Here is a 55798-nt window from a genome sequence, read left to right on the forward strand (position 1 = left end):
GCGCGCCGGTCTCCTCCGGAGCCGCGACGCGCCGCCGCTACGCGGCGGGTGCTGCTTCGCCACTCCGTGGCGAAGTGCGGGACGGTGGCTGCGCTCCTCCGGAGCGCGGTGGTGGTGGGTGGGGGTTCGGCCGGCCTTTTGGGGGTGGTGGGTGGTGTTTTGGCTGGTCAGAGCGTTGGTGGTGGCGCGCTCCGCGCTTGGGTAGTGGGTGGTGGTGGTCATGGGTCCAGTGTAGCGGGTCCGGGTGGGGGGTGGGGGGATTCGGGTTGGCTGACGTATCGTCAGTTTTTTGTGACGGCCTGTCAGTTTTAAGTGGTATAGACCTGTGAGGTATAGACCATTCGGAGTGGACTGGACCACTCGCCGGAAATGACATGCGCACGATGGTGGAACCGCCCCCTCCGGGGGCAAGGACTAGACCGCCTCCTAAACTTGACATGGACACGTCCGACTGGGGGCCGACCACCGCCCCCCAGCACGCCCGCACCGCGCCGCCGACCCTCCGGGCCGGACCGGCCGCCAACGGCCCGCAGAAGCCCCCCAGCGGCCCGCCACGACCCCGCCACCGGCAACACCTCCACCACCTGCCCACCACCCCACAAACGGCTAACAGGAGCAGAGGCCCCACCACCCCGTGCAAAAAGTGCACGCCCCACCACCCAGCACGCCCAGCGGACCCACCACCACCCCGTGCAGAAAATGCACGCCCCGCCACCAGCTCAACCAAGCCCGAGCCGGACGACCCGAACCACGAGCACGACCAGGCCGAGCCCGAACCCGACCAACCCACCGGGGCGCAGCCCCACCCACCGGGCCGGAGTCCGACCCGACCAGACCACCGACCCGACGGACGGCCGAACCGGACGACCAGGCGCAGCACCACCACCCCGAGCCCGACCCGACCACCCCGCGCAGCACGACAGACAACCAGGCCCAACCGGCAAAGGCCGGCCACCGACCCCACCACAGCCCCACAACACCCCACCACCGCCCCCGACACCACCACCCGGCCACCAACCCGCCCCCACCCGCCACAGGCCACCCAGCCCGCCACAGGCCACCCACACCACCAACCAGCCCGCCGCCAGGCCACCCGGCCCGCCACAGGCCCGAAGGGGAAAAGAAAAAGCACAGCGCAGCGTCACCAAAGGCGACGTGCGCACCCGCTCCCCAACCCAACCATCATCACTCTCACCAGGAAGGGGGCGCACAGAGGTAAGTCGGAGTCGTCTGGGGTGAACTAACCGGGTCTGAGCTGTGCGAATGCCGAGAGGGGAGCGAGAGGGGGTGTCTCTAGTCGAAACCAGAGACGAAACCATAGACGCAACCAGGTACGAAACCAGAGAGGAAACCAGAGACGAAACCACCTCAAGAGGGGTGATCGGCGGATCTTGGCGAGAGTGGCTAGATGCGCTATAGTTGTTCATGTCGGAAGGGGGTGGCACCCCGACCGTCTCAACCCGAACGACCCGTCGAAGGGAACACCATGGAGTTCGACTCCGAGCAGTTGATCGAGACCCTGGATTCGGTGGCCCGCGTGCAGGCCGCACGCGCCGAGCTGGCCCGCGCACAGGGTGCCCTTGACGCGAACCTGTACGGCATGTGGCGGGCCATCAAGGACCCCAAGAAGGTTGCCGCCCACCTGCCCCCGGCGATCACCTCCCGCACGGTGCGCGGCGCGGTGCTCAGGCTCGCCCCGCGCGAGGACTTCGTTCAGCCGTCGCTGTTCGACGGGACGGTGCCGCAGTCGCCGAAGGTCGAACTCGCGGCGTAGCGGTCGCGGTGTAGTCGTCACCCGGCGGGCGGCACGGTAGTCGCCCGCCGGTATTTGTCCAGGGTTATTCAGCAATAGGGGTAGATCAATGCACGCTGACCGCGCTTCCGAGGAATTGAGCTTTCTTCTCCCTGGCACTCTGAAGGTTGTCGGCAAAGCCCTTGAGAGCATTCGCAAGGGTTCTTCCGAGCGGCTTTCGGAAATGGGTGGAGATCTCCTCTCCGGCGATTTCTCGCTGGCCGAGTTCCGGTCCTTTGCCGGTGAGCTGTACGGGCGGGTGTCCCAGGGTGGGTACGACCGGGCGCGGTTCCGGGCCCGGGGTGCGCTGCGGTCGCTCGCGTCGGCGGTGGAGTACGCGGGGTGGGGGATGATGGCGGACGCCTTGGAGTGCGTGCGGGCCGCGCTGCGTGAGGCATCCGCCGCAGTCGCGCGCTAGTGATCTTGTTCCCCGGGGTCGGTGTCCGGCCCCGGGGCAGCCGGGGTGACTTTGCTGGTGAGGCCGGTTCCGGCTTCCCTTTGATGGTTAACTCTGCTATAGTTGTTCATGTCGGAAGGGGGTGGCACCCCGACCGACTCAACCCGAACCGACCGGAAGGACCCCCGAGATGAACGCCCAGACCCGCAAGGCCCAGCAGACCCGCCGCGACCGCGCCGCCGACACCCGCAAGGCCGCCCGCAACGCCCGCGCCCACGCCGCCGTTCTCTCCGGCCGCACCCTCCCCGTCGCCACGGTGATGGCCGGAGCCGGGTACGACGCCGCCGACATCAGCCGCAACACCTCCGCGATCTCCAAGAAGCTCGGCACCGCCGACGAGATGGGCAAGACCCGCAAGCGGCTCACCACCAAGAGCCCGAACCGGGTCAACAAGGGCGGGAAGAACCGCCGGATGCGCACCTTCCAGGTCAAGCACTACAACGCCGCCCGGGTGCTCGGTCTGCTCCAGACCCACCGCCCGAAGGACAAGGCGGTTGCCGCCCGCTTCGAGCAGGTGGCCGCGAGCCCGAAGTTCCGCGCCCTGGCGCTCGCTCTGGCCGCCTGAGCCAGCCGCCCCCGGTGGGGGCGGCCACCGGCCGCCCCCACCCCGCTCCCGGGCTGCTGCGCCCCGTCTGCGGCCTCGCGCCGCCCACCCACCGCCAGGAGAAGAGTCCGCCATGTCCGCACCCGCCGCCCCCGCCCGCCCCGCCCTGCTGATCACCACCGACGGCGACGTCTCGGTGATCGACCTCCCGGAGCCGGACGCGCTCTCCGTGTCCCGCCTGCTGGAGTGCCACCGCGCGGACGTCGTCCGCCTCACGCCCGCCATGGACATGTGGATCGACGACGAGGGTTACGGGGTCGAGCCGGTGAACCGGCCCGCAACGGCGCTGGCCCGACGCTTCGGGTTCATCTACCAGCAGTACCACGGCCCGGCCCTGCTGGCCGGGTACGACGACCAGGGCGAGACCGTCCCGCTCACGCCGGACACCCTGGACGCGCTGCGCCGCACGCTCGCCAGCATGCCGGGCACCACGCTGCGCTAGGCCCCGAGGGTGGTCGGGCCGGACCCCGGCCCGACCACCCCGCCACGGCCGCCCACCCCGTTCCCGGGCCGCTGCGCCCGTCCCGCCCCGAAGGGTCCGCCATGTTCTCCACCCGCGAGCTGTCCGCCCGGGTCGTGCCGAAGTTGAACCGCGCCATGGCCGCCACCTGCCGCCGCGCGCGGGGGTGGTACCAGCAGGCCACACGGCCCCGCGTGGTCCACTTCCCCGGGATCGTCGTCCCTCTGTTCATGCACCGGTACACGGTCGTGCTGCGCGTCGAAGGCTGGGGCGTGGCCACCTTCGCAGTCTGGGCTCCGGCCCCGGTTGAAGCCGTGCGTTCGGCGCAGGAGTGGGCGGCCTACAGGTTCCACTTCCCGGGCGCGGACCAGCTCATCCGGGCGCAGGGGGGCAGCTGGTTCCGACCGACCGTCGAGCACGTCCAGACGTTCAGGGGGTGGCAGGTCCCCCTGATCTCCGAGTGCCCCTGGTTGCTCGCGGTCCCGCTGGGCGCCTAGTAGACCCTGCTCGCCCCGCTACCGGGCAGCCAGGGCCCCGAGGCCGGCCCCGCGGCGGCAACCGGCGAAGAGCCTGCGGCCGGCTTCCAGGGGGGTCCTGGAAGCCGGCCCCGAACCGGTGGGGCGGGCGGGCGGGCGAGCCGGGCCTCTGCCGGAAGTCGGCTGCGCCCAGGCGGCGCGCTCAGCACGGGTCCGCTGTTCGGGGCGATCCGGCCCCGCACTGGCAGATGGTGGCTAAGTACGCTATAGTTGTTCATGTCGGAAGGGGGTGGCACCCCGACCGGCTCAACCCGAGACCCCAGGGAGCAGCCCACCGTGCAGGACCAGATGACGTTCGACATCGCGGACAGCGCCGAGCTCGACCACCAGGAGGTGGACGAGGTGCAGGCGCAGCTGCGGGCCGGAGTGGAGGCGTGGCGTCTGCCGGTGGACTCCACCGGCCGCACCGTCAAGCCGGGCCAGTTGGCGGTGCAGGACTTCTACGAGCAGAACCACGCCCGCCGGGTGGTGCGGATCTACCGGTGCGGCAACTGGCTTGCCGAGATGGTGAGCGAGGTCGACGGGTCGACGTTCACCGAGGGCTGCAACCGGCTGCGGATCGTCACCCAGGAAGCCATGGACGCGCTGGTCCGGGTCGAGGTCGAGGAGAACGGCCATCGCGGTGTGGTGATCGAGGCCATCGCGGGTGGGCGGGCCGGGCAGTTCCGGGTTGTCTGCGATTGCCAGGACTGGTGGTCCGACGGATTGGCGGAGCCGGGGCGCAGCCGGGCGATTGCCTGGCGGGGGTCGGAGGCCGAGGCCCGCGACCTGTTCGCCGGGCACGCTACGCCCGTCGAGGCTCCGGCGGTGGAGACCGGCCCCGGCCGGACGGACGAGGGGGCGCCGGTCGGGTCGGAGCCGGCGGAGGAGTTCGCCATGGTGTTGGAGTCGGCGCCGGTGCCGTCGGCCCGGGTGCGGCGGGCGGCGGGCGGCGGGCAGGCGGTCACGTGGGCGGGCGCCCGGCCGGAGGCGTTCGGGCGGGTGAAGGCGGTTCAGGCGGTGCTGTTCGGTCCGTCCGCCGATGCGTTCGGCACGGGTTCGCTGTTCGGGGATGACTGGGGGTAGTCCTGCGGGTGGGCTGTGCCCCGGTCCGGAGTCCCGCCCAGAGGCCGGACCGGGGCACACCCCCGCTAGTAATTGGTGGCTAGATGCGCTATAGTTGTTCATGTCGGAAGGGGGTGGCACCCCGACCGGCTCAACCCGAACCATCCGAACGAAGGCGGAGAAGTGACCACGACGAAGACCCGAGCGAAGAAGCCCTCCACCACTCGCCGCCCGAAGGTGACCGAGGCGGAGAAGGCGCGCCGCACCGCCAAGCGGGAGGCCGCTGTCGCCGAGCTGAGCGACAAGCTCACCGAGGCGGTTGTCTCGCTCGCCACCAGCGAGGGGTGGACCGCGACCGTCCGGGCCATGAAGTCGCTGGACCTGCGCCGCTACAGCTTCCGCAACTGGCTGCTCATCCTCCAGCAGTGCCCCCACGCCACCGCCGTGGCCAGCTACAACGAGTGGCAGCGCCAGGGCCGCCAGGTCCGGCGGGGCGAGAAGAGCCTGACGATCTTCGTCGGGATGACGCGCAGGAGGCGGGACGAGGACGGCAAGCCCGTCCTGGACGAGGACGGCAAGCCGGAGACCTACGTTCAGTACGGGACCACGGGCGTGTTCGACATCAGCCAGACCGACCCGATCGAGGGGGCGACCGCCGCGCCGCTGGTCAGCATCAGCGCGAAGGTCACCGGGGCCGTTCCGGCCGGCCTCTGGGCCGCACTGACGATGCACGCCGAGCGGCGCGGGTACACCGTCGCCCACGCCATCACCTCCCCGGCTGACGGCCTGACCAACCCGGCCACCCGGGAAATCCTGGTCAGCGACACCGACCCGGAGGCGCACGCCACCGTCACGCTGGCCCACGAGGTCGGGCACGTCGAGTGCGGGCACGTCGAGGACATGGCCGAGTACGCCAAGCACCGGGGCCGGATGGAGACCGAGGCCGAAGCCGTCGCCGCCATCGTGTGCGCGTGGTTCGGGCTGGACTCCGGCGTCAGCTCCGCCCCGTACATCGCGGGTTGGGCGGGCAAGACCCCGGAGGAGATCGAAGCCACCATGACGGCCGTCCTGAAGACCGTCACGACGGCCGTGCGCGCCATCCTGGACAGCATCGACCCCCCGGCCGCCGAGGACGACGCCGACGACCAGGAGCAGCAGGCCGAGCCCGAGCAGGCCGCCGAGCAGGCCGAGCCAGAGACCGAGGCCGCCGCCGTGCCGTCCGCTCTGGCCGCGCGGACCGTCGCCCGGCTGCGCCCCGTCGGCCCGGTCGAGGAGTTCACCCGGGCCGTCAGCTTCGACGGGCACCAGGGCATCGGCGGAACGGTCCGCTTCCACTCGACCTACGCCAGCGCCGCCTACATCGTCACCGACCACGCGGGCACCCCCGTCCCGGTCGGTGACGTCCACGAGGACTAGGCCGTTGCGCTGCTCGCCGAGCACCACGGCCTGCCCCTACCCGTGGTCGTCGTCCGGGACCGGCCGTACGGGGCCGCCAACACCCGGCCCGTGCTGGCAGCCTGACGCCCCGCCCGGGGCGGTGCCACCCACCGCCCCGGGCCCCGCCCTCACTCCGCCCGATCACCGGCGGGCCCGGCCGGGCCCGCCGACCACCCACCGAGGAGACCGCCACCATGGCGCAGCAGCAGGACCCCACCCCGGCCACCACCTACACCGGCCCCAGCGACCCCTACGGCGACCCGACGAGCATGTTCCCCGGCCGGTACGTCACCGCCGCCCGCATCCGCGACGTGTACGCCGCCGAGCTGTTTCCGCTCGGCCCGGACGGCCCGGCCGTTCCCGCCGTGCGACTGATCGTTGAGTGCTCCCGAACGGGGCACATCGCCCGCGCCACCGTGGACGGCCCGGCGCAGCGGTGGGCCATCCACCCGGACTTCCATGGCTACACCGCGGACACCCGGGCCGTCACCGCGGCGCTGCAGGCCGCTGGCGTCCCGGCCGAGGTGACCAGCACCGGCTACAACCTCTACGCGACGTCGGTGCAGCTGACGACACCGGACGGGCCGCGCCGGTTGGTGGTGGGGCTGGACGGCGACGCGCTGGTCTGGCAGCTGGACGACGACACGGGGACCGAGGAGTACGGGGTGTGGGACACCGCCGATCCGGCGGACGCTCCGGCGCAGGTCCTCCGGTGGCTGAAGGAGCGGAACGCGGAGACCGTGCCGCCCCGTGCGCGGTAGGCCGGCCGCGCAGGCCGCTGGTCGCTCCGGGGAGCGGCGGGCGCTCCGGCGGCCCGTCGGCGCCGCGCGGGTGGTGCCGACTTCCGGTGAGCCGGGCGGCACACGACCCCAGATAGTGATTATGCCTGCTATTATTGCTCATGTCGCTCCGGGATGGCCCCCGGGGCGCTCAACCCGAACCCCCGCACCATGAAGGGCAATCCATGCCGACCGCTCCCCTCCTGCACTGCAACGGCGAGCACGCGATGCCGCCGGGCCACCACAACCCCGGCCCGTGGACGCGCTCCGCCGCGCTGTGCGGACGCTTCGTCACCGACTCGCCCACGGGCCCCACCGTGTTCGACGGCGGGTTCGCCGCCCGCACCGGACGCGGCGAGTGGGGCATCCTGCGCACCTACGGGCCGCGCCACCCCAAGGGCGACCCGGCCGCCCGCCGGCTGCGCCGCGCCGCCCGCACCCTGCCGTCCATCCGGCTGTGCCGCAAGTGCCGCAAGGCCGTGCGCGCGATGACCCACCCGAGGTGGACCCCGCCGAACGGCATCGCGCACCAGGGCTGACCGGCAACCGGGCCCGAAGAGGCAGCGCCACCCTCTTTCGAATGATGGCTATATGCGCTATAGTTGTTCATGTCGGAAGGGGGTGGCACCCCGGCCGTCTCAGCCCGAACCACCGAGAGGAACCCGAGATGAACGAGCAGCAGCAGCCCGCCGGCGACCGCGTCCCGTACTTCGCACTCCAGGCGGGCGACCGGTTCCGCATCCCGGCCGTCAACGGCGCGAGCGTGATCGAGTGGCGCCCCGAGGTCTACACCTTCGAGCGCATGGCGCTGCGCTCCGACGTCGTCACCGTCTGGCACACCGAGCCGGGCCACTGGGGCAAGCACGAGCTGGACATCCACGGCACGACCCGGATAGCGCACGGCGCGCTCCGCGTCGGCCGGTCCACGGACGGTGCCACCGCCGAGGACTGACCGGCCGGCCCGGCGGCGGGCGGGGAGCGCCCGCCGCCGGGCCGGACCCCCGCACACCGCCCGCCCACCAACCGGCGCGGCCCCGCCCTCCCCTTCCGCCCCTGCAGCACGAAACGAGGTACGCCCGTGTCCGTCCGCATCACGCGCCGGCTTCCCGGTCACCCCAAGCCCCGCGAGCACTTCCAGTACGACCAGGAGAGCGACGTTCTCCCGGTGACCGCGCAGTGGCTGCTGTTGTGGGCCGCCGGGCACGTCGAGAAGGTCGGACTCTTCCAGGGCGACAACCGGTTCCCCGGCACGGGGCGCACGGTGACGCTGCAGGCGTCGATGCTGGGCGCGTTCGACGTCGCGGGCGAAGACGGGCGCGGGAGCAGCCGGCGGGTCTACGACTGGTCGGCCGTCCGGGCGGCCAACGCGCTGGCCCTGGTGCTGCTGTCGGACCACCTGAACGGGAGCCCGGTGGAGTTCCCGGCAGGTGCCGACGAGGAGGAGCAGCGCTACCTGCGCCGTCGGCTGGTGCACGTGTGGGGCTGCGCTCCGGGTCGCACGGCCGCCGAGGCCGCCGAGATGTTCCGGGCCGCCGCGGACCCGTTCGGCGCGTAGGCCCCCGGCACGGCCCGCACTGCGCCGGGCCGCGCCGGGCCGGCGGATTCCGGGCCGAACAACACCCCCGATGAGTGACTATATATGCTATAATTGTTCATGTCGGAAGGGGTTGGCACCCCGCCCGGCCCAACCCGAACATCCCGAGCAAGGAGCAGCAATGGTCGAGCAGAACACCCTCCCCACCTCCAGCGTCCCGGCCGCCTACGCCGACGGCCACCTCTACAGCCCGACCGCCGATCTCGTCGAGACCGGAATCGACTTCCGGCCGGGCAGCCAGTTCGAGCCGATGCCGCCGAAGCCGTCCGGCGGGACGCGCGAGCAGGCCACGTGGTGGCGCTCGGTCGCCAACCTCAGCGCGCCGGACTTCCTCGGCCTGAAGCCCGGAAGCGAGGTCGAGGTCATGGTTCACGGCGGCGAGGAGGTGAGCCCCGGGGTGGTGATCATGACCTTCCGCGCCGGCGCCCGGGTGCAGGTGGCGCTGACCGACGACCCCGACGACGTCCAGATGCAGGTGACCGTGACCCGGCGGAGCCCCTCCGGCCGCTGGTACGGGCCGTACGGCCCCACCCCGGAGGTCTGACGCCGCCCCCGGGCTGCGCCCGCCGCCGAGCGGGCGCAGCCCGGCCCCGCACTCCCCCACCCCCGATCGAGAGGACGTCCGTGGAGATCAGCCCCGCCGCCCAGGCCCTGTACATGTCGATGCACGAGACCGGCGCGCTGGTGACGCCGTACGAGGTCGCCGAGCTGCGGGCCGACGCGGTGGGCCGGCTGGGCTTCAATGGGCTGCGGATCGAGTGCACCAAGCGCGCGCTGTTCTGCGCCGCCGCCGAGCCGGACCACCACGGCGATCGGATGCGGTGGGCGGTCGCCGCGGCCGGCTTCGTCGACCCGCAGTAGCGGGGACGGATCACCGTCGCTCGAAATAGTGGCTAGATGTGCTACTATTGTTCATGTCGGAATGGGGTGGCACCCCGGACGGCTCAGCCCGAACCCCCAGGACTGCACGACAGGAAGGCACACGATGCGCACGATCGCCGTTCACCCGGAAGCCGCCGCCGCTCTCGCCCCGCTCGCGTTCGGGGAGTTCGCCGCCACCGTGTGGGGGGACGGCGGGTACCTGGCCGGCTGGCACTACACCGTGCCCGGCTGCGCCTGCCTGGTGACCGTCTGGCCGGAGAACATGCTCAACGGGCCCGACGCCCCGGCCGAGTTCACCCCGGCCGGCCCGTGGTCGTACGCCGGCCGGTTCGACGTCGCCACCGCGGAGGGGCGCCGCAGCCCCGGCGACTGGACCAACCCCGCCAACCGGGACGGCCACCCGACCCCGCACCACGCGCTGTCCGAGGGCCTGGACGAGCACCGCGCGATGTGCTTCGAGTTCCGCCAGGCCATCACCCGGTGCCTGGAGTGCGGCGACGCCAAGCAGGAGCACGGCCCCGACGGGAGCATCTTCGCCTGCGAGGACTTCCGCCCCGGCCGGGAGCCCGGCCGCCGTGACTGGGAGATGCGGCGCGAGGAGCGCGGCCTCTACGTCCCGCGCGACTGAGCCATCCCGCCGGGGCGGCGGCCGGCACCGCCGCCCCGGCCCGCAGCGCACCGTACCGGGCGGCCCCCTGCCCATCCCGAGCGAGATGGAGGGCGGCCGTGCCGTTGCCAGCACGCCGGCCACCGCCGCCACGGGCGCGGGCACCACCTGGCCGGCCAGGCGTTACGCGAGGACTCCCATGGAGACCGATCCGGCCGCCCACCCCGGTACATGTCGGCGCGGCTCACCCCGCTTGCCAATAGTGGCCCACTATGCTACTATTGTTCATGTCGGAAGGGGGTGGCACCCCGGACGGCTCAACCCGAACATCCCGAGCAAGGAGCAGCAGTGGTCGAGCAGAGCACCTTCCCCACCTCCGGCGTCCCGGCCGTGCACCGGTTCGACAGCACCGTCGAGGCGTACGACGCCACCCAGTGCGACGAGGAGATCCGCGACGGAGACGTGCTGGTCATCGAGTCGGAGCGCGTCGTCGGCTTCCTGGTGAAGGCGTGGCCCGTGTCGGCCACCACCGCCCGCGGCGAGCTGCACGGCAACGTCACCGTCCCGATCGAGGAGTTCGAGGGCGGCGCGTACGTGGCCAGCCACCGCGCGGCCTGCGCGCTTGCCGCCGAGCTGGGGTTCGAGGCCGCCGAACCGGCCGTCCCGGAGGCCGAGTCCGCTGCCGCGCCCGCCGAGCAGGGGGCCGCCGCGCCCACCACGAGGGGGCGCGCCGTCGTCGAGTTCTACAGCGCCGTCCTCTTTCCCGGCTACCGCGAGCAGCGCCTCACCGTCCGCCCCGTCGGCTCCGACGACCTCTCGCTGTACGTCCCCCTGCCGTACCAGCCGTACCCGGACGCCGACGGCATCCTGGCCGCGTTCGGGTGGCGCACCGTCGAGCCGTTCCGGTACATCGCCGAGGCCAACCGCGACCGGGCCGTGGCCGTCCCGGCCGAGCCGGCCGACACGCCGGAGGCCGCGGCGCTGCGCGACGCCTTCGCCCGCTTCACCGCAGCGCAGGAGACGGCCCGCGGCTTCGGCGGCAACCCGCACATGCGGCCGGTCCTCGCCGACGGCGAGGAGCACCCCGTCGGCTGGACCTTCCGCATCGGACACGGAGAGGGCGCCAGCTTCGGGGCGGTCACCGCCGAGGGCCGGCTGCTCACCCACGCCGACGGCACCCACCACCCGACCCGGGCCGACGCCGAGACCGCGATCTCCTCCCGGCAGTCGAGCCCCACCGGCACGGGGCGGGAACCGGCCTGCTGCGTCCACGGCCGCACGGTCGCCGCCGGTGTCACCGGCGACCCGGTCGCCGAGTGCGCCACCGCCTCCCACGGGCCGGAGTGGGGTGTCTTCGCCGCGGCCGACGCGGAAACCGCCTGGTACGTCACCGGGTGCGCGGTCGACGTCGCCAACCGGGCCGCCGAGGAGAACGCCGAGATGGACGACACCGACCCGCAGGACCCGTACAACACGTGGGGCCGGATCTGCACGGAGCACCCGGAGCACCCGGCGGGCACCTGCTCGCAGTGCAACGAGGAGGAGGACGAGGAGCAGCCGGCCCAGGGGGAGGACGAGGAGGAGGTGCCGGGCCGGTACGTCGTCGCCGTCGGCGCGGACTCCGAGCTCTGGCCGACGTTCAACTCCCTGGAGCACGCCGTCGCCCACGCCGCCAGCTACGGCCTGACCGCCGCCGCCGTCCGGGACCGCACCGCCCAGGACGACGTCGTCGGCGCCCGTCTGCGGTGCTCCGACGGCCGGGTGCGCACCGCGACCCACCGCAAGACGGTCAACGGCACGGAGTGGGTGTTCGCCGAGGACGGCACCGCGTGGCAGGCCGACAGGTCCGAGATGATCGACACGTCCCGGATCGGGGAGGTCCGGGCCGCCGCGGAGGCCGCCGCCGATCGGGTCTCCTCCGCCCCGGACGCGGCCGACCCGGAGCGCCTGGCCGCGCTGGACGAGCTCGGCGAGGCCCGGCGCTACCTCGCCGACGCGGACCCGCTCTACGCCGCGGCCGTCGCCCAGGCCGAGGGGGAGCACGTGACCTTCAACGGCACGCTTGCCGACGTCGCCCCCGCGGACGTGATCCACGTCGAGGGCATCCGGGCGACCGTCCTCGCCGCGGGCACCGCCGAGGGGGATGCCGTCCGTGGGGACCGGCCCCGGTGGTGGGCGGAAGTCCTGGGCGTCGAGGAGGAGGACCGGCGCCTCTCCTTCCGCCGACCGTTCGCCGTCGGGCGGTTCGCGGACGTCGCGGCGGCCGAGCTGGTCACCATCGAGCGCCCGCTCGCCACCCGCTGATCCGCCGGGGCCGCCGCTCACCGCGGCGGCCCCGCACTCCCGAGGACATGACGGGGGGAGCACGCACTCGCCAATAGTGGCTAGATCTGCTACTATTGTTCATGTCGCAAGGAGGTGGGGCCGCCCCACCGATCCGCACACAACTTCCCGCCAGAGCGAGGACACGCCGATGTCGTACACCTACGAGGCCGAGGGCACGATCACCATCACGCCGCCGGCGCCGACCGCCGCACTCTGGGACCTGTTCCACCCCGGCCGCCGAGAGCCGTTCACCATCGCCCCGGCAGCCGGCGAATGGCAGCTGAGGCCCGCCGCCGACGCCACCGTCGACGAGCAGGGGCGGCCGAGCCACATCGCCGCCCTGGTCGTCAGCGCCGACGCGACCAGCTACGAGATCACCGCACGACTGCGGGAGTTCGAAGGATGGGTGGGCCCCGACCACGAGCTGGACGGGCACCTGGACGTGATCGGCGAGAGCCTCGACCGGGGGCGCGTCTACCCCTGGGACGACGACCGCGATTCATTCCCCTGCTGGGAGTTCTGAGACTCACCCATAGATAGTGCCTAGATGCGCTATTATTGTACATGTCCGACGGGCTGGCACCCCGGCCGGATCGACCCGAACACCCCGAGCAAGGAGCAGCAGTGGCCGGACACGGCAGCACCCCCGAGCCCAGCACCCCGCCGCCCGCCGCCACGGCCAAGTCGGCCCAGGCCGCCGGGGGCCGCCCCCGATACGCCGCCGCCCAGCAGCTGGGCACCCGGAAGGCGCAGTGCGACGCGACCGCCGTCCGCACCGCCCCGGACGGCACCCGGGCGTACGTCCTCCTGGACGGGATCGGCAGCACCCCCGAGGTCCGGGCGTGGACCGTCGCGGCGGCCCGGAGCCTTGCCCGCTCCGCCGCCCGCCGCGCGAGCGCGGTCGGCGCCCTCACCGCCCTGTACGACCGGTACGCCGGGGAGTGGGAGCGGCAGGACCCGCACCTCTCCCGTTACCTCCCGAAGGCGTGCGCGGTCGTGGCGGTGAGCGCCCCCGGCCGGCCGCTCGAGGTCGCGTGGTGCGGGGACTCCCGGGCCTACGTCGTCACCGGGACGGGCGCGCACCTGCTCACGGCCGACCACAACCTCCGCCGGGTCTACCCGCCCCGCGCGGGGATGCCGGGCGGCAACCGCAACCGCGTGACCTCCTGTCTCGGCTCCGGCCAGACCGACGAGGAGGTCCGCTACCACTACAGGCATCCGGCGATCGAGTCGGTGACGCATCCGACCGGGGAGTACCGCCTGCTGCTCGTCTCGGACGGCGCCTACGAGCCGCACGAGGACCGGGGCGGCAACGTCGCCGAGTTCCTGGCCGGCCCCGTACGGCAGGCCGCGCGCTCCCTCGTGTCCACCGCCGTGACGGCCGCGCTTCGCACCGGCGAAGCCGCGGACAACGCGACCGCCCTGGTCGCCGATCTCACCTGACCCGCCGTCCGGCCCCGCACGCCGGAGGTCCGACGCTCCACCCGCGCTGCGCCCGGCACCCGCCGGGCGCGGCGCGACTCCCGCGGGCCCGCCCGCATCCCTGCCGCTCAGCCCGGAGAAAGGTACGCCCATGCCCCGCCGCACCACCCCACCGCGCCTCTTGCCCGGCCACCCGGTGCCGGGCCGGCCCTTCCGGTACAGCCAGGACAGCACGATCCTTCCGGCGACCGCGCAGTGGCTGCTGCTGTGGGCCGCCGCGCACGTCGAGAAGGTGGGGCTCTTCCAGGGCGACGGCCTGTTCGCCACCGGCGGGCGCACGGTGACGCTGCCGGCGTCGATGCTGGGCGTGCTCGACGTCGCGGGCGGGGACGGCCGGCGCAGCAGCCGCCGGGAGTACGACCCGCCCGCGGTCCGGGCGGCCCGCGCGCTGGCCCTGGTACTGCTGTCGGACCACGTGAACGGCGGCCCGGTGGAGTTCCCGCAGGGCGCCGACGAGGAGGAGCAGCGTCGGCTGCGCTACCGGGTGGTGCACGTGTGGGGCCGCTGCCCGGGACGGACGGCCGCCGAGGCCGCCCAAGCGTTCCGGGCAGCGGCGGACCGGTGCGGCGCGTAGGCCGCCGGTGCGGCGCGTAGGCCGCCGGTGCGGCTCCCGGCGGCCGAGCACCGCCGGGGCCAGCGGAGCACTCGCCGCGGAACCGAGCCGCACTGGTCCGCACGGGCGCCGGCAGTCGGGGGCCGCGTGCCGGCCCGGCAGGGCGCGGTGGGAACACAACCCACTTCCCAAATAGTGGCTATCTACGCTATAGTTGTTCATGTCGGAAGGGGGTGGCACCCCGGACGGCTCGACCCGAACACCCCGAGCAAGGAGCGACCGTGAACGCACGCACCGAGGCGGAGACCGACCGCGACGTCTGGACCATCTACAAGGCCGCCTACGCGGTCAACAACCTGGCTCCCAAGATCCTGGCCAACCCCGGCTACCGGAGCAGCGTGCGCGAGGTCCAGGCGCGGGTGCGCGCCGCCGACGCCGTGGCCCGGCGCGCGCTCGCCCGCCCCGGGGTCGCCGAGCACCTTGAGACGCCATACGGGCTGAGCATCCTGAACGGGGCCGTCGACCGGATGCTCGGCCCCCGGGGGGACCTGGCCGCGCTGGCCGAGGCGGCCGGACGCGCGGCGCGGCACCGCCCGGTCGCGACCACCGGCGAACTGCTGCACCTGGCCGACTGGGCCCGCTCCCTGGCCTCCCTGGAGGACGGCCGCCCGGCGGGGCGGGAGGAGCTGCTGCGCCGCCTGGCCGAGCTGCGGAGCCGGGCGGTGGCGTTCGGGCTGAGCACCGAGGAGGCGACCGGGGCGGTGACCGTCGCCCGCGAGGCCGCCACCGGTCCGACGCACTTCCGGGTGCTGTTCGCCAACGCCATCTCCCGCCGGGGGCGGGTGTCGGTGTGCTTCGCCGCCGAGGAGCTCGCCGACGCCGCCGCCACGGACTACTACCCCTTCAACAACACCCGGGTGCACCGGGACAGCTGCGAGCGCCGCTGCTTCGCGGCCTGACGCCCCCGGGCCGCCCCGCACCGGGCGGGGCGGCCCCTCCCCCATCACGAGAAGGAGATCCGCCATGCCGCTTCCCGGCGCCACCACCACCGAGGACCACACCTACTACGCCATGCCGAAGGCCGGCGGCGGGTTCGAGATCCGCCCGACCGTCCGGGGCGAAGCCCTGGTCACCCGGGCACGCGGCAAGCGCCTGTCCTCCCGGGGCGCGAAGTGGCGCGCCGAAGCACCCAAGTGGTGCCCCACCGACGAGGGTTGGTGGCACAACCTGTACGTCACCCTCGGCAGCAACCCGCGGGAGTACTTCGCCGGACAGGCGTGGCGCGGCACCGTCGTGGAGACGATCTCCGGCCGGGCCTACGACGACACCTACGGGTTCTGGCTCCGACAGGACCTGTTCCCGGTCGCCGAGATCGCGTCGTGCCGTTGCCGCTACTCCGGCCGACGCTGCCATGGGTGCGGGCACGACCTGGACGACCCGGCCTTCCGCGCGGCCGAGGACGCGCTGCAGCGCTCCCTGTACGGGCCCGACTCGGCCGGCTGACCACGGCACTCCCCGGGGCCGCGCCTGCCGGTGCGGCCCCGGGAGTGCGGGGGATTCAACGGGCCGAGGACCGAGTCCGCCAAGGGCGCCGTTCTGCGCAGCCGCCGAGCCGGAGCACCGCGGCAGGCGGATGCGGCGGGCGGTCGCTGCGGCCGGATTCCCCGACCTGCCCCAACGGAAGCGATCACCCCAGCTTGCCGATAGTGGCTAAGTGCGCTACTATTGTTCATGTCGGAAGGGGGTGGCACCCCGGACGGCTCGACCCGAACACTCCGAGCAAGGAGCAGCATGCCCACCAGCGCCAGCACCCCGATGACCCCCGCCCAGCGCGGGGCGGCCGTCCGCCCGAACGGCACCGCCACGATGCGGCTGCGGGACCTGCGCCCCGGCGACGTCAAGTTGGCCCGGGGCGGGGAGGAGTCCGTCGTCCTGACCATCGAGCACCTGGGTCGGGGTGAGTACGTCTGGACGTCCCGGGTGGTGCGCCCCTCGGTCGAGGCCGGTTCGTACCACGCGGCCCTGTACTGGGAGTTCCCGTTCACCCTCCGCGAGCACGGGCACACGGTGTTCGATGTGGCCGCCGACCGCCACGTCGACCCGGCGAGCCTGCCGCCGAGCCCCTACCCGGACGAGCGCGGCATCCCCACGCTGTTCAACGTCGGAGACGTGGTCCGCCACGGCCACGTGGAGTGGACCCGGGAGCCGCAGGGCTGGTTCAACCACGTGCGCACCCGGTTCACCGAGCCGACCGGCGACGCCGCCATCACCCGCCTGTTCCGCGACCCGTCCTTCCTGCGGCTGGGCATCCCCGAGTACGTCCCCGCCCTTCCGCCGGGAACGTACGAACTGACCGCCGACAGCCCCGACGTGATCCACCTGTCGAAGGACACGGCGCACCTGTGCGCGTGGTCCGGACGGGTCGACGGGGTGTGGCGCGACCGGCACCTGGCCACGGCGTTCCGGCTCGACGTGAACCGCATCCACGTCCCGGTCTGCGACGAGCACGCCCCGCTGCTCACCGCCGACTAGCCCCGGCGCCGGGCGGTCCCTGCCACCGCCCGGCCCCCGGTCGCCGCCGCAAGCAACCGGCCCACCGACGGCGGCGGCACCCGAAACCATCACCAGGCCCGGCGGCCCGCTCGCCGCCGGGCCCGTATCCAGGAGGTAGACCCGTGGCAATCGAGATCCAGGCGGTCGGAGGCATCTCCGCCCAGCCGGCCGTCCCGCTGAGTGCGTTCACCGGATCGCTGATCAGCGAGTCCGAACACTTCCAGCTGCTCACACTCCCCGGAGCGGGTGAGGAGCGGCACGTCGTCGCCGGCGTCCAGGCGAGCGCCGGGGCCGTCGGCGCGCCCGCGTTCGTCGAGGAGCTCGCCGAGTTCTTCGAGATCTGCCGACAGGCCCGGCCCGGGGTCGCGTTCCACTCCTCCCTGGTGGCCGCCGCCCTGGACGGCACCGACCCGGTGCGCGTCGCCGTCACCCGCACCGGCTTCACGTGGGAGCCGGACGAACGGACCGTCGCCAAGGCCGCGGCCGGAGTGCCCGACGGGGACGACCCCGACCAGCCGTACATCCCGATGCCGATCCCGGCGGCGCTCGCCGGGCAGGCTGGCCCGGACGGGCGCACCCCGCTGTGGTGCACCGTCCACGCCCCCAGCCCGAAGGGCCGGTGGCAGGTGGTGCTCAACGGCACCATCGTCCAGAACCTGCACGACACCGCGCTCCGGGCCGCCGCCGAGCACGGCCACTCCCGGATCATCGTCGACATGACCAAGGAGGTCCTGGCGACCTACCGGCAGCCGGAGCCGGCGGTCACCGCGCTGGAGGCCATCGCCGCGGCGCAGCGCCGCACCGACCGGTGGGTCGCGTTGACCGAGATGGACGATCCGGGCGCGGACCACCAGGACGCGCTGTCGGAGGGGTTCCGGCTGGCGGAGCACGCGGCGCAGTACGCCGAGCGGGCAGTGGCCGCCCTGGACCCGCTCCCGGCGGACGTCCGGCGCGCGTGGTGGTCCGCCGACTTCCTGGCGCACCTGTACGGCTGACCGTCCGGCAGCGGGGGCCGCTCCGTACGGTGCGGGATTCCACTCGCCAATAGTGGCTAGAGCTGCTACTATTGTTCATGTCGGGAAGGCGAGTCCCCGACACCGCGGACCGGGCGCCCGCCCTCCCCTCCGGGCGCCCGTCCGTGGCACCGCCGGGCGCGGCCCTCCCCTCCCCCCCTCGGCCCCCGGCGGCGCCACGGAACCCACACCCCTGGCGCACCGCGCCACCACCACGACCGAAGGAGCTCCTGTGCTGGACACCGCCACCGCCGTCCCGGCCGCGCCGAAGGCCCCGGCCAAGGTCCGCGCCGTCGTCGCCTACGCCCACCGGCACGGGTGGGACGCCGAAGCGCAGTGGTCCCCCGCCGAGGAGGGCAACACCGGCGACGGGTGGGTGGTGCTGCTCGGCGCGGACGCGGCACGCGGGCGGTGCGAGTTCCGGCTGGTGTGGCGCTACCGGGGCGCGACCCTGAAGTACGAGCGGTACTTCGCCACCGGCCGCGCTCCGGGCCTGTGGCCCAACGGGCCGACCCTGGTGTTCGTGCACTGGGTGGTGCGCAACAACCCGATCCCAGGCCCCGGCACCGACCCGGTGTGGCGCTGGCGCGAGGAGGACGCCCTGCCGCCGACCGCAGACGAGCTGAACGACGCCATGCTGCGCCAGGCCCGGCGCGACGCCGACCAGTCGTGGCTGCCCCAGACCGTGTTCGCCTCCCAGTACATCGGCAGGAAGTTCCTGGGCGTGGACTGCCTGCTCACCAACGCCGCGATGGCCCCGGAGGGGTACCGGCCCGAAGACGCGCACCCCGACGCCGCGCCGCTGCTGACCGTCCTCCCCTCCTTCTACTTCCGCACCGTCCCGATGGGATGAGGACCGCGGCCGGAGCGGCCACCGCTCCGGCCGGCCCCGGCAGCCGATCCGTTCAGCGCCCCTGCGAAGCCCAGGAGTTCAACCATGCCCACCAGCGGCTCCCCGTTCGTCGTCGCCAGCACCGTCCACGTGGTCCCCGCCTTCGACCCGGCCGGACGCGCCTTCTCCGTCTCGGTCGTGATCACCGGGCAGGAGGCATCCGTCCTGGACGGCGCACCGTGGTCCCTCGACCACCCGGACGACGCCGTGGACCAGGTCGACGGGTTCCTGCTCGATGCGGGATTGGGCGGTCTGACCGGCCGGCAGATGCACCTGCTGAAGCGCGAGCTGATCATCCTTCGGGGCGGGCGCGACGCCGCCGCGATGGCCCAGGCCGAGGCGCAGCAGCCCGGCTGCCTCCGTCTGTTCTGATCGCCGCGCGACCGGGCACCGGCGCCGCCGACGGGACAGCCCGGCGGTCCACCCGGAACCGTCCGCCGTTCCCGCCCCACAGCGGAGACCGCCCAGCTTGCAATGGTGACTAAGCATGCTACTATTGTTCATGTCGGAAGGGGTGGCACCCCGGACGGCTCGACCCGAACACCCCGAGCAAGGGAGCAGCATGACGACGCCCCGCACCACCATCATCGACGGCCGGCCCTCGGTGACCATCCCGGCCCGAATCCTCACGCCCACGCTGGACGTGCACGTCGACGGCGAGTGGCGACACCTGTACTCCGCCAGCACCTCCACCCACTACGGCACCACGCAGATCATCTGGGACGGCCCCGGGCCCTACACCGATCGGCTGCGCCCGACCGAGGCCCACCACCGGTACGTCGTCGCCGTCCCCGACCTCTCGGACCTGCCGCCCGAGACGCCCGAACTGGCCGCGCTCGACCGCCACCTGTCGAACCCGCGCGTATGGCACGGCGGACCGGGCCTCACCTGGGAGCAGATCGACGTCGCGGCGCAGTGGCTGGCGGCCCGGCAGCCGGCCACCCCGTGGGCCGACTTGCAGTACTACCGGAACCTTCCCGCCACCGACCTTGCCGCGAACTACCACCACGGCCGCCGCTGCACGGCGGCACGGCGGACGGTGGCGATGCTCGCGGAGTGATCGCGGCAGTCGAAGCAGCTCGACAATAGTGATTGCCACTGCTACTATTGTTCATGTCGGCCGGGGGTGGCACCCCGGCCGACTCGACCCGAACATCCCGAGCAAGGAGCAGACGTGACCGAGGCGGACTTCTTCCAGGCAGGCCACACCTACATCCAGACCTTCCCGGACAGCCAGCTGGTGCGGTTCTTCCAGTGCGCCGCCGTGGCCGCCCACCCCCGCACCGGGGAGCCCCGGGCGTTCGGCTTCGAGGGCGCCGCGACGCCCGGCCAGGACTGGCGCTCCACCTGCGACACGGTCGCCTACCGCCCCAGCCACTGGGACGGACAGTGGGTCTGCGTCGGCAGCACGTCCGCACCGGCGCCGGTCGCCGCAGCACCGGTCGCCGACGTCGTGGCGCTGCGCCCGGCGGCCGAGGTGATCCCCGACGGCTCCCTGGTCACATATCACGGCAGCGTCAGGGGGTGGCGCGGCGTCTACCGCGCGTACATCTGCAAGGTCGAGAAGTGCTGCGCCGACTACGACGGGCCCGACCCGCGCTACCGGCTCCACAGCCTCGCCACGAACAAGCCGCTGAAGTGCTGTGTGCGCCGCGTTTCCATCACCAAGGGCCGTCGAATCCACCCGTGACCGCGCTTCGGGCCGCGCACGCCGCCCGCCCCACCCCCTGACCGCTCAACACCCCAGCCCCCGCCCGCCCGGCGGCCCCGTGCCGCCGGGCGGGCACCACCCCGAAGGAATCAACCGATGAGCACCCAGACCACCGACGCCGGCACCACCACAGCCGACGTGCTGCCCGACCCCCGGCAGATGCAGGACCAGGAGCTGGCCGCCGCGCTGGCCGAGCTGCACCAGAGACTGCGCGGCCCCCTCCCCCGGGCCGAGCGCGCCGAGCTGGGCAACCGCAACCGCGCCCTGACCGAAGAGTCCAACCGCCGTGCCCGCGAGCTCCGCGAGGCCGTCCGGGCGCAGCAGGACGAGCAGGAGCGGCAGGCCCGCCAGGAGCGGACGACGCTGGGCCGGCTGAACGAGCACGGCCGCTACCCGGTGGAGGTCGACGGCCGCCTGCGGGGGTACGTGTTCAAGCAGGGCCGGTCCTCCTGGTACCTGCACCTGGACGGGGAGGACAAGGAGCAGGAGGGCGGGGAGCGCCGGAGGCTGGACGCGGTCGACCGCCTGGTGCGCGTTGTCGACTTCCGCGAAGAGCAGGAGCGGGCGCGGCAGCCGCTGCGGGCCGTCCCGGCGGGCTGGCGGCTGGACGAGGGGGAGTCGGCCCTGTCGGTGGGCGAGGTGGTCCGCTACGAGTACGAGGGTCGCGGCGGGTGGAGCGAGCCCCTGCGGGTCGTGGCCCGCGTCGAGGAGCCGCCGCCGTACGGAATCCGGTTCCGGCTGGAGCCGCTGGACGGCCGCGGGCCCGGCTGGTCGCTGCCAGGCGCGAAGCTGCCCAGGGTGGTGCGGCCGGAGGAGGAGACGGCCGCGGCGTTCCCGCCGGTGCCGTTCTCCCACCGCGACCCCGCCGAGCACGAGGCGCGCCGGCTGCTCGGCGGAGAGGTCGGCGACGAACTGTCCGGCCTGTCCAAGAGGCCCGAGGCCCGGGAGCGGGCGCAGCGGGCCCTGAAGATCCTGGCCACGGTGGAGAAGGGGCGCAGCTCGAACCCGGCCGCCGCGATGCTCGCTGTCGCGATCGAGGCCGAGGCGATCGAGAAGGCAGTGCGGCAGGCGACCGACTGGTGGTACGACGCGAGGTCGGCGCGGGCCGCGCTGCTGGTCTCGGAGCGTGCGGCCCTGCGGTTCGAGCAGGGCGGCGGGCGGCTGACCGCCCCGGCCGGAACGGATCTTTCACAGCTCCCCAAATGATGGTTACCTCTGCTATAGTTATCAATGTCGGGGGCGGGAATGGCCCGCCCCCGCCGATCGGAGGTTGCACCGTGGATCTTGAGACCGCGATCGAGGGGGCCGCGCTCTGGCAGGTGCGGGCGGACGAGCACTACGAGCGGGCCGCCGTCCTGAACAAGGGCCCGGAGACGGCCCTCCAGGCCGCCACCGAGACACCGGCCACACCGCTCCGGCCGCACCGGCCGAGGGAGCCACCACCCCCCGGCCGAAGAGCCGGGTCCGGGGCGTGATCACGCTCCGGCCGTCGGCCACCGACCGCTGACGCACGCATCTCCCGCCGGGCGGCGGTGGCACGCCGCCCGGCTCAACCCGGACCCGAAGGACGTTCTCCGTGACCACCATCGACACCACGACCTCCACCCCCTACCGGACCGACACCGCCGCGACCGCGCGCCGCCTGGTCGCCGCCGCCCTGGCCGGCTTCGGCCTGACCGAGACCGCACTCAACCGCCAGTGCCCCGAGCAGGGGCGGCGGCGCGGCTACCTGGCCACCGGCGACGCGGCGGCGGTCACCGTCACTATGCACCCGCTGCCGATGACCGCCCGCGAGTGCCGCACCGTGGTGCGCGCCCTGCTCCGGCACCCGTGGGAGCTCACCATCGCGGCCGACCTGCGGTCGGTCACCGTCCGGCCGGGCCGGTTCGACTGGCGCGGCCCGCTGGACAGCCCGCTGCTCGGCGAGCCCGTCCAGGCCGGGGCCGCCGACGCCGACCACGCCGTCGGTTACGAGCGCGCGACCCTGGCCAAGCACGGGTCGACCGAGCCCGTCACCTACTCCGCCGCCCGGGCCCGGCACGAAATCGCCTTCCTGGTGGAGCACTCCGGCGGCCGGGTCGAGAAGTGGCCGAACGGCATGCTCCTGGTCACCTCCCAGGGCGAGGGCTGGCGCGACCGCTGGACGTCCTACTGGCCCGCCGGGTGGTACAACGCCGTTCCGCTGTGCCGCACCTGCGAGCACGCCCCGGCCGAGCACCGGCCGTACAAGCCGTTCAAGGCACCGGGGGCCTGCGCCGAGTACGTGCGCGGCCAGGAGCCCGAGGTCGAGCGCCCCCGCTGGGCCCACCGCACCCGCTGACCGCCCCGGGGTCCGCGCAGCACCGCGCGGGCCCCGCCACCAACGACCGCCGGCCGCGCGCCGGCCCGAGGAGGACGACCATGCTGTTCCCCGACGAACTCCGTGATGCGGCGCACCGCGGCGCCACGTTCTACCCGCATCAGCCCGGCGACGCCGACGGGCCGCCCGCCGGCGAAGTCGTCGGCGTGATGGTCCACTTCTACCTCCACCGGGAGGACGGCCACGTGCGGATCTCGATCGACACCGACCAGGCGGACCCCGACCTGTTCGGCCCGGACGCCGATGCGCCGGTGCACATCACGCTGAACGGGCAGACGGTGCACTGCACCACCGCGACCGACGACGGCCGGGAGTGGGGAGTGGCCGGCCCGGACGGCCGGATCGGCAATCTCTCGCGATGGCCGAGCAGGGCCGCGGCGGACAACACCGCCCGCACGCGCGGCACCCTGCTGGTGGTCCGCGACGAGGGGTCGCAGCAGTGGTTCGTCGAAGCCGACTACCGGCCCGTCGGCCCGGTTCAGGAAGGTGTTCACCACACCTCCAAATAGTGGCTAAGTCTGCTATAATTATTAATGTCGGATCGGGGTGGCGCCCGGTCCCGTCTCAACCCGTACCCGAGATCGGAGCCGACATGGCGCAGCACACGGTCACCCCCTCCCCAGGCTTCCTGGAGCTGGTCCCCTTCGAGCCGCCCGCCCGCGTCTGGCTGGCCGGCGGTGGGCGGGCCGAGTTCGTGGTGGAGGCCGACTGCTGGCCCGGCTGGGGCGGAACCATCCGCCCGGCGGGCGCCGCGCAGCGGCGCGAGGACGGAGAGCCCCTGGAGCTGCGCGGGGGGTTCCGGACGGACCAGGTGCTGTGCTTCGCCCCTGCCGACGGCGTCGCGCCGCTGCGCCGGGCCGTGGAGCGGATCGGCCTGCGGGCCGGGTTCGATGTCGAGTCGTTCGCCGTCCGGTCCCAGGTGACCGAGGGGGAGCCGGGGCAGGAGCGCCACGCCCTGGTGGCCGCCGTCCGCGCGGTGCGCCACCTCCAGGACCCGGCCGCCGCACCGCTGACCGACGTGGTCCACCAGGGCGGGGCCCGGAACGACTCCGGTGTCGTGCTGGAGTACCGGCGCTTCGCGTCCGGCGACTGGTCCGCGCTGGTGCGCTGGGACGACGGCACGGAGAGCGTGGACGACATCCGCACGCTGATGGTGACCGGGCAGACGCGGATGCCACTGTCCCTGGAACCGGGGCGCGCGGTACCGAGGTAGCACCGGCGGGCCGAACGAGGGCATACGAGCGGCGGCCGTCCACCCGGGGGTGGGCCCGCCGACCGCCGTCCGAAGACGGCACCCGGGCGGGCAGCTTGGCATGCCTCGACCGCCGATCGCTCAACCCGAACCATCCGGAGCCGCCGGCGGGAGCAGAGCTCAACCGCGGCACACGAAGGATTCGTTGCCGTCAGCATAGCGGACCCAAGCACCACAGCGCCCCACCGCTGCACCCCGGACAGGACGGCAGGCCCGGTCGCCGACGCCGTCACCGAATCTCCGGCCCGCCACTCCGAGCGGGCCGGCCACCCAACGAGAAGGAGCCCCTCATGGGCGAGATCAGCCTTGCCGAGTTCAAGCGCCGCGCCGCGGCCTGCGCCACCTTCGAGGTCGTCAACCATCTGCACCCCCACCGCACCGGCCCCCGCACCGTCGTGGAGATCAACCCCAAGCGCATCCGGTCCCAGCGCGAGGGCGACACCGCGAGGACCTGGACGGAGTGGCCGAAGGCCGGCCTGTGCCGGATCGAGGGGAACAGCATCACCTTCCTCGGCGACATGTTCACCTTCACCTTCCCTTTCCCGGACGGGGAGAGCGCCGTCCGCCAGCCGCCGACCGAGGATGCCTGCCAGAAGTGCGGCGGTGTGGACTTCCTCGCCCGGGCGTCCGAGCTGGCCGGCGCGCCCGCGCTGTGCACGGGCTGCCACGAGAAGATCGGAACCGCGCAGGCCGCGGACGGGCACCAGTGCGTCGACGGCTGCCCGCGGCCCGTCGACCACTCCGGCCTGTGCCTGCCGTGAACCGGCCCGGTGCCGCCGACCGAGGGTCGACCCCCGAAGGGATGCGGGCATCGGCGCCCGCGCCGTCCTGGCAGTCGTTCCCGGAGCTACGCGAGGAGCAGGTGGCCCTGCACGTGGACGGGGAGGTGATCGGCTTCGCCAACGCGATCGACTGCGAGGACGAGGTGTGGATCGCGGAGATCGCCGTTCACCCGGGCTACCAGGGCCGGGGGCTGGGGACGCTGCTGCTCGCCTCCGTGCTGGCCCGCTACAGCGGGCGCGACGTCGCACTGTCCTGCGATCCGTTCGCCCCGTCGGGGAACGGATGGCCGCCTTCGACCGGACTCCCGGTCGAAGCCCTGGCCGCCTGGTACTCCCGCCACGGCTTCCGGGCCGGCGCCGAGCAGCGCATGCTGCGCACCGCAGCGGCGATCGACCGGAAGGGTGTCCGCACACCCTCCGATGATGGCTAGTTGTGCTATTATTGTTGATGTCGCCCGGGGTTGGCCCCCCGGGCGACTCAACCCGTACTTCCGAGGAGCACCCTTGTCCGTCGTCGACGCACCCGCGGTCACCGAGCAGACCGGTCCCACGTTCTATCTGGGCGCACCGCCTCACTGGGCCAGGGACTCCCGGGTTCCGCTGATGGTCTCGGCGAACGCGCTGCGGCGCTACCGCAGCAGGGGCGAGCGCTTCCCGTCCGCGCGGTGCCGCTGGGCGTTGGACAGCGCCGGCTTCTCCCAGATCTCCGACCACGGCGAGTTCCTGCTCGACCCGGACGAGTACGGCGGCATGGTCTACCGGCTGATGGACGAGTTCGGCGCGCCGCCCGACTTCGTGTCGGTGCAGGACTGGATGACCGAGCCGCAGATCCTCGCCCGCAGCGGCTTCAGTCTCCTTCAGCACCAGCAGTTCACGGTGGAGTCCTACCTCTACCTGGCCCGGGAGTACGAGCACGCGCCGTGGATTCCGATCCTCCAGGGGCAGTCGCTGGAGGACTACCTGCGGCACGCCGACATGTTCGAGGAAGCCGGCGTCGACCTCACGGCGGCGTTCCTGGTCGGGGTCGGTTCGGTCTGCCGACGCCAGGGCACCGTGGCGACCGGCCACATCCTGGCGACGCTGGCCGGGCGCGGGTACGCACTGCACGGCTTCGGGATCAAGACCGAAGGGCTCCGCCGGTACGGGCACCACCTGTGCAGCGCCGACTCCTACGCCTGGTCGATGGGCGCGCGTCGCCGCACCGTCCGGCACGCCGACTGCGTCCACACGGCCCCCGACTGCCGCAACTGCCGTCGTTACGCGCTGAGTTGGCGATCCGATGTCGAGGCCGCACTGAAGGCGCCGAAGCAGCTCGCCCTGACCTTCTGAGCCGTGTACTCGCTTCCACCCGCCCGGGCGGGAGCGAGAGCTCGGCGTCCGGAACGGTGGCCGCGTCGGCTATTTTTGCTCTGGTCCGACCCGGCCGCCGGTCCGCACTTCAGCTCTTCCGCCCCGGCCACCGCCGCAGCGGCCAGCACTCGAGAACGGGACAACTCGGCATGGACCTCCCCCTTGCCCATCTGCTGACGACGGCGGCTTCGCTGCTGAGGGCCCCCTGCCCCCGGTGGAGGTGAGCATCACCCTCCCCGAGGGCGCCATCCAGATCGGCACCCCGAGCACCGTCCCGATGACCGACCGAATGGCCATGGTCGACACGATGGCCGGCCTCCTCACCGACGTGACGACCCGCCTCGACATGATGAGCCGCACCGGGCAGGACTACGGCCACCACGCACAGGGCACGGTCGGCGGGGTGCCGGTCATCGCCCTGGCGGTCGCCACCGCGTGGGACCGTTCAGCGCCTTCCGGGAGGACCACCACGACCGAAGACACGGCGCTCGCTCTGGAGGCCATCGCCCCGTGGGCCGCCGGCCTGGACCCGCGCGGAGTGGGCGACCTCACGGTGACCGAGACCCCCGACGGCATCCGCGTGCTGCTGGCCCTGCTCGCCGAGGGGGACGACGACCGGCGTGCCGCCGTCGCCGCCGCCGTCGAGGGCCTTCCCGCCGAGACCGCCGCCCACGGCCGGCGCGCGCAGGCCCTGCTGCCGAGCGGACACCGGCTGAAGGTCTTCACCCACTAGCGCGGGCGCAGCGGACACCGGGCGCGGCGCCGGCGTCGAGCGGAACCGGCGCCGTTGGACGCCGCGCGGGCTCCGTCCGGGGTGGCCGGCGGCGCACCACCGCGGGGAAGCACCGCTCTATTCCGCTGCCCGGAACTTCCCGCAGCGAGTAGCGGTTGCCGCTTCGGGCTTCGACACCGAAGGAACCGACGTGCTCGACCTGTCCTGACCGGCCCAGCGGGAGCACCCCCGCTTGCAATGGTGGCTAAACATGCTATAGTTGTTCATGTCGGCGGGGGTGGCACCCCGGACCGGCTCAACCCGAACCTCCGAACCAAGGGGAGTCCCATGCCCGCGACCCTCACCGCCCACCTGATCGACAGGACGGCCCAGAGCAACGGCAACCACGAGCGCCTGGCCGCCCGCATGCTGGCCCCTGCGATGGCGCTGATCAGCACCCACGCCGGTGCCGACGCCCCGCTGTGGCACCGCACCGACTTCTGCGACCGGGAGAGCGGCATCGGCGGCCAGTGGACCGTGGCCGCCAACGATTTGCGCGGGCACGAGGTGGAGCTGACCAACCTTCCGCTCCCCGTCGCGGTCCAGGTGCTCAACGAGCTGCGCAAGACCGACCGTGGCCCGCAGGACCCGTTCAGCCTCAGCGACGCGCGCGGCTTCGACGGACTGGCCGCCCGCATCCTGGCCGAGAGCGTCCGGGGGCTGCGGCCCACCGGACGCGCCCCGTGGCCCGGCACCGAGCAGCACCGCACACCGGCCCGGTTCACGAGCGAGCTGACCCCGGTGTGGCACCAGGCCGCCGCCGTGGCGATCCGCCTCAGCGGGCCCGGCGCGGACGCCCGCGTCACCGTCACCGCGTCCAAGCTGACCGGTTTCGAGGCCCTGGCCCTCCTCGCCGCGCTCTCCCCCTCCGCCTGACCACCTCCCGGGGGCTGCCCCGCGCAGCCCCCGGGCCCCCTCCTCCCCGCTTCCACCAACCGAAGGAGCCCGTCATGGGTGACCGTTCGCCGCTGCAGGTCTTCGTCCACGCCGCCGACCCCGACCAGCACCCCGCCGTGCTGCAGACCCTCGCCGAGCACGGCCTGGACCTGGAGTACGAGTTCCCGGAAATCGCCGACGGCCAGCTCGCCCTCGGCATCAAGTACTTCGACGTCGAATCCGGCATCGACCCGGAGGACCTGCAGGCTGCGCTGATCGACGCCGCGCCCAGCGCCGTCTTCGAGCTCTGGATGGACCCCTTCCCGGCCGTGTACACCGGGCTCTACATCGGCCACGTGCCGGACATCGGCACCTACCGGGCCGAGTGCAACTCGGACGGAACCCCCCTGATGAGCGCCGCCGAGCTGGCCGACGCCCTGGCCGCCCTGCCCGAGGAGACCACCGTCGCACAGTGGCTGGCGGGCCCCGGCAACGAGCTGCTGGGAGTCGCGGTCCGGGCGCACCTCGGCCAGTACGAGCGCCGCACCGTCTAGCGGCCGACCGGCGTGCAGGTCCGATCGGGCCCGCACGCCACCACCGCACCGCCGGCCCCGGCAGCCGCCCCGCGAACTCCCAGGCCGCCGGCGGCCGGATGCGACGACCCTTCCGCGGGCCGAACCCGGCCTGCGACGACCCGCCACCGAGAGGACCACCGTGACCACCAAAGACGAGCTGGACGGCATGGGCACCGACGAGCTGCACGCCGCCCTGACCGAGGCCACCCGAGAACTGCCCGCGGACCACCCGGTCCGCGTGATCTGGGAGGAGCTCGACGAGATCCTGACCGCCGGCGGCGTCGAGTGCCTCCCCGCCCCCTGGGACAACCTCCCGCGCTGCCAGGGCCACCCGGTCGGCGAGGCCGAGAACTGCACCTGCTTCGACGCCCCCGGTAGTCCCACCTGGGCCTGAAAGCGGGGGTGTCCGGCCGAGGCCGGACACCCCCGTTCGCCCCGTCACTTCATCCTCCGAGGAGAGTTGTGTCCACCCCCCTTCGCATCGGACGCGCGCTGCGCTTCGCCGCCGGGCGGCTCGCCGCCCGCGTCCGGGCCGCCGACTGGCCGGCCGACATGCCCGCCGTCGCCCGCCGCCTGCTCTCCGAGCACATCGGGGCCGAGCCCCACCCCGACGACTACCCGGCACTGTGGCGGCGCCGGGCGGACGCCTGGTCCGCCTTCACCGGCGACGACGAGCACGACCAGGCCGAGGAGTTCACCGCGCGCCGGCTGGACCCGCTGCGCCTGATCGGCGACGTCCCCGAAGCCGTCCGCCACCTGGCGGCCGTCCTCTGGGAGCAGCCCGGCACCGACCCGGCCCGCTGGCGTCGCCGTATCCAGGCGTGGTCGGTTTTCGCCCACCCGCAGGACCAGGTGGCCGCTCTCTCGGAGGCCGCCCACCGCGCCGACCCGCCGCGGATGCCGATCGGGTGGCTCACCATCCACCCCGGCCGGCACTCGCCGTACGAGAAGGGGCACGTCCTGGCGCTGCTCAGCAGCGGCGGCAAGGACTCGTCGGTCATGAAGCACAAGGTGTGCACCGAGGCCGAGGCCGCGGGCGCCCTGCACAAGGCCGTGGTGATCTACAACTCCCTGGGCACGACGGACAGCGGCGAGCCGATCGAGTGGCCGGGCACCAAGGACCTGATCCACCGCCAGTCCGCCCGCTACGGCGTGCCGGTGATCGTGACCGAGCGCCCTCAGGGCGGGCTGTACCAGCAACTGCTCCAGGAACGCGGGAAGTTCCCTTCCAGCTCGGCACGCTGGTGCACTTCCGACCAGAAGACCTCCCAGGGGATGAAGGTCGTCACGGCCCTGGTAGACCAGCACCGCCGCGAGCACCCGGGTGAGCACGTCATCGTCTACTACTGCCTGGGGCTGCGCGCAGCGGAGTCCTCCGGCCGGGCCCGCAAGCCGGAGTTCATGATCGACCGGGCCGCGAGCAACAGCCGCCGCACGGTGATCCGCTGGAATCCGGTCCTCGAGTACAGCGACCGCGAGATCTGGGAGACGATCCGCGACCAGCGGATCGAATACCACTGGGCCTACGACCTTGGGGCTGGCAGGCTTAGCTGTCGCCTGTGTGTGCTGGCGACCGAGGGCGACTTGGTGCTCGCCGCCGGCCTCAGCCCGCGGCTCACCGACGACTACGTCGAAGCCGAGGAGACGACCGGCCACAGCTTCAAGCACGGCCTGTCGGTGGCGGACATCCGGGCGAAGTCCGGGCCGGCCCGCACCGGGCGTCGCGCGAAGCGCCGCCGGAGCTGGTACCGCCGGATGCCCGTGGGTCTGGCGATCCGCCGGAACCTGGCCGGGCCCGCCGAGCAGCAGGGGCCCACGGCCAGCTCCTGCTGTTCACCGCCTGACCCCCGGGGGCGGCGGATCGGAGCGGAGAGACACACTCGCTACGGGTGGCTAGATACGCTATAGTTGTTCATGTCGGATGGGGGTGGCGCCCCGGACCGGCTCAACCCGCACGCTCTGCGCGAAGGAGTCCCAGTGAACACCAGCACGTCCCCGGCGCACGCCCTCACCGCCCCGGTCGTCCGTCCGGACGTCCCGTCCGTCCGCCGCCTCCTGGACGAGAAGTGGAAGTTCGGCCAGTGGAGGATCGGCAAGGTCGCGAGCGGGACAACGCCCCGGTCGATGCCACCGTTCGCGTCGCCGGTTCCGCCCCGGCCGCAGCGCCCGGTGAGTCGACGGCCCTGCAGATCGGCCGGAACCTGGGGTGGCTGGAGGACGTCCGGCGCTTCCTGGTCGCCAACGGCTACGCCGTGCGCTACACCGAGGACCGGATCGCCCTGCTGCTGATCGACCCGTGGGTGGAGGCCGTGGTCGACGGCAAGGCCGTGCTGCGCGACCAGCCGGCCCCCGTGCCGGCGTCGGACCGCTCGCTCGACCAGGCCCCGATGCCGGTGCCCGCGGACCACCGCTGGATGCGGATGTTCTGGGAGGAGTGGTACGCGGGACTGAATGGCATCGGGAGCGCCGAGGACGTCCGCGACGCCATCGCGTACAGCGCGCAGCAGGACGTGCCCGCCGTCGTCGGCGGGGACGGCTCGATCTGGTTCGGCGCGACGCTCTACTCCCCGGAGCACACGGCCCCGCCGGTGAAGTGGGAGCGCTTCGCCGTTCCGTCGGAGTTCGCTCGGACGTACCCGTGGAACAGCACGGTCCGGGAGGACTGCGCGGCACCGGGGCCTGTTCACCGAGGAGTTCTACGAGAAGGCGGGTGCCGAGCCGTCCCGTTCTCGCCGGGTGGAGTGGTCGGCGGCCGTGGCGGCGGTGGAGAGCGCGCTGGAGATACCGCAGTGCCGTGTGGAGGGCAACGGCCGGGGCGCGGTCCGGGTGTGGCACCGGGGCGGCGGGCTGATGGTGCGCACGCCCGTCCCGGGAACCGAGTTCGCTGCGGCGCCCGGCACGCGCTTCCTCGACGCCCAGTCGGAGGCCGTCCAGGAGGCCGCGCGGGACCTGGTGGCGGCCGGGTTCACCGGAGCTGTCTGCGGAGACCGGGGCCCGGAGTCCGGCAAGGCTTCTACCTGGAGCCCGCGGGCGGGGACGGCGCGGTGCGGATCGTACTGGCGGTGGACGGGCGGATCATCGGCCTGCCCAACAGCGACGTCCTGACGGCGTGAGGGTCACGCTGGAGGACACCTGGCGGGTCACCCAGCAGTACGACTGCCTGGTGGCGGTCCGGCCCGCGACCGGACGCTAGGAGCACCCGGCGGGGTGGGCGGGCGGTCCGCTCGGCGGCCGGCCGCCGCTCCGGCCGGGACGCCGGCGCCCGGGCGTCCGCTTCGGCCGGCCACCGCGGCCGAGCGGCGGGCGGCCCGCTGCGCCGGCGGCGGGCCGTTGGAGGATGCCGGCGGTCGGTACCCGGGAGTGGTCGGCGCAAGGGGGTCTCACACCGCTTGCCGATAGTGGATTATTGCGCTATAGTTGTCTATGTCGGAACGGGGTGGCTCCCGACGCCGACTCAACCCGAACACCTTCCGAAGGAGACCCCCTTGAGCACCACCACCCGGCGGCCCGGCGTCCGATCGGTCCGCTCGATCCTGGAGAACAGGGCCAGCTTCACCGACGCCCGGGTCGGCCCGCCCCACAAGAGCGACAGGTTCTCGCCGCTGGCCACCGTGCGGGTCGCCTGGAAGCGGCCCGAAGACGGTGCCTCCCCGTGCCTGCTGGCCGCGGCGGAGCAGGGGTGGCTGCGGGACGTCGGCCGCTTCCTGCTGGCCGAGCGGTTCGCGGTCCGGTACGCCTCCGACCACCGCGCCCTGCTGCTGCTCGACCCTCGCGCCGCGGCGGACAACACCGCCGATCTCCCTTCGGACGCCGTCCTGGCCTCCGCCCCGGCCCCGGTGCCGGTACCGGACCACAACCGCTGGGACCTCCACTTCTGGGGTCCGGGCGAGGAGGGGATGCTCGGCTTCGGCACCGCTGCAGACGTCCGCGCGGCCGTGGCGGTCGCGGCGGATCGCGGCCACCGCGCAGTGGTGGACGGGAGCGGGGCGATCTGGATCGCCGACAGGCAGTACAGCCCCACCCACTCCAGCCCCCCGGAGGAGGTCTGGTCCCCGTTCGCGGTCCCGGACGGGTTCACCTCCAACCACCCCTGGAACTCCGGCACGCTGCGCATGGCGGCGTTCGCGCTGCTGCCGCACCGGGGGCGCTTCCGGGAGGAGGTGTTCGAGGTGCCGGGACACAGCCCGGCGGTCACCCGCGACGTCTCCTGGCCCGCCGCCGTCGCCACCATCCAGGCGGGGCTCCCGCTGGAGAACAGCCGGGTGGAGAGCAGCGGTCGCGGCACCGTACGGATCTGGCACGAGGGCGGCGGCATGAGCCTGTGGACACCGGTGCCGGGCACCGAGAAGGAGTCCGCGCCCGGGGTCCGGTACAGCGACACGGGCAACGAGCGCGTCATGTCGGCCGCCGCCGCGCTGGCCGCAGCCGGGCACCAGGGCGCGGCCTGCGGCGACTGGGAGCCGCTGCCCGGCACCACGGGGTTCTACGTGGTCCCGGCGGGGGACGAGGCGGTTCGGGTCATGTGGGCGCACTTCCGGTCGGTGGGCCACTCCCCCGCGCCCGGCACCCTCTGCGAGTGGGTGAAGGCACTGGTGGCCGACGGATGGCACGCCCACCACGGACAGTACGAGGTCACTGCGGCGCAGGGCCGCTGAGAACGCACCCCGGTGGGGCCCGCGCTGGACGCGGGTTCCACCAGGGTGCCCCGCCGCAGCAGTTGGCCGGGGCCTCCGTGCCCCGGGCGCCCGGCGCCGGTTCGGCCGGCACCGGTCCACCGATAGGTGGCTACATGCGCTTCAGTTGTTCATGTCGGAAGGGGATGGCACCCCGAGCCGGCTCAACCCGCATCCCGAGGAGCCCCGCACCATGACCACCACGCCCAACATTGCCGTGACGGCCGTCTACGCCGGCACCGGCGACCCCCGTATCCACCGCACCAGCTGCGAGGGCTGGCGGGCGGAGGCCGCGACCGCAGCCGGCGGCAGCGAGCACCTGTTCGCCGGCTCCCTGTCCGAGCTGGCCGAACACCTCTACCGGGGCGCGGCCGAGGAGGCCCCGGACATGACCGCGGCCGACTTCGCCGACCACCTCAGCGTCGCGCCGTGCGCGGCGGACATCCCGCACGGCGCGCCGGGCGCGGAGCGGCGCTTCACCCGGAGCCGGCGCGAGCAGGGATTCACCTCCGACGAGCAGCTCCAGGCGGTCATGGACTACGCCGAGCACGCCCTGCCGTGCGCCCAGTGCCCGCCGCCCGGCCCCTCCGTCCTGACCGGCGGGACGGACAGCCGCGAGAGCGAGATGTGCGATCCGGGCGCGGAGCTCTACGCCGCGGCCCGGGCCGTCGGGCGCTGACCGGCGGGGGCAGGGCCGGCCGCACCCGGCCCTGCCCCGTCGGCGCGGAGCCAGGGGCGGCCCACCCCGGGCCATTGCCCACTTGCCGGCAGTGGCTAACTCAGCTATTATTGTTCATGTCGGAACGGGGTGGCACCCGGCCCCGACTCAACCCGAACTCCGAGAGGACGACCAGGATGAGCCACACCCCGGACCAGGCGGACAAGGCCGGCTCGAACCGGCAGACCTTCGTCGCGGAGATCCACCGGCTGATCGACGAGGCGGCCCCGACCGGGCTGCTGTACGCCGTCACCCCCACCGGGCACAGCGTGATGGTGCGGCGCGACAACGAGCAGGTCACCGTGCGGGTCTACGACAGCTGGGGGGCGAAGGTCGAGGCCAGCGAAGCCGTCACCACCTTCGTGGACGGCGGTACCGCCGGACTGCTCTGGCACCGGGCCGTCGCCGAGAAGCTGCTGACCGAGCAGCTGCCCACTCCGACCCGGCGGCCCCGAAAGCTGCACTCGGCCACCCCGGCCGGGCTGCTCGACTTCGCCGCGGACCACCTGCGCCACGTCGGGCTGCACCGCACCCCGCCGGGCCGGTTCGAATCGCCCTGGCAGGGAAACCAGTGGACCGGCCCGTGCACCGTCCCGCACGCCTTCCACCTCGCCCTGCGAGTTCTCCGCGACACCCCGTGCGACGACCGGGACGCCGTCCGCGACCGCGCGATGCGCCTGCTGGCCGACTGCTGCCACGGCGGCCCGGCCGAGGTCCCGGACTGGTGGACCGGCGGCACCTACAGCTACCTGGTCTCCACCGTGTCCAACTGGGGCGCGGCCGAGCGCCGGACGGCGGACGGGGCCGTGGAGTTCCTGCGCGCCGCCGCCCGTGCCGCCGAGCAGGGCTGACCGGCAGCGCCGACCGGGGCGGCCGGGCAACCGGCCGCCCACCCCTCCAACCGACCAGACGCTCAACCCCACCGCCGGAGCCCCCGATGGACGACCTGACCCTGTTCGACGCGCCGCCGGCCAAGCCCCGCGCCTACCTGCTGACCAACAACAACACCGATCTCGCCCGCGACAACATCTTCACGTGGACACTGCCCGCCTGGTGGGTGACCCTCAGCAGCGGCGCCAAGTACAACGTCTGCCCGGAGGCGAGCGCCTGCGGCCGGATGTGCTTCGCCTACGACTCGACCAGTTCCTACAAGCGCTTCCCCGGCGTGCGCGCCAGCCACCTTCGCAACCTCGAGCTGACGCTGGACCACCTCTCCACCTGGGAAGGATGGATGATCGCCGAGCTGCGCCGGCCCAGGTACGCGGCTAACGCGCGCGTGAGAATTCACGATTCAGGTGATTTCCACTCAATTCCGTACACACGCGCCTGGTTCAAGATCATGAAGTCCGCTCCGCACGTGCGCTTCTACGCCTACACCAAGGCCGTCACCACCCTGCGGACCGTCATCGCGGAGATGGGCGAGCCGGTGAACTTCGACTACCGGTTCAGCCTGGGCGGGACGGAGGACCACCTGATCGACACCGCGAACGACCGCCACGCCGACGTCTTCCCCGACGCAGCCGCGCTGGAGGCGGCCGGCTACGTCGACCAGGCCACATCCGACCTGATCGCGGCCGGGCCGGACATCAAGGTCGGCATGGTGGCCAACCGTCTGGCCCGGACTCGCAGGAGGCAGGGCGGGAAGTCGTTCAGCGAGCATCAGCAGGCCGACGCCGCAGCGCAGTTGGAGCGCGCAGGACAAGCCGCCGCGCGGCGTGCGGCGCAGCGGGCGGCGGCGCCGGTGGACCTCGGGGCCCTTTCCCACACCTCCCAATAGTGGCCATGTATGCTATAGTTGTTCATGTCGAAGAAGCCCCGCCCGCACCGGGCGGGCCCGGCGGAGTGCTCGGCCTCCACGTCCCGACAGGAACTCACCCCACCCCCTTCCAGCTTCGAGGAGCCCCTGTGTCCGTCCGCACCGACACCCCCCTGGTCGCCGCCGTGGCGGCCGTCCTGGAGCCCGCCCACCCGCGGAGCACGGGCCCGCTCGTCGACGGGTTCACCGTGGTGCCCACCGCCGACGGGCAGGCCGCCCAGCTCACCTACCTCGTTGGCCCGGCGCACCGCGCCGACACCGGCAACTTCCACCGCCGGGACGAGGCGTTCCGGGACTGCGCCGAGCGGCTCGCCGCCGCCGGCCACCCGCTGACCCGGGTGAACATCCGGGAGGGGTTCATGTTCAGGGACGCCCTGATCGTGTTCCCCGCACCCCGGCCGGAGCCGGAACCGGTGGACCCGGCGGTGTGCCGGTGCGGCGGCCGGTGGTGCCACCGCGCCCGGGAACGCGAGCTCGCGACGCAGGCCCTGGTGCTCGACACCGGGCGCTCGGTGGCCGCCCTGCTGGCCGCCCTGGAGCAGAGCGCGAAGGAACCGGTGCTCCACGCGATCGGCGACCCGTGGAGCACCGCCATCGTGCTCGACAACGCCCGCGCCGCCCTGCTGGACCCACCGCCCGTGGACCTCTCCGCCGTGCTGGCCGATCCGGCCTGCGAGGGCTGCACGGCCGAGGACTGCGTCCGCAGCGGCATCCGGGCAGGGATCGCGCTCGACCGGGCCGCCCTGGCCGCCTCCGTGCACATCGTGAGCTACCGCGCGGCCCGGATCGCGATCGACCGGGCGCACCAGCAGCTGACTCCCGGGGACCGCTGGCGCCGGAGTGCCGTGGACGTCGCCGAGCGCATCGGGGCGGCCCTGGTGACCGCCCGCGCCGCGCTGCACCTGCCGACCGAGCCCGGCCGCCACCATCGGCGCGGGGAGCGCGTCAGCCTGGTCAACCTGCGCCACCACCGCCCGCCGAGGCCCCGCCGCTGAGCCAGGGCGGCATGACCAGGCTTGCAATAGTGGCTACATCTGCTATTGTTGTTCATGTCGCGGGGGCCTGTGTCGCCCGCCACCACGGACTATCGAGGAGACCAGATGAACACCACGAACCCTTCGGCCACCCCCACCCAGGCGGCTGCCACCGATGGCCCCGCCACCACGGAGCAGGAGGCCGTCCAGGGCCGCGGGGCCATCGCCCCGGAGGACATCCGTCCCGGTGACACCATCGAGGCGCTCAACACCAGCGGCTCTAACCCGCAGCCGTTCAGCCTCACCGTCGACCGCACACCCTGGCGCGTCAACTCCACCACGACCGCGCTCACCGACGGCGCGAGCATGTACGACGCCCAGACTGCCAGCCTGCGCCTGATCAGCCGGCCGTCCGGCCGATAGCCCGAGCGGAAATCCGGCCCGGGGCGGTCGACCCAGCCCGACCGCAGAGTCGGCCGCCCCGAATTCGGCGCAAGGCCACCGCCGTTCCACCCGTCCTGCCCGAAAGGAAGAGCCCACCGATGGCCGAACACCTTCCCGCCACCCGGCCCGCCTGCACCCACCACGGCCCGATGCACCTCCGGCCGCCCGGCGGCTCCCGGGAGCAGCAGTACTGCGGCGTCTGGTACGACTGCCGCGCCGACCGCTGCCTCAGCAGCGTGCTGATCGCCTCCCCCGCGCTGCTGGCCGACCTGGCGCAGCAGGCCGCCCCCGCTCGGCCGGCACACCCGCCGCGCGAGCAGTCCAGCCCTTCCACCACCACCCTCGGAGGAACCCGACCATGACCAGCCTCGCTGACGCGCTCGACAGCTCGCAGGCCCTCGCCGACCAGCTTGCCGACCACGGCATTCCCGCCGGTGTCGCGGGCGATCCCCTCCACCTGGGCAACACCGAGATCCCGCTGACCATCGGCGGCTCGCCGCGCAGCCTGTTCCTGCTGCTGGCCGACGGCAGGCTGGAGTGGGAGTTGGTCAGCGACGCCGACGACGAGACCACCGGCGAGACGATCGAGGAGGGCAGCGCGCGGTGCGCCGACACCGGGCAGGCCGCCGCCTTCGTCCTCCGCTGGATCTTCGCCGCCGGGGCCAAGACCGGTCACCCCGACGCCGAGGGCGGGCCTCTGCCCTCCGGCCCCGCCCTGCAGCAGCCTCACGCCGCCTGGGAGTTCACCTGCCCCGCCGCCGGAGAGGGGGAGGCGGGGGCGTCGGCCACCGAGCGGGACGCCCGGTGCGCCCGGGCGCACTTCTGGGGGACGTTCGGCGAGACGAGGCAGTACCGCAGCCCGGCCGGCGCCTACGCCGTGTCCGTGACGTTCCGCCCCTCGGGGAGGCCGGACGCAGGGCCGGCCTGGAGCGCCGAGGGCGCGCTCGTCCGCTACTGCGACGGCTCCACCGCGACGGCCGACGTCGACCCGGACTCGGTGGCCGCGCTGTTCCGGCTCGCCGGGCACACGGCCGGGGTGCCGGTGACGGTGTCGCTGTAGCCGAAGGAGGTTCCCCACGCTTGGCAATAGTGACTAGAGCTGCTACTATTGTTCATGTCGGAACGGGGTGGCACCCGGCTCCGGCTCAACCCGTCCTGTCCAGCAAGGAGCCGTCATGTCCGCCGAGAACCCGCCCGTCCCGGTGCAGGTCGCCACCGAGAACGGATCGAGCACGGTGTTCGTCGCCGTCGTCAAGGTCGAGCGCCGCGAGGAGTCCGGCATCTTCGGGCCCGTCGTCGGCCTGGACGCCCATCTCCGCGCCACCACCGCCCCGCAGGCCGAGCCGCAGTCGATGTTCTACTCGCGCCTGGCGGGCGAGACCCGGTGGACCGCCGACGCGCACTTCGGCCCCAACGGCTTCCCCCACTTCTCCCACGGCTTCGGCTCCCTGATCACCCGCGCGCGGGTCCTGACCCGGGAGATCGCCGCACTGGTCGACAGCGAGGCGCTCCGGGCCGGGCTGGTCGAGGCGATCGACCAGGAGAACCCCTTGGTGCTCACCGGCCAGCAGGGCTGACGCCCGCCCGCCGCCCGGTCCGGCGCTGCTGCGCCGGGCCGGGCGCCGAGGCCGGCCTGCGGCTCCGGCCGAGCCGGCCGCCCCCGACCCGCCCCGACCGCGACACGCGGTCAGCTTCCGAGGAGAGCCCTGCCGTGAGCAGCAGACAACTGGCCCTGATGGCCGCCCCCGCCCCCTACTCCCTGGTCTCCCGCGCCGAGACATGCGAGTGCTCAACTACCGTTCTCTGCTGGGGACTTGGTGCAGATTCGACAGCGATCCTGGTCCGGGTCCTCGCCGATCCGCCGCGCTACGGCCTGCGAGGCGACCTGTCCGACCTGATCGTGGTCACCGCGGTCGTCGGCGAGGAGTGGCCGGACACCTACGACCTGGCGGAGGAGCACGTCCTGCCGCTGCTGCGGCGCTACGGCGTGCGCTACGTCCAGGTGGGCCGCGCCGGCCCGTCGATGGCCAAGGACGGCATCGCGGTGCTGTCCGACAGCCGCTCGCCCGAGCGGATCGTGCGCCGGGCCCCGTGGAACCTCGGTGACGACCTCGCCGCCTCCGGGACGCTGCCGATGTACGCGGCCGGCAAGCGACTGTGCAGCATTCGCTTTAAAGGCGAAGTTTTGGACAAATGGTTCGAAACGAATATTACGGACGGCCCGTTCTGTCACTGGATCGGCTTTGATTCTCTCGAAGTCGCGCGCGCCAAAAGGGACTTGACCTACACGAGCCCGGGGCGTCACCCGAGATATCCGCTGATCGAATGGGGCTGGGACAGGCCGCGGCTACTGGATTACCTGGAAGACCGATTTGGCGTGATATACCCCAAATCTTACTGTACTATGTGCCCTTTTCCGGTTTCTTCTGGTTCCATCAAGGAGCACCTGGCCCGGGCCAAGCGCCTCCCGGAGGCCATCGTCAAGGCGGCCGTGCTGGAGTACGTGGCCGAGGCGCTGAATCCGCGGTGCACCCTGTACGCCGACTCCTCGCTGCGCCGCGAGCTCGGCGGCTCCAAGAACAGCGCCGCCCTGGAGGCACTGGAGGCCGAGCTGCGCCGGCGCCCGTGGACCGTCTACCGGGTCCGCCGGATCATCACCGCGGGCCGAACCAAGCAGTGCAAGGCCGCCCACGGCCCGCAGTGCTCCCGCCCGGGCCCGGGGTGCGTGCGCAAGGGAACCGCCTGGCGCTCCGTGAGCAGCATGCCGCCGATGGCGCGGGAGGAGGCGGTGGCGTTGCTCGCGGCGAGCGCGGAGCGGGGCGGCGTGGTGGTGGAGACCGACGCCAGCGGGATCAGCCGGGTGGTGACGAAGCGGCGGGGGTCGTCCTACCCGATGACGGAGGAGCTGTTCGTCGTGGCCCCGGCGGGGGTGCCGGACAAGGCCAGGCCCGGGTTTGCCCGGCTGTGGAGGGAGATCTTCACCCCGGCGATCGGGTCGGCCGGCGCTGCGACAGATGCCTTTAGTTGACACATAGCTTCAACAGTTGTCACCAAGATCGGAATACTTCTGGCGCGCCTGATAAAACTCATGCCCTGTCGCACTGAAGCTGGCGGATTCTCACTCAGCCCCAGTAGTAAACGATGTCTCTCTGTGTCAAAATGGAGCGCCGAGTTCGTCGCCATCAAGGAATCCTCGGCCGCGCCCACACTGGCGTCACCGCCGCCGTCTACGCCTACGTCCTCCGCCTCCAGCACCAGGCCGTCTGGTATGCCTAGGATGCGACTTCCAAAAGCTAATCGAGATCCGAGAAGTGCATCCGTACATCATAATTCGCAATAAGTCGGGCCAGGCCAAGCGGCGTCTGCCCACTATTGTTTTCTGCGTGCGGATCCGAGCCACGAGAGCGAAGCAGTTCAATCATTTCACTGCGCCCTCGCGAGTTGAACACGGCAACAAACAGCGGGGTGTTGCCAAACCGATTCTTCTGATCCACAAGGGCGCCGCCATCCAGGAGCGCTCGAGCGGCATTCACTTGGCACTCTTGGGCGGCTAGATGAAGGGCCGTAAACCCGTTGCTGTCACCTGCGTTCACATCGACCCCCGAGCCTAGAAGCATCTCAATCTCGGACACATTGCCACGAAGAGCTGCTTGGCGGAGACGGTCGACACTTGCGCTACTGTTGCTCATATTGATGACTCAAATTGTTGTAGGGATCTTCGATTTGATAGTGGCTCGGATCATTCTCATACTCGATAAACTGATCTCGCGTCCAACCGTTTGCGGCAGCCATATCGCGGCTTCGCCAGTATTCGAAACCTGGCTTGTGGCCGTAATGAAATGGCCCGCTTGCAGGGATGATTTGGCCAGTGTTCGGGTCGATGAAGTTCCCATCCACATCCCTTGGAGCAGCACCCTGGATCGCGGTCTTGGTCGATGAGCGCAAGGTCACTCTCGCATATCGCACATCCGAAACCACGCTCGGATTCGGCAAGAATCGGCCATCCGCCCCCCGGGTGCAGTTTGCATTATGCACGAGGATCGGCGTCGACCCCGCCAGCACATAGTACGTGTGTACGCCGCTAACGGTGAGGTTGTAGGCCGTGAGATCTTGCGGGTAGGTGCGGGTCGAGGCGACTCTGGCTGTCGTGCCGTCGGGTTTGCGCAGGTCGTTGCCGGGTTTGAGGTCGATTGCGTCGCTGAAGCGTCCGGTGCTGGCGTTCCAGAAGGGGTGCCGGTCGGTTGCGTGCAGCGTTGCGCCGTTGCCGGTGGTGATGTCGACCATGGTGTGCGGTCCGGTATGCCGGATCGCTGCGGTCACTGTGTGGGGAGATGTGTTCCAGGTGGTGGTGTTGGTCGCGCGTACCTGGGTGCCGGGGGTGATCTGTTCGATGGGCAGGGTGCTGCCGTCGGCGAGCAGAACCGGTGTCCCCTCGGTGAAGCTGTTGGGTTCGCAGGTATAGAGGGTCTCGACTTCGTCGATGATCTTCTTGTCACCGTTGGCGGTTGTGGCCTGGCCACCCTTCGCGAGTGCATTGTTGAAGGCCCCCTGCCCGGACCCTGTCTCGCTGTCAGCATCCTGGACCTGGAGGGCCTTGTAGTGGCCGTTGGGCTTCAGGACCAGGGCGTCGTATGTGGCCGCGGGGGTAAGCCGGGCGAGGTCGGAGGCGTCGAGGCGGTTGACGGCGTCGGGAGCCAGGTAGGCGGTGACGGGCCGCTTATCGACCTTGACACCGTTTGCCTTTGCGTAGGCGTCGATGACCTCGTTCCTGCCAGCCGGGGAGCGGGCATCACTGCCTGCGGACGGCGTACCGGTGCCGCGGGCGGCGGGTGTCGACGGGCGGGGGGCGTCGGCTCCCCGGGCCATCGGCGTCGGGGCGGGCGGGGTGCCGATGAGGCCCTGGTTCGCGGTGGCCGCGTCCTGAAGAAGCTGCTGCCGCTGGGAGACCAGTTGCTGTGATTCGTTCTGGAACGCGGTGGCCGTCGCACCGAGGGAACGCGCCAGGACGCCGAGCTTCACGGCCTCGTCGGCGAGCTGGGACTGCCTGGCGCTGGCCTTCGAGAGTTCTGGTTCGATCGCGGCCCGTTCCGCCTGGAGCTGGGCCGCTTCGGCGTCGAGCCGGGCCTTCTCTGCGTCGTACGCGCTCGCGGCCGCGGCTTCGGCGGGCAGCTGGAAGACGTGCGGTGCGGCGTTGTGCGCGGCGATCCGGGAGTTGAGGGCGGCGCTCTTGGAGTTGAGGGCAGATGCCTTGCCCAGGGCGGTGGAGGAGTCCTTGGCTGCGGCCTCGGAGTTCGCCTTCAGGGTCGCGGTGCTCTCGGTGAGCTTGCGGGTCTCCGCCGCCAGGTCGCTCGCGCGCTGGGGCAGGGCCCCGATCTGCTGGTCGAAGGCGGCGATCCGGGTGTTGAGGGCGGCCGGGTAGCCCGCGCTCGGCCGAAGCGGCTCGGGCATGGGAGCAACGGCGGCCGGGGCGGTCAGTGCGCCGATCGGCGGATCGGCCGCCGGGGCGGACGCGCTCTCACCGGCCATCGGTACCTGCACCAGCGCCGCCAGGAGCATCAGGCACACGCTGCGCCACGCGACGCCCGGAACGCGGGCTGCTGCCTCTCGCGGTGCCGGGTGCCGGGGGGTCATGCGGTCACCTTCTCTGCGATCCGGTCCGCGATCCGCGCGACGGCCGGCCGGCCGTCGCCTGCCGAGCAGAGCGCCACCTGTAGGACCGTCCGGCCCTTGAGGCGGGCTTGGCGGTGGCAGGCCCAGCCGTCCCCGGAGTCCTGTGTCGCCGTCCAGCCGACGGTGTCCGGGGTAGCGGTGTCGGTCTTGTAGGTCCACTTCGACGTGCTGCCGTCCGGGTCGGTTCGCACGGCGGACGGGCATGCCTTGAGGCCCTTGTCCAGCCTGCGGAACGCGGCGGAGGCCTTGTCCTCGTCGGGGTAGACGCCGACGACCTGGGTCACCGTGTGGTCGCCCGTTCCCGCCGGGTCCTGGTAGGTCGCCGACAGGAACGCCGTCCACTCGTTCCCGTAGACCGACCTGGTGGCCGGTCCCGCCGCCATCGCGCAGCCCGACGGCTCAACGTCGACCGCCTCGGCAGGCTCACTGCCCCTCGGACCGGCCACCAGTGTCGTCCCGGCCAGCCTGCTGACCTCGTCCGGGACGAGCAGGTCCGCCTGTACCGTCCCGGCCGCCACGTGCAGGTCTCCGCCGTCCGACGCCCGAAGCCACCACCACCCCCCGGCGGCAGCCAGCCCGAAGCACAGCACGGCGGCGACCGCCACCAGCAGTCTGCGCTTCGCCCGGCCCGCAGGAATCGGCCCGCCCGGCCCCGGTTCCCCGGGGACGGCCTGCGGCGCCGCCAAGCCCTCCTGCAGCGGCCCCCGATCGTCCGCCGGCGCCGAGGGCCGGGGCAGGGCACCCGCCAGACCCTCGCCGCCCGGGCCCGCCTTCGGCGGCTCGATGATGAAATCGGAGTCCTCGGCCACGCCTCATCCCCCCATGACACAGCGTCAAATCAACAAGCCTGATCACGTTCTGTGGATATCCGATGCACAGAGTGGCCGATCCGGCCCACCGCGGCAAGCCCTTCTCCGCCGACTTGAGGCCCCGCTGAGCATTCCGATCGGCGCACCGCCCGGATACTCTCCGCCGCCGGAACGTTCATTGACCGCCGTCGTGACTATGTGCCGACTCCGGCAGGACCGAACCGCTCGTCACCGAGCACGGGCCGGTGCGGACGTACTTCATGGCCATGCCGCTCGCGAGACCGGACCGGCACCCGATCCGGCAGCGCTCCCGTTCACACGGCATCAGCTGGGTTTCGGGGAGAGGCACCGAAGCGCCGCCCTCTGCGGACGTGACATCGCCGGGCCGAACAGCATGCTCACCGGCGATCCGGATTCACCCGATCGAGTGATACGTCTCCCAGTGTGGTGGGGCGTGCCACGAGGACTTACACCCCGCCTGCCAGTACCTCGGTCTTCTCCGGCACATTGACGTCCGCGAACGCATCGACAACGACCGCAGGCTCACCAAGCCCATGCGCGAGAGACTCGCGGGGCGGCTCGTTCGTCGCCGCCGTGGGTCAGCGTGGGGGTCGTCCCTGGTCGATGCGGGCGGCGAGGCGGGCGGCGTAGGTCTCCAGCCGGCCGCGCAGGATGGCGCGCACGGTGGCTGCTCGGTTGGCGAGGGTGTACGCCTGGGTGATGTTGTCGATGAGCCTGGTGGTGTCGGCTCCCGAGCACCGCATCCCGGTCAGGACGGGGCCGTGCGCGTACTCGGCCTGGTTGATGTCCGTCCAGATCAGCGCCGTCGCCGCGAGCTGCCCGTCCTGGCCGGCCATCCGTGAGAACCGCGGGCTCAGGTCGGTTGAGGCTGGCGGCTCTGCGCAGGTGCCGTACGGTGTAGCCGGTCGGGCTGTCCAAGCGGTCTGGACCACCTCGACCTCACCGAGATTCCGTACCGAACAGGTGACCGGCGTCCGGCCGGAGCACCACGTCGCGGTCCACCCGTCGCTCCAGCCGGCCGCAAGGTTCAATGTCGTCCTGCGGGCATCGAACCCCGCGTGAACATGGGCGAGGTCGCCCAGGTCACTGGTATCGGACCACAAGCCAGTACCCGAAGCCGCCTTCGCTGGGTATCCACCAGGCAACGCCGAGGCCACGCCTCTTCGCCCTTCGTTGTGAGCTGACAACGCCAGGCGGAATCTACGGGGAAGTTCCCGCCGAGGGAGCGAGTTTCCGAGAAATCCGGCATTCCACACCCCGGTTCTGCTGCGTGCAACATTGTACGTAAGTGCCAACAACACCTGGCAGCCCAGCCACCATCGTGCCGCCAGGAACTGGCACCAGCCCAGGTCAGCAGCCCTCGAAGGTGACATCTACGGCAGGCAGTCGCCGGCGCGCCGGCCCTGCCCGGACAGGGCGGCCCTGCGGCCGTCGAGGCCGCGCCCGCCAGACCCGCGCCGGCGCCCGACGGCGCCGACACCGGCGGTGAACTGTTGCTCTGGGCTGGTCCGTTCGTGTGAAGCGGGCCACACAGAACCAAATATAGTGGCTAAGTCTGCTATTATTGTTCATGTCGGAACGGGGTGGCACCCGGCTCCGGCTCAACCCGCAACCGAAGGAGCGACCCATGTCCCAGCAGGACGACTTCAACCGGCGCGCCATCCCCACCGTGCCCGGCCCCCGCAGGAGCACCGAGAACGCCGACGCCAAGGGCCGGGTTCCCCGCCAGACCCGGGGCGAGGACCGCAAGGGGTGACCAGGTGGCGGTGGGCGGCCCCCGGACCGCCCACCGCCCCGAACCCGCACCGTTCACCCTCCCCCGCAAGGACCGCCGCACTGCGGCAGAACCAGGAGTCAGCGATGTCCGATCAGCCCCTCTACTCCGGCGATGCCGGGTGGTTCATCGAGACCGAGGGATTCCGCATCGGCCCCGACTGGTACACCGAGGCCGGTCCGTTCGCCACCGAAGCGGCGGCCCACACATGGCTGGCCGCCAACCGCCACAAGCTCATGGGCCACGACCGCGAGACGCGCGTCACCCACCAGACCACTGAAAACGAGTAAGGAACCCGACATGGCCATCACCCACGAGCAGGCCGCCGCACACATCCTTCCCCGCCTCGACCTCGGGCTCGCCGACGTCCAGCTGATCGGCACCGCGCTGTACGCGCGCCCCGTCGCCGAAGCCGGCGAGCCCACCGACGCCCGCGTGATCAAGGTGACGCTCGCCACCGGCCACTACGGCGACAGCTGGGAGGGCGTACGGGCCGAACTGCTGGGCGGCAACGGTGCCGTCATGGACAGCATCCGCCTGACCTTCGCCCAGAACCGGACCTTCCCCGGCGAGAAGGACCCGACCGTCTCGCACGCCTGGCGCCCCGTGCACTTCGAGGGTGCCGACTTCGGCCCGCTGAACGGCCAGTTGGCCGCCTGGGCCGGGGTGCACCGACTGCGCGACCGGGACCGGCACCCGCACCGGGCGCAGGCCCTGGCCGACTTCGTCCGCGACGTGTACCTCGGGGACGTCTCCGCCGCGCTGATCGACCTGGCCCCGCTCGGCCTGGCCGTCGCCTACATCGACCGGGAAACGGTCGAGCTGCACCTCGAACGCACGCTCACCGACGAGGAGTGGGAGCGCGTCCGGGAGCACCTGGCCGGCACCGATTACGACGAGGTCGTGTGCGAGACCGCCGACCTGCAGAGCGACTTCATCGACAAGGCCGTGGCCGCCGCCGGACTGACCGCGTAGCAGCCAGGGCCCCTCCCCCACTCCCGGGTGCCCGCCGCGCAGACCGGCCCGGCGGGCACCCCTCACCACCGATCACCCACCGACTTCGGAGAACCAGCCCCGTGACCACCACGTCCCGCCCGGACGAGCTCGCCGGAGCGATCGCCGCAACAGCGGCCGACCAGCGCAAGAACTACCCCGAACTGTCGAACGCCGACGCGGTCGAGCTCATCCGTCACAACTTCGTCGTCGCCGAGGACACCCCCTACTACCCCAGCAGCTGGACGGTCTCGGTCAACGCGCAGGACCCCCTGGAACGGGCGTACGCCCTCGTAGTGCGAGCAACGCCGGACGAACTGGCCAACGCCCTGGCCCTCTGACCGGGCACTCAGCGAACTGGAGATCATCACGTGGACAGCCACCACGCAGAACTGCCCTGGCGAAAGGCCACGGCCGAGGTCATCGTGCCGGTCGGCACGGACCAGCACACCGAGCTGACCGTCGTCACCACCGTGCGGGTCTTCTACCGCCGCGAGCTGGAGATCGACTTCTTCCACGTCCGGGACGCCAGCGGTGGGTGGAGGCTGCAGGGCAGCCGCGCCACCCTGCCCCGCAGTGACCGGGTCGTGCCTGCCGAGAAGCCGACCGAGCAGCTGGCGCCGCTGGTGCTCGACCTCCTGACGCAGCCGCAGATGCAGGACGTCCTGCGGTCGATGCACGAGCGGACGCTGAACCGGCAGGTGGCCGGGGCGTGGCGCAGCCTCAGCGAGGCCCGCCGGCTGGCCGCCGAGGCCGCGGCCAAGGTCCGGCGGCTCGACCAGGACTTCCAGGTGTTCGGCATCTCCGAGGTCCGGGCCTCCGAGCTGCTCGCCGAGCACGAGCGGCGCGTGCGCTCGCACGGCCTCTACCTGGGCTACTGACCGGCACCCACCGCGCCGGGCTGCGGTCCGCTCCCGTCTGCGAAGCGGACCGCAGCCCCGTCCGGCCACCGCACCACGCCCCGACAGCCCCGCCCCGCCCCGAAGACCGGCCGCCAGCGCGGCCGGCCCACCACCGAGAGGAACCCTCCCATGACCCCCACTGCCAACCCGCCCGTCGAGTTCGCCGCGCTCGCCGCCGTCCTGCCGCAGCTCCTGGCCGTCACCGCCCGTCCCGCCGACGAGTGCCCGGACGAGCTCGCGCCGCGCGTCGACATCGTGGTCGACAGGGACGACGACGAGAACACCACCGCCGTCCGGATCTACCTGGACGGCGTGAAGATCAGCGCCGGCACCGCGGTGCACCCCGACACCGACTCCCTCCTGCCCGTCGTGCGGTTCCACCTCACCGGCTCCGGCCCCTTCGACGATGTCCAGCCCCACGACTGGTTCGAGGCGGTCCAGGCCGGCCTGCTCGGCGCCCCGGCCGCCGTCCAGGAGTTCGTCACGGCCCGGGCCAAGGAGTACCACCGCCCGGCCCAGTGCCTGGCCTGCCTGGCCCCGCCCCGCAGCACCCCGTCCACCCCGGGCCTGCTGCTCCCGGCCGCCCGGGACCTAGACGACTTCACCCTGCCCCAGCTGGAGGAGACCCACCGGGCCGCGGCCGACCTGATCCGCGCCCGCCTCACCGCCCTGGTGCGCAGCGAGCTGCGCGAGGCCACCGAGGAGCTCCGGGTGGACGGCAAGCTGCCGGCGCGGGCCGTGGTGCCCGGGTACGGCCCGTTCGCCGGCGCGGAGGGCCTGTACGACCTCAACACGGTCGTGCTGGTCACCGAATCGGGATGGAAGAGGACGGTCGACCTCAGCTGGAGCGCGGGCCTGGTGCGCGCCGTGGAGGCGCTGGCCGAGTGGCGCCCGCCCACCGAGGACGACGCGCTGGAGATCGAGCTCTGACCTCTGACCGGGGGCGGCCCGGCACCCGGCCGCCCCCGACCCGCCCCCAGAACCAGGAGGTTCACCGTGTCTTACCTGACCGTCGACCTGACCCCCGTCATCACCTACCTGGCGCAGCGCGGCCTCACCGGCCACGTCCTTGAAGGCGACGCCTGCGACTTCATCGAAGCCGAACTTCCCGACAGCCGGCTCCTGCAGATCACGCCCACCGCCGGGCGGGACGGATGGGACGGATGGGTTGTCCTGCTCACCGGCACGACCAGTTTCACGTCCGAAGCGGTCTACCGCAGCCACCCCCGCGGCGCCGCCCAGCAGCACGGCTCCCGGCTCGGCCCCATGCTCGACGCCCTCACCGCCGTGCTGGCCTGACCGCCCGCCGGCATCACACCCGATCAGGAGGACTCCATGCTCGACATCACCACCATCACCGCCACCGCTCGCGATGCCGTGGACCTGCGGCGCCGGCCCGGGTACGCCGCGTTCACCAGCGGGCAGGTCGAGGCTGGCCCCGGCGAGCACGGCCGCTGGGTCCTGCGCACCGACTGCGGCCCGGCGGCCAGCGCGGTGCGGACCGCGCTGCGCGATCGCGGCTACGCCACCGAGCGCGACGAGGACGGCGCCGGCTCCGCCGTCACGGTGTGGCCGGTGCACCGCGCCCCCTTCTCCGCCCTGCCGCCGCTGTCCCTGCGCGAGGAGGTCCGCGTCCACCGGGGGGTGGAGCTCGGCAGCGGGACGTGGGTGCTGGAGGGGCCGCTGGGCCGGGTGGAGCAGCAGTACGGCAGCGGCGGCCACAACGACCTGGCGGTGCACGCCGCCCACCCGTTCCCCCGGGCCGGGTGGAGCACGCGGTGCGCGGTGCACCCGGCCGGCTGCTGGTGGCGGGGCGAGTGGCGGCTGCCGGTGCGTGCCCGCCGGTTCATCGTGGCGGGCCCGTCGGTGCTGGAACGGCCGGTGGCGACCGGGCGGCTGGCCCTGCGTCTGCGGGTCCTCTACCGGATGCACGTCCACGACACGGCACCGCGCTGACCGCGAGCCGGCCGGGCCGCCGCCGGGCCGGCGGACCGGCGGGACCGTGGCGGTCGGGTCGGCCGAGCAGGGCACCGGACACTCCCTGACCTGGACCGGAGGCGCTTTCCCCGCTCGACAATAGTGGTTGAGGATGCTATTGTTGTTCATGTCGGAAGGGGGTGGCACTCCTTCCGGCTCAACCCGAACACTTCGTCGAGAAGGGCATGCCACCATGACCGCTACCGCTACTTCCGCCGCCCCCACGGGCCTGCGTACCCGCTCCATGGAGCTGATGCAGGTGGACCCGCGCACGCTCGTGCTGGACCCGCACAACGTGCGCGACGAGGACGTGGAACTCGACCAGGCGATGCTGGACTCCGTGATGCTGGGCGGCGTCGACACCCCGGTGATCATCCGCCCGTTGACCAAGGAGCAGGCCGAGGCCCTGGCCGAGCCGGGCAAGCCGCTGCCGGAGTACGGCGTCCTGATGGGGCAGCGCCGCTGGCTCACCGCGCTGGAGGCCGTGAAGCTGGCCAAGGAGAACCACGAGGAGGCGTTCGCCCTCCCGGTGATCCTGCGCGAGGACCTCAAGGGCGCGACCGCCGAGGCGCTGACCAAGTCCCTGGTGGAGAACCTGCACCGCAAGGACATGACCGCCGCCAACATCGCCCGGAAGGTCACCCAGCTCGCGGCCGTCCGTATGAACCCCACCCAGCGGGCCAAGGCCACGAAGGCACTCGGTCTGACCCCGGCGCAGTTCAAGGCCGCCAAGAAGGCGACCGCGATGGACCCCAACGCCTTCCGCAAGGCGTCGGAGAACGACTTCGACTTCGTGCAGATGGCCGACTACGACACGGTCAAGGACGTTCCCAGCGCCCTGAACGACCTCGTGCGCGCCATGGACCGCGACCTCAAGGCGGGCGGCGGGGACGGCCACTGGCAGCACGCCATGGCGCAGCTGCGGCAGACCCGCGACAAGCAGGTGGCACGGCAGAAGGCCATCGCGGCGCTGAAGGCCGCCGGGGCTCCCCAGGTGGAGTTCGAGTACGACTGGACGGGCAAGCCCCAGCGACCGCTGCGCGACCTGGTCACCGGCCTGGGCAAGGCGATCAAGCCCGAGCGGCACGTGGAGGAGTGCCCCGGCCGCGCCTACTTCATCGAGTACGGCGAGCCGGTCCACCTGTGCGCCGACTGGAAGAAGTACCACGAGCTGAGCCCGGAGGCCCGCGCCCGCATGGGCAAGGCGGCCACCAGCGAGGAGGAGCGGGAGAAGCTGCGGGCGGTCAAGGCGGGCAACGCGGCGTTCAAGGCCGCGACCGAGGTCCGCCGCGCGGCCCAGAAGGCAGCGATCAAGGGCGCGAAGGTCCCCGACGCGGAATGGACGCTGATCATGAGCGTCACCACCGAGATGCCGGACTGGTACGGGACGTACGTCAAGAACCCGAACCGGGCGTTCATGGCGGACCTGCTCGGCCTGATGCCCAGCGGTACCGACCTCACGCCGACCGGCTACCAGGAGAAGGCGAACTTGCAGGAGGACGCTGCCGCGCGGCTCAAGGAGTACGCCGGGCGGATCGGGAAGGAGCGACGGGGCAAGGTGCTGCTCGCGCAGATCTTCGCCGCCCTGGAAGTGAACGTCATGAGGACCAACAAGGTCTGGGCGGGCGTCCACGAGGCCCTGGCGAAGGCGCTGATCGTCATGCGCGACCACCTCGGCTACACCCCCGCCGACATCGAGACCGACATGATCGACCGGTACCTCGCCAGCGTGAACCCGACCAAGGACGACGGCCAGGCCGCCCCGCAGGCTCCCGAGACGGCGGACGCCCGGACCGAGGACGAGGACGCGGCGGACTCCGAGCACGACACCGGAGAGGCCCCGGAGGACAGCGCCGACCGGGAGCCCGAGGCACAGCAGACCGAGGCCCCTGCGGCGGAGGTCGAGGGCGAGCCGGAGGCCGGTGCGGTGGAGCAGGGCCGGACCGAGGAGCCGGTGGAGCAGGAGCAGAAGTTGGACGCGGTGCTCGCCGCCTAGAGCGGAGCTGGACGGGGCGGGGGGCGGGGGGGGGGCCCGGCCCCCCCCCCCCCCCCCGGGGGCGGGGCCCCCCCCCGGGGGGGGGGCCGCGCGGGGGGGGGGGGGGGCCCCGGCGCCCCCTTAGTGGGCTGTGGGGGGGGGGGGGGGGTCGGGGCGCCCCCTACCCCCCCCCCTTACGGGCCCTTTTCCGGGGGGGGGGGGGGGGGCCCCCCCGGGCGGGGGGGGGGGGGGGGGGGGGGGGGGGGGGCCCCCCCCCCCCCGCCCCTGACCCGATCGGCCGGTCCGCCACAAGGTGGGCCGGCCGATCCTTGTGTCCGGTGCGACCGCGCCGAACAGTACTGCGGAGTGGAGGGCGAGGAGTCATGACGGACTCGGTGCAGCGAGAGGGCCTGCGGGCACCCGTCGGTCCGTTCGAGGAGTTGTGCGGGGAGCGCTGTGCGGCGGCTGGCGCAGCGCGGACGGTGGCCGTAACGCTGGCGGCGCAGTTCCCGGGCGCGACCTACTGAAAGAGCAGGTCAGGCCACCTCTCAGAGGCCCTTGCCGAGAAAGGACGCCATGGCGGACTCTTGAGGCAAGGGAGGTGAGAGCCCGTGCCGGACAAGCGCCCCCGCGGACCGCAGCCCCACTGGCGGCCCAAGCGCGAGACCCTCCGCGTGCTGGCCGCGGTCGGCGGCGTCCTCGACCGCTACCGCGAACACCTGCCCGTCTCGCTGCGGCAGCTCTGGTACGTGCTCGTCAGCGACGGAGTGATGGCCAAGACCGAGCGCGACTACAAGCGGATGTGCGAGTACGTCGGCATGGCCCGCCGCTCCGGCCGCATCCCGTGGGACGCAATCCGCGACGACACCCAGGTCGCCATCGAAGCTCCACCTTCCTTCGCCGGCCCCGGGGAGTTCTTCACCGCCGTGGAGGTGGCGGTTGATGACTACCGGGTCGACCGCCAGGCCGGGCAGCCCGTTCGGCTTGAGCTGTGGTCGGAGACGGCGGGCATGGCCCCCCAACTTTCAAGGATCGGAGCCGAGTTCGGCATCGCCTGTTTCTCCGGAGGCGGGTTCGACGGCCTGGTCGGCAAGCACGACGCCACGATGCGGGCCGCCGCTGGGCCCGTCAAAACCGTCATTCTCCACGTCGGTGACTACGACCCGAGTGGTGAGCATCTATTCAGCTCGCTCGCGGAGGACGTGATCGCGTTCGCCCAGGCCGAGGGCGCCGAGGTCGAGTTCGACCGGGTCGCGGTCACCCCCGAGCAGATCGCCACCCACCACCTGCCGACCGCCCCGCCCAAGGCCACCGACCGGCGCTCGTTCACCGGCACCGCCACCACCCAGGCCGAAGCCCTGCCGCCCGATGTCCTGGCCGGCATCGTGCGCACGGCCATCGAGGCCCACCGCGATCCCGAGATCCATCAGCGGGCGCTCGTTCGCGAAGCCGCCGAGCGGGAAGCGATCCGCCATCGGCTGACCAGCTGACCAGCCGGGGTGAGCTGGCCGGTCAGCCAGCAGCGAAGGTGCCCTTGAGAGCGTTCACCCGCTCCGGTAGCCGTGCGGTTGCCGCGGCCCCCAGTCCGCCGAGGTCGATCACCGGGTGCCGTTCCACCCCCGGACAGTGATTATCTCTGCTATAATTGACCATGTCTTCAAGGGCGCAGCCCTCATGGAGACCCCGCACCCCCGGCTGGCCCCGGAGGTGCGTCAACCCGCACCCCGCACCCCCGGAGACCGTCATGCCCGAGACCGCCACCCAACTGCCGCCCGCCCCGGTTCGGCTGAGCCGGTTCAGCCCCGCGCTGGCCACCGTCCGGGCCACCGTCACGGGCCGCCAGGGCGTGGAGCAGCACCTCGCGCTGTGCCTGCCCGCCGCGCCGTACGGAACCGCCCCGTGGCTGCTCGGCACGCTCGCGCTCTACCTGGCGCAGCTGCGGGCGGGAACGGAGGAGGCGTCGGCCGCGGGCCTGTACGCCTTCCTCGCCGAGACGGGACCGCTCCCGGCCACGGTGTACCGGCACTCCGGGCGGGGCCTGCACGACGGGCGGGTGACCTGCGACCTGGACGTGACGATCGGCCCTCGGGACGAGGCGGGCTGGCCGGAGGTGTCGGTACTGGTGTCGGAGGGCGAGACCGGTCGGGCGGCGCGCTGCTCGTTCAATCGGGTCAACCGCTACCGGCGTGCCGGGGGCGTTCTCGCGACGGCGTGCACCGAGCTGGAGGGGGAGTACGGGCGGCTGATGGCCGTCGGCCGCCGGAAGGGCGTCACGGCGGACGCCCGGGAGGGGCTGCACCAGGTCGCCGAGCTGGCCGGCTCTATCGCGGCGCGCTGCAAGGAGGCGCTCGACCAGGTGCGGCGGGACACCCAGAGCAGCGGCGCGGCGAAGGCGCGGAAGGCGATGCAGGCCGGGGCCGGGGAGGTCGAGTTCGAGGACGGGTTCCCGGCGGAGTCCCCGGTGGAGGTGCTCACCGGGGTGCTGGGGCTGGACGTGGACCTGCGCCGGGGTGACGACGGCGAGCCGGTGGCCCGGTTCCAGCTGCGCGCCGAGCGGCCCGGGGCCGTGCGGGGGGCTCCGGTACTCCCGGAGCTGTTGGTGTGCAGCGTGCGGGGTCCGGCCGCCCTGCGGCTGGGTTCGGCGCTGCGCCAGGGGTCGCCGGTGGTGGTCCGGGGCCGTCGGCGCTACCACCGGTACGCGGGCGGGGCGCGGACGGCGGTGTCGCTGGACGTGGAGTCGATCGGGCTGGACCTGATGGCCGAGGCGCCTTCTCCCGCTTCCCAATAGTGGCTGATGCTGCTATTATTTTTCATGTCGCCCGGTTGGCACTGGGCGTCATCAACCCGAACCTGGCCGTCGGCGCCCCCGGCGGCCGACCCCGAAGGGACGCCCATGTCCACCGCACTCCCCACCGGTGAACTGCACGCCCTGGCCGAGCAGGCCGCCGCCCTCCTGCCGGACCGCAACGACCCCTGGCACACCGCCGCTCCCCGCCGGTTCTGCACCACCACCGAATCCCTCCCCCCGTGGACCGACACCGTGCGCGTCACCGACGGGGTACTCACCGTGGCGTTCACGGACACCGCGCACGGCGTCTCCGTGCGGGCGCAGCGCGAGCACGGAGGCCCGCTGGTTGCGGCCACCGTGGTGGAGCGCCGGTGGGCCGACGCCCGAACGCTCGCTCTGGCCGTCGCCCGCGACCAGCTCGGCCCGCTGCGCCCCGCTCCCCTGAACAGCGGGATGCGCGAGCAGCAGGAGCTGCAGGCCCTCCACACCCTCACCCGGCACATCCCGCCGGGCGCGGTCGGGCAGGCCCACTCCCGCGTCGACCGCTGGCACTTCCTCTGCTTCAGGATTTCCGGGCGCACCGTCCGAATCCGGATCGACGAACCGGAGCGGGTGCAGATCGAGGCCACCCGCCTGTCCCTGCCCGCGCTGAGCGCGGTGCTGGGCGCCGCCCTGCCGCCTGCGGAGCCGAAGGGGCTGACGGCCGCCGCCCGGTTCGCGGCGACGTGGCTGATGGACCGCCACCCCGTGCTCTGGCACGACCCGGACAGCTTCAGCACGGGCCCGCTCGACGTGCTGTACGGGCCCGGCCAGGGGCGGGTCACCGTCGGCGTCCAGGTGACCGACGGACCGCCCGACGAGCAGGCCCTGGCGATCCTCACCATCGAGGTCGACCTCGACCTGGCCCTGCTGCTCCTGCCGCTGCTCAGCTGACCCTTCACCCGCAGGCCGGGGCGCGGACAACGCGCCCCGGCCTGCGGCCCCCGTCGCCGCCGGCCCGCGGCCCACGACCCCTGGCGGACGCTGCGCCCCGGGGGTCTCACCAACCGCTCGCCTCTACCCCGGAGCAACCCGACCATGAACGCGGAGCAACCCGACCACCCCGCCGCAGGCCGGCCCCAGCGCACCCTCACCACCGAGGAGGAGGCGGCCGTACGGAGCACCCGCCTGTCCAACCTGATCGCGGCCCTGATCATGGGCATCGTCGACCCCGTGCCCAGCCCCTCGCCGATGGGCGAGGCCGAGGGCGCCTGGGTGCGCGAGCACGTCTGGCCCCGGCGCTACCAGACCATCGAGGCGAAGTACCCCTTCGGCTACCGACGGTGGACCCACTGCCAGCGGGGGACCTGCTGGAACTGCCTGAACAACCGGTGCGATCTGTGCATCCACCGGCAGCGGGGCGGCCCGGACGTCGACGACAACACCGACTGGGTCGAGAACGCCCGCAGCCGGGCCGTCGCCAAGCTCATCGTCCGGCCCGACGGCGCACGGTGCCAGTGGTGGTGCCGCTGCCCCTGCCCCAAGAGCACCCCCGCCGCCGCCGAGACGGACGACCCGTCCGCGCCGGCCCGACTTGA

Annotated in this window: 68 protein-coding genes (1 of these 68 cut by a window edge); 63 read left to right on the forward strand and 5 right to left on the reverse strand. The window is 72.6% G+C overall.

Annotation, left to right across the window (positions count from 1 at the left end; translation table 11 throughout):
• Positions 1 to 222 (reverse strand): hypothetical protein (locus ACIP82_RS24005; RefSeq protein ID WP_400655993.1); only part of this gene is annotated, 222 nt, incomplete at its 3' end.
• Positions 223 to 1486: 1264 nt separating this feature from the next.
• Between ACIP82_RS24005 and ACIP82_RS24010 the strand changes: the two genes are divergently transcribed.
• From ACIP82_RS24010 to ACIP82_RS24255, 50 genes are all read left to right on the forward strand, one after another.
• Complete coding sequence (locus ACIP82_RS24010; protein ID WP_400655995.1) at positions 1487 to 1774, forward strand: hypothetical protein; 288 nt, start codon at positions 1487 to 1489, stop codon at positions 1772 to 1774.
• A gap of 88 nt (positions 1775 to 1862) precedes the next feature.
• On the forward strand, positions 1863 to 2210 hold the full coding sequence (locus ACIP82_RS24015) for a hypothetical protein (protein WP_400655997.1): 348 nt from the start codon (positions 1863 to 1865) through the stop codon (positions 2208 to 2210).
• A 169-nt stretch (positions 2211 to 2379) separates the two neighbouring features.
• Positions 2380 to 2814, forward strand: coding sequence for a hypothetical protein (locus tag ACIP82_RS24020; protein WP_400655999.1), 435 nt, complete (start codon positions 2380 to 2382; stop codon positions 2812 to 2814).
• A gap of 112 nt (positions 2815 to 2926) precedes the next feature.
• Positions 2927 to 3295 (forward strand): DUF3846 domain-containing protein, encoded by a 369-nt coding sequence (locus tag ACIP82_RS24025; protein ID WP_400656001.1) that lies wholly within the window; start codon positions 2927 to 2929, stop codon positions 3293 to 3295.
• A gap of 101 nt (positions 3296 to 3396) precedes the next feature.
• Positions 3397 to 3810, forward strand: a complete 414-nt coding sequence (locus ACIP82_RS24030; protein WP_400656004.1) for a hypothetical protein — start codon at positions 3397 to 3399, stop codon at positions 3808 to 3810.
• A gap of 315 nt (positions 3811 to 4125) precedes the next feature.
• On the forward strand, positions 4126 to 4914 hold the full coding sequence (locus ACIP82_RS24035) for a hypothetical protein (RefSeq protein ID WP_400656006.1): 789 nt from the start codon (positions 4126 to 4128) through the stop codon (positions 4912 to 4914).
• 162 nt (positions 4915 to 5076) lie between these two features.
• The gene (locus tag ACIP82_RS24040) at positions 5077 to 6309 is read left to right on the forward strand and encodes an ArdC-like ssDNA-binding domain-containing protein (protein WP_400656008.1); all 1233 of its coding nucleotides are present in this window, start codon (positions 5077 to 5079) and stop codon (positions 6307 to 6309) included.
• A gap of 215 nt (positions 6310 to 6524) precedes the next feature.
• Entirely contained in the window at positions 6525 to 7091 is a 567-nt protein-coding gene (locus ACIP82_RS24045; protein WP_400656010.1) for a hypothetical protein, read from the forward strand.
• Between the two features lie 203 nt (positions 7092 to 7294).
• Complete coding sequence (locus ACIP82_RS24050) at positions 7295 to 7648, forward strand: hypothetical protein (protein ID WP_400656013.1); 354 nt, start codon at positions 7295 to 7297, stop codon at positions 7646 to 7648.
• A gap of 128 nt (positions 7649 to 7776) precedes the next feature.
• Positions 7777 to 8061 carry a hypothetical protein gene (locus tag ACIP82_RS24055; RefSeq protein ID WP_400656014.1) on the forward strand — a complete coding sequence of 95 codons (285 nt, stop codon included), beginning with the start codon at positions 7777 to 7779 and terminating at the stop codon, positions 8059 to 8061.
• Between the two features lie 126 nt (positions 8062 to 8187).
• The gene (locus ACIP82_RS24060) at positions 8188 to 8664 is read left to right on the forward strand and encodes a DUF6197 family protein (protein WP_400656015.1); all 477 of its coding nucleotides are present in this window, start codon (positions 8188 to 8190) and stop codon (positions 8662 to 8664) included.
• 160 nt (positions 8665 to 8824) lie between these two features.
• Positions 8825 to 9247, forward strand: coding sequence for a hypothetical protein (locus tag ACIP82_RS24065; RefSeq protein ID WP_400656016.1), 423 nt, complete (start codon positions 8825 to 8827; stop codon positions 9245 to 9247).
• A gap of 80 nt (positions 9248 to 9327) precedes the next feature.
• A complete protein-coding gene (locus tag ACIP82_RS24070; RefSeq protein WP_230053192.1) occupies positions 9328 to 9564 on the forward strand; it encodes a hypothetical protein in 237 nt (78 codons plus the stop codon).
• A gap of 124 nt (positions 9565 to 9688) precedes the next feature.
• The gene (locus ACIP82_RS24075; protein ID WP_400656018.1) at positions 9689 to 10213 is read left to right on the forward strand and encodes a hypothetical protein; all 525 of its coding nucleotides are present in this window, start codon (positions 9689 to 9691) and stop codon (positions 10211 to 10213) included.
• 327 nt (positions 10214 to 10540) lie between these two features.
• Positions 10541 to 12496 (forward strand): hypothetical protein, encoded by a 1956-nt coding sequence (locus ACIP82_RS24080; protein WP_400656020.1) that lies wholly within the window; start codon positions 10541 to 10543, stop codon positions 12494 to 12496.
• 169 nt (positions 12497 to 12665) lie between these two features.
• Positions 12666 to 13040 (forward strand): hypothetical protein, encoded by a 375-nt coding sequence (locus ACIP82_RS24085; RefSeq protein WP_400656022.1) that lies wholly within the window; start codon positions 12666 to 12668, stop codon positions 13038 to 13040.
• Positions 13041 to 13141: 101 nt separating this feature from the next.
• On the forward strand, positions 13142 to 13960 hold the full coding sequence (locus ACIP82_RS24090; protein ID WP_400656023.1) for a PP2C family protein-serine/threonine phosphatase: 819 nt from the start codon (positions 13142 to 13144) through the stop codon (positions 13958 to 13960).
• Between the two features lie 130 nt (positions 13961 to 14090).
• Positions 14091 to 14573, forward strand: a complete 483-nt coding sequence (locus ACIP82_RS24095) for a DUF6197 family protein (RefSeq protein ID WP_400656024.1) — start codon at positions 14091 to 14093, stop codon at positions 14571 to 14573.
• A 260-nt stretch (positions 14574 to 14833) separates the two neighbouring features.
• Entirely contained in the window at positions 14834 to 15511 is a 678-nt protein-coding gene (locus tag ACIP82_RS24100; RefSeq protein ID WP_400656025.1) for a hypothetical protein, read from the forward strand.
• Positions 15512 to 15575: 64 nt separating this feature from the next.
• Entirely contained in the window at positions 15576 to 16055 is a 480-nt protein-coding gene (locus tag ACIP82_RS24105) for a hypothetical protein (RefSeq protein ID WP_400656027.1), read from the forward strand.
• Positions 16056 to 16343: 288 nt separating this feature from the next.
• The gene (locus ACIP82_RS24110) at positions 16344 to 17084 is read left to right on the forward strand and encodes a hypothetical protein (protein WP_400656029.1); all 741 of its coding nucleotides are present in this window, start codon (positions 16344 to 16346) and stop codon (positions 17082 to 17084) included.
• 143 nt (positions 17085 to 17227) lie between these two features.
• Positions 17228 to 18100: a hypothetical protein gene (locus ACIP82_RS24115; RefSeq protein ID WP_400656031.1), complete on the forward strand. Its 873-nt coding sequence runs from the start codon at positions 17228 to 17230 to the stop codon at positions 18098 to 18100.
• Between the two features lie 250 nt (positions 18101 to 18350).
• Positions 18351 to 18971 (forward strand): hypothetical protein, encoded by a 621-nt coding sequence (locus ACIP82_RS24120; protein ID WP_400656033.1) that lies wholly within the window; start codon positions 18351 to 18353, stop codon positions 18969 to 18971.
• Between the two features lie 84 nt (positions 18972 to 19055).
• A complete protein-coding gene (locus ACIP82_RS24125; protein ID WP_400656035.1) occupies positions 19056 to 19382 on the forward strand; it encodes a hypothetical protein in 327 nt (108 codons plus the stop codon).
• Positions 19383 to 19572: 190 nt separating this feature from the next.
• Positions 19573 to 20070 (forward strand): hypothetical protein, encoded by a 498-nt coding sequence (locus ACIP82_RS24130; RefSeq protein ID WP_400656037.1) that lies wholly within the window; start codon positions 19573 to 19575, stop codon positions 20068 to 20070.
• Between the two features lie 114 nt (positions 20071 to 20184).
• On the forward strand, positions 20185 to 20700 hold the full coding sequence (locus tag ACIP82_RS24135; RefSeq protein WP_400656040.1) for a hypothetical protein: 516 nt from the start codon (positions 20185 to 20187) through the stop codon (positions 20698 to 20700).
• 117 nt (positions 20701 to 20817) lie between these two features.
• Positions 20818 to 21927: a hypothetical protein gene (locus ACIP82_RS24140; protein WP_400656042.1), complete on the forward strand. Its 1110-nt coding sequence runs from the start codon at positions 20818 to 20820 to the stop codon at positions 21925 to 21927.
• Positions 21928 to 21998: 71 nt separating this feature from the next.
• Positions 21999 to 22196, forward strand: a complete 198-nt coding sequence (locus ACIP82_RS24145) for a hypothetical protein (RefSeq protein ID WP_400656044.1) — start codon at positions 21999 to 22001, stop codon at positions 22194 to 22196.
• Positions 22197 to 22297: 101 nt separating this feature from the next.
• On the forward strand, positions 22298 to 23041 hold the full coding sequence (locus ACIP82_RS24150) for a hypothetical protein (protein ID WP_400656046.1): 744 nt from the start codon (positions 22298 to 22300) through the stop codon (positions 23039 to 23041).
• An 80-nt stretch (positions 23042 to 23121) separates the two neighbouring features.
• A complete protein-coding gene (locus tag ACIP82_RS24155) occupies positions 23122 to 23589 on the forward strand; it encodes a hypothetical protein (protein WP_400656048.1) in 468 nt (155 codons plus the stop codon).
• Positions 23590 to 23672: 83 nt separating this feature from the next.
• A complete protein-coding gene (locus tag ACIP82_RS24160) occupies positions 23673 to 24293 on the forward strand; it encodes a hypothetical protein (RefSeq protein WP_400656050.1) in 621 nt (206 codons plus the stop codon).
• A gap of 329 nt (positions 24294 to 24622) precedes the next feature.
• The gene (locus ACIP82_RS24165; protein WP_400656053.1) at positions 24623 to 25093 is read left to right on the forward strand and encodes a hypothetical protein; all 471 of its coding nucleotides are present in this window, start codon (positions 24623 to 24625) and stop codon (positions 25091 to 25093) included.
• 41 nt (positions 25094 to 25134) lie between these two features.
• Positions 25135 to 25545 carry a GNAT family N-acetyltransferase gene (locus ACIP82_RS24170; RefSeq protein ID WP_400656055.1) on the forward strand — a complete coding sequence of 137 codons (411 nt, stop codon included), beginning with the start codon at positions 25135 to 25137 and terminating at the stop codon, positions 25543 to 25545.
• Between the two features lie 73 nt (positions 25546 to 25618).
• Positions 25619 to 26443 carry a hypothetical protein gene (locus ACIP82_RS24175; RefSeq protein WP_400656057.1) on the forward strand — a complete coding sequence of 275 codons (825 nt, stop codon included), beginning with the start codon at positions 25619 to 25621 and terminating at the stop codon, positions 26441 to 26443.
• Positions 26444 to 26684: 241 nt separating this feature from the next.
• A complete protein-coding gene (locus ACIP82_RS24180; RefSeq protein ID WP_400656059.1) occupies positions 26685 to 27197 on the forward strand; it encodes a hypothetical protein in 513 nt (170 codons plus the stop codon).
• A 327-nt stretch (positions 27198 to 27524) separates the two neighbouring features.
• Positions 27525 to 28112: a hypothetical protein gene (locus ACIP82_RS24185; protein ID WP_400656062.1), complete on the forward strand. Its 588-nt coding sequence runs from the start codon at positions 27525 to 27527 to the stop codon at positions 28110 to 28112.
• Between the two features lie 74 nt (positions 28113 to 28186).
• Positions 28187 to 28666 carry a hypothetical protein gene (locus ACIP82_RS24190; protein WP_400656064.1) on the forward strand — a complete coding sequence of 160 codons (480 nt, stop codon included), beginning with the start codon at positions 28187 to 28189 and terminating at the stop codon, positions 28664 to 28666.
• Positions 28667 to 28826: 160 nt separating this feature from the next.
• The gene (locus ACIP82_RS24195; protein ID WP_400656066.1) at positions 28827 to 29081 is read left to right on the forward strand and encodes a hypothetical protein; all 255 of its coding nucleotides are present in this window, start codon (positions 28827 to 28829) and stop codon (positions 29079 to 29081) included.
• A gap of 68 nt (positions 29082 to 29149) precedes the next feature.
• Complete coding sequence (locus ACIP82_RS24200) at positions 29150 to 30595, forward strand: phosphoadenosine phosphosulfate reductase family protein (RefSeq protein WP_400656068.1); 1446 nt, start codon at positions 29150 to 29152, stop codon at positions 30593 to 30595.
• Between the two features lie 173 nt (positions 30596 to 30768).
• Entirely contained in the window at positions 30769 to 31800 is a 1032-nt protein-coding gene (locus ACIP82_RS24205; protein WP_400656070.1) for a hypothetical protein, read from the forward strand.
• Positions 31801 to 32172: 372 nt separating this feature from the next.
• Positions 32173 to 33342: a hypothetical protein gene (locus ACIP82_RS24210; RefSeq protein WP_400656073.1), complete on the forward strand. Its 1170-nt coding sequence runs from the start codon at positions 32173 to 32175 to the stop codon at positions 33340 to 33342.
• A 211-nt stretch (positions 33343 to 33553) separates the two neighbouring features.
• Positions 33554 to 34039 (forward strand): hypothetical protein, encoded by a 486-nt coding sequence (locus tag ACIP82_RS24215; protein WP_400656075.1) that lies wholly within the window; start codon positions 33554 to 33556, stop codon positions 34037 to 34039.
• Between the two features lie 176 nt (positions 34040 to 34215).
• On the forward strand, positions 34216 to 34929 hold the full coding sequence (locus ACIP82_RS24220; protein ID WP_400656077.1) for a DUF6197 family protein: 714 nt from the start codon (positions 34216 to 34218) through the stop codon (positions 34927 to 34929).
• 86 nt (positions 34930 to 35015) lie between these two features.
• Complete coding sequence (locus ACIP82_RS24225) at positions 35016 to 35855, forward strand: hypothetical protein (RefSeq protein ID WP_400656079.1); 840 nt, start codon at positions 35016 to 35018, stop codon at positions 35853 to 35855.
• Between the two features lie 128 nt (positions 35856 to 35983).
• Positions 35984 to 36889, forward strand: a complete 906-nt coding sequence (locus tag ACIP82_RS24230) for a hypothetical protein (protein ID WP_400656081.1) — start codon at positions 35984 to 35986, stop codon at positions 36887 to 36889.
• A 105-nt stretch (positions 36890 to 36994) separates the two neighbouring features.
• The gene (locus tag ACIP82_RS24235; RefSeq protein WP_400656083.1) at positions 36995 to 37291 is read left to right on the forward strand and encodes a hypothetical protein; all 297 of its coding nucleotides are present in this window, start codon (positions 36995 to 36997) and stop codon (positions 37289 to 37291) included.
• Between the two features lie 119 nt (positions 37292 to 37410).
• A complete protein-coding gene (locus ACIP82_RS24240; RefSeq protein ID WP_400656085.1) occupies positions 37411 to 37674 on the forward strand; it encodes a hypothetical protein in 264 nt (87 codons plus the stop codon).
• Positions 37671 to 38372, forward strand: coding sequence for a hypothetical protein (locus ACIP82_RS24245; protein ID WP_400656088.1), 702 nt, complete (start codon positions 37671 to 37673; stop codon positions 38370 to 38372). Before ACIP82_RS24240 ends, ACIP82_RS24245 begins: the two co-directional genes overlap by 4 nt.
• A gap of 115 nt (positions 38373 to 38487) precedes the next feature.
• Positions 38488 to 38889, forward strand: coding sequence for a hypothetical protein (locus ACIP82_RS24250; protein ID WP_400656090.1), 402 nt, complete (start codon positions 38488 to 38490; stop codon positions 38887 to 38889).
• Positions 38890 to 39023: 134 nt separating this feature from the next.
• The gene (locus ACIP82_RS24255) at positions 39024 to 40340 is read left to right on the forward strand and encodes a hypothetical protein (protein ID WP_400656093.1); all 1317 of its coding nucleotides are present in this window, start codon (positions 39024 to 39026) and stop codon (positions 40338 to 40340) included.
• 265 nt (positions 40341 to 40605) lie between these two features.
• Here ACIP82_RS24255 and ACIP82_RS24260 read toward each other — a convergent pair whose 3' ends face one another.
• The 4 genes from ACIP82_RS24260 to ACIP82_RS24275 all read right to left on the reverse strand — a co-directional run bounded on the left by ACIP82_RS24260 (position 40606) and on the right by ACIP82_RS24275 (position 44648).
• Positions 40606 to 41001, reverse strand: a complete 396-nt coding sequence (locus ACIP82_RS24260) for an ankyrin repeat domain-containing protein (protein WP_400656095.1) — start codon at positions 40999 to 41001, stop codon at positions 40606 to 40608.
• Positions 40988 to 42943 (reverse strand): GH-E family nuclease, encoded by a 1956-nt coding sequence (locus ACIP82_RS24265; RefSeq protein WP_400656098.1) that lies wholly within the window; start codon positions 42941 to 42943, stop codon positions 40988 to 40990. The genes ACIP82_RS24260 and ACIP82_RS24265 overlap by 14 nt, the downstream gene beginning before the upstream one ends.
• Positions 42940 to 43791, reverse strand: coding sequence for a sensor domain-containing protein (locus ACIP82_RS24270; RefSeq protein ID WP_400656100.1), 852 nt, complete (start codon positions 43789 to 43791; stop codon positions 42940 to 42942). Before ACIP82_RS24270 ends, ACIP82_RS24265 begins: the two co-directional genes overlap by 4 nt.
• Positions 43792 to 44390: 599 nt before the next feature.
• Complete coding sequence (locus ACIP82_RS24275) at positions 44391 to 44648, reverse strand: hypothetical protein (RefSeq protein WP_400656102.1); 258 nt, start codon at positions 44646 to 44648, stop codon at positions 44391 to 44393.
• Between the two features lie 791 nt (positions 44649 to 45439).
• Between ACIP82_RS24275 and ACIP82_RS24280 the strand changes: the two genes are divergently transcribed.
• The 13 genes from ACIP82_RS24280 to ACIP82_RS24340 form a co-directional block, all read left to right on the forward strand.
• On the forward strand, positions 45440 to 45568 hold the full coding sequence (locus tag ACIP82_RS24280; protein ID WP_400656104.1) for a hypothetical protein: 129 nt from the start codon (positions 45440 to 45442) through the stop codon (positions 45566 to 45568).
• Between the two features lie 104 nt (positions 45569 to 45672).
• Positions 45673 to 45876, forward strand: coding sequence for a hypothetical protein (locus ACIP82_RS24285; protein WP_400656107.1), 204 nt, complete (start codon positions 45673 to 45675; stop codon positions 45874 to 45876).
• Positions 45877 to 45886: 10 nt separating this feature from the next.
• Complete coding sequence (locus tag ACIP82_RS24290) at positions 45887 to 46561, forward strand: hypothetical protein (RefSeq protein ID WP_400656109.1); 675 nt, start codon at positions 45887 to 45889, stop codon at positions 46559 to 46561.
• Positions 46562 to 46662: 101 nt separating this feature from the next.
• A complete protein-coding gene (locus ACIP82_RS24295; RefSeq protein WP_400656112.1) occupies positions 46663 to 46920 on the forward strand; it encodes a hypothetical protein in 258 nt (85 codons plus the stop codon).
• 30 nt (positions 46921 to 46950) lie between these two features.
• Positions 46951 to 47460 carry a hypothetical protein gene (locus ACIP82_RS24300; RefSeq protein WP_400656114.1) on the forward strand — a complete coding sequence of 170 codons (510 nt, stop codon included), beginning with the start codon at positions 46951 to 46953 and terminating at the stop codon, positions 47458 to 47460.
• Positions 47461 to 47610: 150 nt separating this feature from the next.
• Positions 47611 to 48411: a hypothetical protein gene (locus ACIP82_RS24305; protein WP_400656116.1), complete on the forward strand. Its 801-nt coding sequence runs from the start codon at positions 47611 to 47613 to the stop codon at positions 48409 to 48411.
• A 66-nt stretch (positions 48412 to 48477) separates the two neighbouring features.
• On the forward strand, positions 48478 to 48780 hold the full coding sequence (locus tag ACIP82_RS24310; RefSeq protein WP_400656119.1) for a hypothetical protein: 303 nt from the start codon (positions 48478 to 48480) through the stop codon (positions 48778 to 48780).
• Between the two features lie 36 nt (positions 48781 to 48816).
• Complete coding sequence (locus tag ACIP82_RS24315; RefSeq protein WP_400656121.1) at positions 48817 to 49437, forward strand: hypothetical protein; 621 nt, start codon at positions 48817 to 48819, stop codon at positions 49435 to 49437.
• 214 nt (positions 49438 to 49651) lie between these two features.
• A complete protein-coding gene (locus tag ACIP82_RS24320) occupies positions 49652 to 51454 on the forward strand; it encodes a ParB/RepB/Spo0J family partition protein (RefSeq protein ID WP_400656123.1) in 1803 nt (600 codons plus the stop codon).
• 590 nt (positions 51455 to 52044) lie between these two features.
• The gene (locus ACIP82_RS24325) at positions 52045 to 52923 is read left to right on the forward strand and encodes a hypothetical protein (protein WP_400656125.1); all 879 of its coding nucleotides are present in this window, start codon (positions 52045 to 52047) and stop codon (positions 52921 to 52923) included.
• A 254-nt stretch (positions 52924 to 53177) separates the two neighbouring features.
• Entirely contained in the window at positions 53178 to 54221 is a 1044-nt protein-coding gene (locus tag ACIP82_RS24330) for a single-stranded DNA-binding protein (RefSeq protein WP_400656127.1), read from the forward strand.
• Between the two features lie 105 nt (positions 54222 to 54326).
• Positions 54327 to 55154, forward strand: coding sequence for a hypothetical protein (locus ACIP82_RS24335; RefSeq protein ID WP_400656129.1), 828 nt, complete (start codon positions 54327 to 54329; stop codon positions 55152 to 55154).
• Positions 55155 to 55298: 144 nt separating this feature from the next.
• On the forward strand, positions 55299 to 55798 hold the 5' portion of the coding sequence (locus ACIP82_RS24340) for a DUF6248 family natural product biosynthesis protein (RefSeq protein WP_400656131.1). The gene runs 91 nt beyond the window's last position; only the first 500 of its 591 coding nucleotides appear in the window; its start codon is at positions 55299 to 55301; its stop codon lies off the right edge, out of view.

The organism is Kitasatospora sp. NPDC088548, from assembly GCF_044753005.1.
GTDB lineage: Bacteria > Actinomycetota > Actinomycetes > Streptomycetales > Streptomycetaceae > Kitasatospora.

Excerpts from the sequence above, each read along its gene's own strand:
- ACIP82_RS24250 (WP_400656090.1), top strand. The coding sequence starts at position 38,488 with ATGTCCGCCGAGAACCCGCCCGTCCCGGTGCAGGTCGCCACCGAGAAC.
- ACIP82_RS24085 (WP_400656022.1), top strand. The coding sequence starts at position 12,666 with ATGTCGTACACCTACGAGGCCGAGGGCACGATCACCATCACGCCGCCG.
- ACIP82_RS24055 (WP_400656014.1), top strand. The coding sequence starts at position 7,777 with ATGAACGAGCAGCAGCAGCCCGCCGGCGACCGCGTCCCGTACTTCGCA.
- ACIP82_RS24320 (WP_400656123.1), top strand. The coding sequence starts at position 49,652 with ATGACCGCTACCGCTACTTCCGCCGCCCCCACGGGCCTGCGTACCCGC.
- ACIP82_RS24050 (WP_400656013.1), top strand. The coding sequence starts at position 7,295 with ATGCCGACCGCTCCCCTCCTGCACTGCAACGGCGAGCACGCGATGCCG.
- ACIP82_RS24025 (WP_400656001.1), top strand. The coding sequence starts at position 2,927 with ATGTCCGCACCCGCCGCCCCCGCCCGCCCCGCCCTGCTGATCACCACC.
- ACIP82_RS24190 (WP_400656064.1), top strand. The coding sequence starts at position 28,187 with ATGGGTGACCGTTCGCCGCTGCAGGTCTTCGTCCACGCCGCCGACCCC.
- ACIP82_RS24160 (WP_400656050.1), top strand. The coding sequence starts at position 23,673 with ATGGCGCAGCACACGGTCACCCCCTCCCCAGGCTTCCTGGAGCTGGTC.
- ACIP82_RS24075 (WP_400656018.1), top strand. The coding sequence starts at position 9,689 with ATGCGCACGATCGCCGTTCACCCGGAAGCCGCCGCCGCTCTCGCCCCG.
- ACIP82_RS24285 (WP_400656107.1), top strand. The coding sequence starts at position 45,673 with ATGTCCGATCAGCCCCTCTACTCCGGCGATGCCGGGTGGTTCATCGAG.
- ACIP82_RS24185 (WP_400656062.1), top strand. The coding sequence starts at position 27,525 with ATGCCCGCGACCCTCACCGCCCACCTGATCGACAGGACGGCCCAGAGC.
- ACIP82_RS24330 (WP_400656127.1), top strand. The coding sequence starts at position 53,178 with ATGCCCGAGACCGCCACCCAACTGCCGCCCGCCCCGGTTCGGCTGAGC.
- ACIP82_RS24170 (WP_400656055.1), top strand. The coding sequence starts at position 25,135 with ATGCGGGCATCGGCGCCCGCGCCGTCCTGGCAGTCGTTCCCGGAGCTA.
- ACIP82_RS24010 (WP_400655995.1), top strand. The coding sequence starts at position 1,487 with ATGGAGTTCGACTCCGAGCAGTTGATCGAGACCCTGGATTCGGTGGCC.
- ACIP82_RS24130 (WP_400656037.1), top strand. The coding sequence starts at position 19,573 with ATGACGACGCCCCGCACCACCATCATCGACGGCCGGCCCTCGGTGACC.
- ACIP82_RS24155 (WP_400656048.1), top strand. The coding sequence starts at position 23,122 with ATGCTGTTCCCCGACGAACTCCGTGATGCGGCGCACCGCGGCGCCACG.
- ACIP82_RS24105 (WP_400656027.1), top strand. The coding sequence starts at position 15,576 with ATGCCGCTTCCCGGCGCCACCACCACCGAGGACCACACCTACTACGCC.
- ACIP82_RS24335 (WP_400656129.1), top strand. The coding sequence starts at position 54,327 with ATGTCCACCGCACTCCCCACCGGTGAACTGCACGCCCTGGCCGAGCAG.
- ACIP82_RS24140 (WP_400656042.1), top strand. The coding sequence starts at position 20,818 with ATGAGCACCCAGACCACCGACGCCGGCACCACCACAGCCGACGTGCTG.
- ACIP82_RS24015 (WP_400655997.1), top strand. The coding sequence starts at position 1,863 with ATGCACGCTGACCGCGCTTCCGAGGAATTGAGCTTTCTTCTCCCTGGC.
- ACIP82_RS24260 (WP_400656095.1), bottom strand. The coding sequence starts at position 41,001 with ATGAGCAACAGTAGCGCAAGTGTCGACCGTCTCCGCCAAGCAGCTCTT.
- ACIP82_RS24275 (WP_400656102.1), bottom strand. The coding sequence starts at position 44,648 with ATGGCCGGCCAGGACGGGCAGCTCGCGGCGACGGCGCTGATCTGGACG.
- ACIP82_RS24305 (WP_400656116.1), top strand. The coding sequence starts at position 47,611 with ATGACCCCCACTGCCAACCCGCCCGTCGAGTTCGCCGCGCTCGCCGCC.
- ACIP82_RS24165 (WP_400656053.1), top strand. The coding sequence starts at position 24,623 with ATGGGCGAGATCAGCCTTGCCGAGTTCAAGCGCCGCGCCGCGGCCTGC.
- ACIP82_RS24280 (WP_400656104.1), top strand. The coding sequence starts at position 45,440 with ATGTCCCAGCAGGACGACTTCAACCGGCGCGCCATCCCCACCGTGCCC.
- ACIP82_RS24315 (WP_400656121.1), top strand. The coding sequence starts at position 48,817 with ATGCTCGACATCACCACCATCACCGCCACCGCTCGCGATGCCGTGGAC.
- ACIP82_RS24240 (WP_400656085.1), top strand. The coding sequence starts at position 37,411 with ATGGCCGAACACCTTCCCGCCACCCGGCCCGCCTGCACCCACCACGGC.
- ACIP82_RS24265 (WP_400656098.1), bottom strand. The coding sequence starts at position 42,943 with ATGACCCCCCGGCACCCGGCACCGCGAGAGGCAGCAGCCCGCGTTCCG.
- ACIP82_RS24110 (WP_400656029.1), top strand. The coding sequence starts at position 16,344 with ATGCCCACCAGCGCCAGCACCCCGATGACCCCCGCCCAGCGCGGGGCG.
- ACIP82_RS24125 (WP_400656035.1), top strand. The coding sequence starts at position 19,056 with ATGCCCACCAGCGGCTCCCCGTTCGTCGTCGCCAGCACCGTCCACGTG.
- ACIP82_RS24030 (WP_400656004.1), top strand. The coding sequence starts at position 3,397 with ATGTTCTCCACCCGCGAGCTGTCCGCCCGGGTCGTGCCGAAGTTGAAC.
- ACIP82_RS24225 (WP_400656079.1), top strand. The coding sequence starts at position 35,016 with ATGGACGACCTGACCCTGTTCGACGCGCCGCCGGCCAAGCCCCGCGCC.
- ACIP82_RS24020 (WP_400655999.1), top strand. The coding sequence starts at position 2,380 with ATGAACGCCCAGACCCGCAAGGCCCAGCAGACCCGCCGCGACCGCGCC.
- ACIP82_RS24245 (WP_400656088.1), top strand. The coding sequence starts at position 37,671 with ATGACCAGCCTCGCTGACGCGCTCGACAGCTCGCAGGCCCTCGCCGAC.
- ACIP82_RS24095 (WP_400656024.1), top strand. The coding sequence starts at position 14,091 with ATGCCCCGCCGCACCACCCCACCGCGCCTCTTGCCCGGCCACCCGGTG.
- ACIP82_RS24045 (WP_400656010.1), top strand. The coding sequence starts at position 6,525 with ATGGCGCAGCAGCAGGACCCCACCCCGGCCACCACCTACACCGGCCCC.
- ACIP82_RS24235 (WP_400656083.1), top strand. The coding sequence starts at position 36,995 with ATGAACACCACGAACCCTTCGGCCACCCCCACCCAGGCGGCTGCCACC.
- ACIP82_RS24065 (WP_400656016.1), top strand. The coding sequence starts at position 8,825 with ATGGTCGAGCAGAACACCCTCCCCACCTCCAGCGTCCCGGCCGCCTAC.
- ACIP82_RS24290 (WP_400656109.1), top strand. The coding sequence starts at position 45,887 with ATGGCCATCACCCACGAGCAGGCCGCCGCACACATCCTTCCCCGCCTC.
- ACIP82_RS24215 (WP_400656075.1), top strand. The coding sequence starts at position 33,554 with ATGACCACCACGCCCAACATTGCCGTGACGGCCGTCTACGCCGGCACC.
- ACIP82_RS24220 (WP_400656077.1), top strand. The coding sequence starts at position 34,216 with ATGAGCCACACCCCGGACCAGGCGGACAAGGCCGGCTCGAACCGGCAG.